Genomic DNA, 52,125 nt, shown 5'->3' with positions numbered 1-52,125 from the left:
CCGGGTCCGCGTAGACGGCCACGCTCGCGATCCCGGCGTCCCGGCAGGCCCGGGCTACGCGGACAGCGATTTCGCCACGATTGGCGATGAGCACCTTGCGCACGATTGAGGCTCCCTCCTTGAAACAAGCCGAGTTTAGGGACTGCCGACACGGCACTTCGACCCGTCCCCAATGGTGAGCTTGCCCACACGGAGCGTGATTCGAGGCCCGCTCGACCCGCGAAGGCCCTTCCAGTACCGCGGTACGCAGGACTCCTCGGGGAAACCCTAGCCCCGTCGTGTGGTCAAGGTCTCTGTCAGGGCATGCCGCGCGCCACTCGGTTTCTTTGTGGAGTCCCTACTAATGGCCCAACGTTTCTTTGCCCGCGCGCGACCCCTTGCCGCGAGGTTTACCGGTGAGTAGCGTTCCTGGGGTCTCGAACGTACTTGGGGTAACAGCCGCCCGGTGCGGCAGCGGGCGAAGGTGGGTGGGGGCCGGTGACGGTGCGCAGGCCGGTGGCGTGGACCGTGGCGGTCGTGCTCTTCGCGGAGGCCCTCGGCGTCGTCGCGCTGAACTGGCTCCTGGGGACCGTGGTCGACCGGCAGGACATGTCCCTGGCCGGCCTCGACCCGGAGGCGATGGCCGTCTCCTCGAAGATCGGCGGGATCGTCTTCGGGCTGTACTTCGCGCTGTGCGCCCTGGCCGCCCTGCTCGTGGCGCTGCGCGACCGTCCGCCCGCCGGGCCCGGCCGGACGCTGCTGATCAGCGCGGCCGTGGTGCACGGGCTGCTCGGGGCCTTCGCGTGGGGGCTGGTGGGCCGGGGCGCCTTCCTGTTCATGGTCGCCGTGCTCGGCCTCGTCGTCCTGCTGCTGATGACCTACGACGACCGGGAGGCGCCGGTCACCGGGACGCCCGGGGACGGCGCGGACGGCGACGGCTCCCCGGTCACCCCTCCGCCGGCGCCCACAGCTCCGTGATGCCGACCCCGAGCACGGCCAGGAGCCGCCGGACCAGGGGCAGGCTGATGCCGATCACGTTCCCGTGGTCGCCCTCGATGCCGTCGATGAACGGCGCCGAACGGCCGTCCAGGGTGAAGGCGCCCGCGACGTACAGCGGCTCGCCGGAGGCGACGTAGGCGGCGATCTCCTCGTCGGACGGCTCCCCGAAGCGGACGACGGTGGAGGCGGTGGCCGAGACGTGGCGGCCGGTGGCCGTGTCCCAGACGCAGTGGCCCGTCTGCAGCGTGCCCGCCCGGCCGCGCATCGCCTTCCAGCGGGCGGTGGCCTCCTCGGCGTCGGCGGGCTTGCCGAGGGCCCGCCCGTCCAGGTCGAGCACCGAGTCGCAGCCGATCACCAGCGCGCCGTGCACCTCGGGCCTCGCGGCCACCACGGAGGCCTTGGCCTCGGCGAGGGCGAGGGCCAGCTCGGCGGGGGTGGGGGCGGTGACGGCGTCCTCGTCGACACCGCTCACGATCACCTCGGGCGCCAGCCCGGCCTGGCGCAGCAGCCCGAGCCGGGCGGGGGACTGGGAGGCGAGGACGAGGCGGCGGCGCGGCTGCTGGTCTGTCATGCGGCCAGGGTAACGGCGGCGCGGACGCCCTACCGCAGGCCCGCCACGATCATCGCGAACACCATGGCCAGCGCCAGGAGGACACTCAGCCGCCGCAGCATGTCCTGCGTGTCGCGCAGTTCCTCGGGCGGCTCGTTCTCGGGGTCGGACCACAGCATGCCACCAGCGTGGGGCTTCAGCGGCAGGGGGCGCCTGAGTAGCGGTACTCAAATGGGCGCCCCCGTTGTCCCTCCGTGCGCGGTTCCCCGCGCCCCTGAGGGCGTTCGCCTCAGCTCGGCCAGTAGGTGCGGCCCCATGACGCCGGGCCCGGGTGGGGCAGGCGGGCCGCCGCGATGCGGGACGGGTCGGACCACGCGTCGCGCGGGCCCTCGGCGCCGGACGGCTCGGCGGCCGCCGTCGCGGCGCGGGCGCGGACCACCGCCAGGGCGGCGGCCAGCTCCTCGGGGGTCGGGTTGCCCCGTACGACCTTGATCGTCACAGCGGCTCCTTACAGGGGGATGTTGCCGTGCTTCTTCGGGGGAAGGGATTCCCGCTTGGTGCGCAGCTGACGCAGGCCGCGGACGATGTGGCGGCGGGTGTCGGACGGCATGATCACCGCGTCGACGTAGCCGCGTTCGGCCGCCGTGTAGGGGTTGAGGAGGGTGTCCTCGTACTCCTGGATCAGCCGGGCCCGCACCGCCTCGGCGTCCTCGCCGTTCGCCTCGGCCTCGGCGAGGACGCGGCGGTGCAGGATGTTGACGGCGCCCTGGGCGCCCATGACGGCGATCTGGGCGGTGGGCCAGGCCAGGTTGAGGTCGGCACCGAGGTGCTTGGAGCCCATGACGTCGTAGGCGCCGCCGAAGGCCTTGCGGGTGATGACCGTGATGAGCGGGACGGTCGCCTCCGCGTAGGCGTAGATCAGCTTGGCGCCGCGGCGGATGATGCCGTCGTGCTCCTGGCCGACGCCGGGCAGGAAGCCGGGGACGTCCACGAAGGTGAGCACGGGCACGTTGAAGGCGTCGCAGGTGCGCACGAAGCGGGCGGCCTTCTCGGACGCGGCGATGTCCAGGCAGCCGGCGAACTGCATCGGCTGGTTGGCGACGATGCCGACGGGCCGGCCCTCGACGCGGCCGAAGCCGGTGAGGATGTTCGGTGCGAACAGCGGCTGCGTCTCGAAGAACTCGGCGTCGTCCAGGACGTGCTCGACGACGGTGCGCATGTCGTACGGCTGGTTCGCCGAGTCCGGGACGATCGCGTCCAGCTCGCGGTCCTCGTCGGTGACCGCGAGGTCCGCCTCCTCGGGGAAGGAGGGCGGCTCGGAGAGGTTGTTGGACGGCAGGTACGACAGGAGCTGCTTGACGTACTCGATGGCGTCCTTCTCGTCGCCGGCCATGTGGTGGGCCACGCCGGAGGCCGTGTTGTGGGTGCGGGCGCCGCCCAGCTCCTCGAAGCCGACGTCCTCGCCGGTGACCGTCTTGATGACGTCGGGACCGGTGATGAACATGTGCGAGGTCTGGTCGACCATCACCGTGAAGTCGGTGATCGCGGGCGAGTAGACCGCGCCGCCCGCGCACGGGCCGACGACCAGGCTGATCTGCGGGATCACACCCGAGGCGTGGGTGTTGCGGCGGAAGATCTCGCCGTACGCCCCCAGCGAGGCCACGCCCTCCTGGATGCGGGCGCCGCCGGAGTCGTTGATGCCGATGACCGGGCAGCCGGTCTTCAGCGCGAAGTCCATGACCTTGACGATCTTCTGGCCGTAGACCTCGCCGAGCGCCCCGCCGAAGACGGTGAAGTCCTGGGAGAAGACGGCGACCGGGCGGCCGTCGACCGTGCCGTAGCCGGTGACGACGCCGTCGCCGTAGGGACGGTTGGCGTCGAGGCCGAAGTTGGTGGACCGGTGCCGGGCGAACTCGTCCAGCTCGACGAAGGACCCCTCGTCGAGGAGGAGCCCGATCCGCTCACGGGCCGTCAGTTTGCCCTTGGCGTGCTGCTTCTCGACGGCGCGTTCCGAACCGGCGTGCGTAGCCTCCTGGATACGGCGCTGGAGATCCGCGAGCTTGCCCGCGGTCGTGTGGATGTCAGGCTGCTGCTCTTCCGGCTCGGACATCGGGATGCGGCTCCCTGCCTGCTCAAAAGGGGGGGACGGTTGGTCGTTCGTAGAGTAGTGGCGGGCCTTCCGATCGGCAGTGCGGTGTTTCCCACACCTAGGGTGGGTTGCATGACGCCCCGCGACGCCTTTGCCTCCTCGTCCAGCCGCTGGTCCGACCTCGACCGGCCGCCGCTCAACGTCACGGCCCTGCGCCGGGGACTGGTACGGGAGGGAGGACTGTGGCGGCAGGTGGACGTGGTGCAGCGCACCGGCTCCACCAACTCCGACCTGGTGGCCCGCGCCGCCGGCGGGAAGGCGGACGAGGGCACCGTGCTCGTCGCCGAGGAGCAGACCGCCGCACGGGGACGTCTCGACCGGCAGTGGTCGGCGCCGGCCCGCTCCGGTCTCTTCTTCTCCGTACTGCTCAGGCCCGCCGAGGTGCCCGTGGCCCGCTGGGGCTGGCTGCCGCTGCTCACCGGCGTCGCGGTGGCGACGGGGCTGTCCCGGGCGGCGGGCGTGGACACCGCCCTGAAGTGGCCCAACGACCTGCTCGTCACCGTCGGCGGCGAGGAACGCAAGGCCGGCGGGATCCTGGCCGAGCGGGCCGGCGAGGACGGTGTGGTCATCGGCGTCGGCGTCAACGTCACGCTGCGGGCGGACGAGCTGCCCGTGGCGCGGGCCGGGTCGCTGGCACTGGCCGACGCCGTGAGCACCGACCGGGACCCGCTGCTGCGGGGGATGCTGCGGTCGCTGGAGGACTGGTACGGGCGGTGGCGGTCGGCGGGGGGCGACCCGGCGGTCAGCGGGCTGCAGGAGGCGTACGCGGCGGGGTGCGCGACGCTCGGGCGGATGGTGCGGGCGGAGCTGCCGGGGGACCGGGCGCTGGTGGGGGAGGCGGTGGCCGTGGACGGGGACGGGCGGCTGGTGCTGGCCACGGAGGCGGGCACGCGGGAGGCGGTGGGGGCGGGGGACATCGTGCACCTGCGGTTGGCGTGAGGTGAGTCCGGGCGGGCCCGGGGCGTTGTGCCGGCCGGCGCCGGGGGACCTCCCGGGCCCTTGGGGCACCGGGGGAGGCACGACTGCCCGCAGACTGAGTCCCGCAGGCTGTGCAGGCTGTGCGGGAGTGAGCTGGGGCACACCTGACGTAAAGTTGGGGCCGGTCGATACCTGACCGTGGCAGATCGGAAGGGCAGCAGGCGTGACCGTCGACGACACGGGCTCCGGCGCGGACGGGGACGGCCGGGTGGACCCCGAGCCCGACCCGGACTCCGCCGATTCCGGAGATGACCCGCTCGCGCTGCGCCTCGAAGGGCTGATCCTGGGAGCCGAGCGCCGCTACACCCCCTTCCAGGCCGCCCGCAGCGCGGGCGTCTCCATGGAGCTGGCCTCCCGTTTCTGGCGGGCCATGGGCTTCGCCGACATAGGCCAGGCCAAGGCGCTCACCGAGGCCGACGTGCTGGCCCTGCGGCGTCTGGCCGGTCTGGTGGAGGCGGGGCTGCTCAGCGAGGCGATGGCCGTGCAGGTGGCCCGCTCCACCGGGCAGACCACCGCCCGGCTGGCCGAGTGGCAGATCGACTCCTTCCTGGAGGGGCTGACCGAGCCCCCCGAGCCCGGGATGACGCGCACCGAGGTCACGTATCCCATCGTCGAACTGCTCCTTCCCGAGCTGGAGGAGTTCCTCGTCTACGTCTGGCGGCGCCAGCTCGCCGCGTCGGCCGGCCGGGTCGTGCAGGCCGGCGACGACGAGGAGATGGTGGACCGGCGGCTCGCGGTGGGGTTCGCCGATCTGGTCGGCTTCACGCGGCTGACCCGGCGTATGGAGGAGGAGGAGCTCGGCGAGCTGGTCGAGGCCTTCGAGACCACCGCCGCCGACCTGGTCGCCGCCCGCGGCGGACGTCTGATCAAGACCCTCGGCGACGAGGTGCTGTACGCCGCCGACGACGCCGGCACGGCCGCCGAGATCGCGTTGCTCCTCGTCGAGACGATGGCGAACGACGAGACCATGCCCGAGCTGCGGGTCGGCCTCGCCTTCGGCACCGTGACCACCCGGATGGGCGATGTCTTCGGTACGACGGTCAACCTGGCCTCCCGGCTCACCTCGATAGCCCCCAAGGACGCCGTCCTCATCGACTCGGCCTTCGCGCAGGAGCTGATCCGCACCGGGGACGCCCCGGCCTCCGAGACGGAGGCGGCCGAGGAGGCCGCGGCGGCGGAGAAGAAGGGCGAGGAGCCCCCGACCTACCGCTTCGCGCTGCGGCCGATGTGGCAGCGGCCGGTGCGTGGCCTCGGCATGGTCGAACCGTGGCTGCTCACCCGGCGGGACGACGACGGCGAACAGCGGTAGGCGGTGGGCGGCAGACGGCGGGCGGCCGGGGATCCCGCGGCCGTCGCCGGGCCGGGGCGGGCACGCCTCCGGCCTTTCCCCGTGCCCTCCGCGCCTGCGATGATCGGGCGGTCGAGTCGTTAACACGCGTTAACCGGAGGGTGTCATGAACGAGGAGCGGTTCGGAGAGTTCGTCCTGGTGCGGCGGCACGCGGACGGGCATGTCGCGGAGCTCGCCCTCGACCGGCCGAAGGCCATGAACGCCGTCTCGACCGCCATGGCCCGGTCCCTCGGCGCGGCCTGCGCGGCACTGGACGCGGACCGGGACGTACGGGTGGTGGTGCTGACCTCCACGCACGAGCGGGCCTTCTGCGTCGGCGCCGACCTCAAGGAGCGCAACTCCTTCTCCGACGCCGATCTGCTGCGGCAGCGGCCGGTGACGCGGGGCGCGTACACCGCCGTGCTGGAGCTGGCGGTGCCGACGGTCGCGGCCGTGCACGGCTTCGCGCTGGGCGGTGGCTTCGAGCTGGCGCTCTCCTGCGACGTGATCGTGGCCGACCGCACGGCGGTGGTGGGCCTGCCCGAGGTGTCGGTCGGCGTGATCCCGGGCGGCGGCGGTACGCAGCTGCTGCCGCGCCGGGTGGGGGCGGCGCGCGCCGCCGAGCTGGTGTTCACCGCGCGGCGGGTGGAGGCCGCGGAGGCGCACGAGCTGGGTCTCGTCGACCGGCTCGTCGACGAGGGGCGGGACCGGGAGGAGGCGTTGGCGCTGGCCTCCCGGATGGCCGCCAACTCGCCCGTCGGGCTGCGGGCGGCCAAGCGGGCGCTGCGGCTCGGGCACGGGCTGGACCTGCGGGCCGGCCTCGAGGTGGAGGACGCGGCGTGGCGGACGGTCGCCTTCTCCGGGGACCGCGCGGAGGGCGTCGCGGCGTTCAACGAGAAGCGGGCGCCGCGCTGGCCGGGGGAGTGACCTCCTGACGGTGCGGCCCCGCCCGTTCGCATCGTTCTTGTCCACGTTCGTGGGCAAACGTCCCTAGCCTGGAGTGATGGGTGAGGACAGGCGGCTCGCGGCCGTGGTGGCGTTGGCACAGGGCATGGCGGCCGCGCACAGTTCCCACGAGGCGTGGCGGGCGGCGGCCGTCGGCGCCTGCCGGGCGCTGGGCGGCAGCTTCGCGGCCCTGTCGGTGTGGGAGCGGGAACTCGGCCGGCTCCGGGTCCTGGTGAACGTGGGCGAGCGGGCCGAGGGCGAGGAGGAGTTCCCCGAGGACGAGTCCTACCCGGTGCACCAGTTCGCGGAGATCACCGAGTTCCTGCACGAGCGCTGGGCCGGGGGCGGCGAGCCCGACGCCTGGGTCGAGACGGCCGAGGGCCCTGCCGCCGGACGTCCCGGGTACGTCCATCAGCGCGTCGCGGCCCTGCGCCGGCGGGGGCGCGGCTGCTGCGTGGTGGCGCCGATCGTGCTGCACGGCCGGGCCTGGGGCGAGCTGTACGTGGCCCGGCCGGTGGGCGCGGCCGTCTTCGCGCGGGGCGACGCCGACTTCGCCACCGTCCTCGCCTCGGTGGTGGCCGCCGGGATCGCGCAGGCCGAGCGGCTGGAGGAGGTGAAACGTCTCGCCTACACCGACGCGCTCACCGGGCTCGCCAACCGCCGGGCGGTCGACGCCCGGATGGACGAGGCCGTGGAACGGCACCGCGAGGAGGGCGTCGTCGTCAGCCTCGTCGTGTGCGATCTCAACGGGCTCAAGCGGGTCAACGACACCCACGGGCACGCCGTCGGCGACCGGCTCCTGGAGCGGTTCGGGTCGGTGCTGTCGCTGTGCGGGGCGATGCTGCCCGGCGCGCTCGCGGCCCGGCTCGGCGGCGACGAGTTCTGCCTGCTGGCGGTGGGGCCGCCCGCCGACGCGGTGGTCAAGGCGGCCGAGGAGCTGTGCCGCCGGGCGGCCGAGCTGGAGCTCGGTGACGGCGTGGCCTGCGGGGTCGCCTCCACCGAGGACCCGGTGGGGCCGGTCCGTTCCGCCCGCCGGCTGTTCCGGCTGGCCGACGCCGCCCAGTACCGGGCCAAGGCCGAGCGGTCGGACCGCCCGGTCGTGGCCGGCCGCGAGGGCCCCGACGATCCCGTCGTACGCCTGGCGGACCAGCCGTCGCGGGAGGAGGACGGGGAGCGGCGCCGGTTCCGCGGGCGGCACTCGCCGCAGGACGGGGATGTGTGACGTATCGGTAAGGGGTGTACCCCAAACTCAGGGGTGACAGCACGGAATTCACTGCGTACGCTCCTGAATATGAATATGCACACTGTGGTGGTGGGGACGTCCAAGGTCACCGCGTCCGACGTCCTCGCCGTGGCGCGCGGCGGCGCACGGGTCGAACTCTCCGAGGAGGCGGTGGCGGCCCTGGCCGCGGCCCGCGAGATCGTGGACGCGCTGGCCGCCAAGCCGGACCCCGTCTACGGCGTGAGCACCGGCTTCGGCGCCCTGGCGACCCGGCACATCAGCCCCGCCCTGCGCGCGCAGCTCCAGCGCAACATCGTCCGTTCGCACGCCGCCGGCATGGGGCCGCGCGTCGAGCGGGAGGTCGTGCGCGCCCTGATGTTCCTGCGGCTGAAGACCGTCTGCTCCGGGCACACCGGCGTACGCCCCGAGGTCGCGCAGACCATGGCCGACGTCCTCAACGCCGGCATCACCCCGGTCGTGCACGAGTACGGCTCCCTCGGCTGCTCCGGCGACCTCGCCCCGCTCTCCCACTGCGCCCTGACGCTGATGGGCGAGGGCGACGCCGAGGGCCCCGACGGCACCGTGCGGCCGGCCGGCGAGCTGCTCGCCGAGCACGGGATCGCCCCGGTCGAGCTGCGCGAGAAGGAGGGTCTCGCCCTGCTCAACGGCACCGACGGCATGCTCGGCATGCTGATCATGGCCCTCGCCGACCTCGACACCCTCTACAAGTCCGCCGACGTCACCGCCGCGCTGACCCTGGAGGCGCTGCTCGGCACCGACAAGGTCCTCGCCCCCGAGCTGCACGCCATCCGCCCGCACCCCGGGCAGGCCGCGTCCGCCGCCAACATGCTCGCCGTCCTCGAGGGCTCCGGCCTCACCGGCCACCACCAGGACGACGCCCCCCGCGTCCAGGACGCCTACTCGGTGCGCTGCGCCCCCCAGGTCGCCGGTGCGGGCCGGGACACCATGGCCCACGCCCGCCTGGTCGCCGAGCGCGAACTGGCGGCGGCGGTGGACAACCCGGTGGTGCTGCCCGACGGGCGCGTGGAGTCCAACGGCAACTTCCACGGCGCACCGGTCGCCTACGTCCTGGACTTCCTCGCCGTGGCCGTCGCCGACCTCGGCTCCATCGCCGAGCGGCGCACCGACCGGCTGCTGGACAAGAACCGCAGCCACGGGCTGCCGCCGTTCCTCGCCGACGACGCCGGCGTGGACTCCGGCCTGATGATCGCCCAGTACACGCAGGCCGCGCTGGTCAGCGAGCTGAAGCGGCTCGCCGTACCGGCGTCGGCGGACTCCATCCCGTCCTCCGCCATGCAGGAGGACCACGTGTCGATGGGCTGGTCGGCGGCGCGCAAGCTGCGCACGGCCGTCGACAACCTCACCCGGGTGATCGCCGTCGAGCTGTACGCCGCCACGCGCGCGATCGAGCTGCGCGAGGGCCTCACCCCGGCCCCGGCCTCCCGGGCCGTGATCGACGCCGCGCGGGCGGCCGGTGTCCAGGGCCCCGGACCGGACCGGTTCCTCGCCCCCGACCTCGCCGCGGCGGACGCCTTCGTGCGTACGGGCGGCCTGGTCGCGGCGGCCGAGACGGTCACCGGGCCACTGCGCTGACCGGACTCCGGGGCCCTGTCGTGCGACAGGGCCCCGGGGCGGGTGACGGCGCCGGAGACGGAAAGATCCGGCGGAAGGTCAAGCTTTCCAAAAGAACGTCAAGCGGAATCAAAATCCCAGGCGTTCACGGCGTACCGAGTAGACGACGAACCCCGCGCCGAGACCGAGGCAGGCGGTGCCGCCGATGACGTACGGGGTGCTGTCGAAGCTGCCGGTGTCGGCCAGTCGGACACCGGCCTCGGTGGAGACCGCCGTGTCCGTGGTCACGACTCTGGCCTGCTCGGTGACCTGCGGCGACGGGCCGGCGGCGGCTGTCGCGGCCGGGGTCTCGGGGGTCGCGTTCGCGGACGGCACGAACCACAGGGCGCACAGCAGACCCCCCGCGGCGGCGGCGGTCAGCAATGGACGGCGAGCGGATGACACGGAATATCGATCCCCTTGTGGCGCTGGCGAATTGGCCGTGTGGGCAGATGTTAGTGAAAGGCGCGGGTCACAGGAAAGTCACGGGAGCCCTCGGCCTTACTCTCCGGGCATGAGCACTCCAGAGACATCACGTTTTGTACGCCTTCGCGTGGACCTCGTCCTGGCGGTCGAGGACGAGGAGGCGGTCACCGGCGCCGCGCTGCAGGCCCTCGCCGGCGACTCCGGGCTGTCCGAGGCGGAGAGGACGGACGCCGAGCGGGCCGTGACCGAGGACACCGCGGAGGCACTGGCCTGCCTCGTGGACCCGTTCGACCTGGTCGGTGAGATGCCCGGCGTCGAACTCCAGCAGGCCTCCTGGAGCAGCGAGCTGATCGACCACGACCCCGGCTCGCCCGTCTGGGACGCCGACGAGGACGACGACGAGGACGCCGATGTCCAGGACGAACAGGATGAGTGGGGCGAGTCGGACGTACCGGGTGGGCCGGGCGATCCGTACGACCCGGAACGCGGGAGACTGGCGGCCGGCTGACGCCCCGTAGGAAAAACGTGACCACCGGGCGGCAACCGCCGCCCGGGGTTTCGCCGTCTCAAGGGGCGCGCCGGCCGGCCCCGTGCCACCCGCCCCTCGCGGTGGACGTGGTATGTCACACACCTGCCTACGGCGGGGAACGGAGGGAACCGGTCGTAGCGTTGAACGTCTTGACGGGGAATCTCGGGGTTCGGAACCGGCGACGATGGAGAAGTGTGTGATGACGGACGGTAAGCGGCGCAGGAACCTGGCGGTGGCGTCCGCACTGCTCGGCAGTGTGCTGGTGCTCTCGGCATGTTCCAGCAATGACGCCGACGCCTCCGGGGGAGGGGAGAGCGGCACCTCGCAGGCGCAGGTCGACGAGGCGGCGGCCAAGAAGACCTCCGAGGCCCAGATCAAGATCACGCCCGGGAACGGCTCGAACAACGCCTCCATCAACAACTCGGCCACCGTCACCGTGAGCAAGGGCACGCTCACCGAGGTCAGGATGACCTCGTCGGACGGCACCGAGGTCAGCGGCCAGATATCCGCCGACAGGACCAGCTGGAAGCCCAGCGCCCAGCTCGAGCGGGCCACCACCTACAAGCTGACGGCGACCGCGCAGGACTCCGAGGGCCGCGCCGCCCACGCGAACTCCTCGTTCACCACGGTCTCCAAGAGCAACAGCTTCATCGGCACCTTCACCCCGGACAACGGCACCACCGTCGGGGTCGGCATGCCCGTGTCGATCAACTTCGACAAGGCGATCACCAACAAGGCCGCCGTCCAGAAGGCGATCACCGTCAACACCACCAGCGGCCAGGAAGTCGCCTGCCACTGGTTCAGCACCCAGCGCATGGACTGCCGCCCGGAGAACTACTGGCAGGAGGGGTCCACCGTCACCCTCAAGCTGGCGCTCGACGGGGTCGAGGGCGCCGACGGCGTCTACGGCGTCCAGCAGAAGACGGTCACCTTCAAGATCGGCCGCAACCAGGTCTCGTACGTCGACGCCGAGACCAAGCAGATGAAGGTCACGCAGGACGGCAAGACGATCCGGACCATCCCGATCTCCGCCGGCTCGCCCGAGAACAAGACCTACGAAGGCCAGATGGTCATCTCCGAGAAGTTCAAGGAGACCCGGATGGACGGTTCGACGGTCGGCTTCACCGACGACGACGGCAAGGGCGAGTACGACATCAAGGACGTGCCGCACGCCATGCGCCTGTCCACCTCCGGCACCTTCATCCACGGCAACTACTGGGGCAAGGGCATCTTCGGCACCGCCAACACCAGCCACGGCTGCGTGGGCCTGGCCGACGTCAAGGGAGCCAACGACCCGAACACGCCGGGCGCCTGGTTCTACGACAACTCCCTCATCGGTGACGTGGTCGTCGTCCAGAACACCGGCGACAAGACCATCGCCCCGGACAACGGCCTCAACGGCTGGAACATGGACTGGGCCCAGTGGAAGGCGGGTTCGGCGATCTGACGCCGAACACCCCGTCCCACCCCACGACTTCACGCCGGACGCCCGCCGCCCCTTCCCGGGGCGGCGGGCGTCCGGCGTCTTTCGGGGGCTCCGCGCGGGCCGCCGTCCTCGTGGCCGGGGCTTCCTCACCCGAGCCTTTCCACGCAGTCACGGGCGACGGAATCGGCGAAGACCCGGGCGAGCGGAGGCAGCGCGTCCCAGCGGCGTACGGCCCAGCCGACGGTCAGGGGAGGCAGCGCCGGAACGGGCACCAGGCGCAGGGGTCCCTCCCCGGCCGACGCGAGCAGCCCCGGCACCGCGGGCACGACGGCGTGCCCCAGACCGAGCTCGGTGAGCAGCAGGGCTGTGTCCCAGTCGGCGACGCCGGTGCCGGAGCCGGCCCTGACGCCCAGCTCGGCGAAGGCCTCGTCCAGCACACCACCGGAACTGGAGTCGGGCGGCAGCCGGACGAGGGGGAGGTCCGCGAGGTCGGACACGTCGACGTGCAAGCGGCCCGCGAGCGGGTCGTCGGCCCGGACGGCGAGCACCCAGGGCAGGTCGACGACCGGCCGCTGCTCGATCCCGCGCACCGAGTCGGAGATGGTGATCCAGGCCAGGTCCAGGTCGCTGGAGAGGAGGGCGTCGAAGCAGGCGCGGCTGGAGGTACCGGTCCGGAACTCCAGGCCCACCTCGGGGTAGCGTCGGCGGAAGCGGACGATCGCCCCGGCCATGAAGTGCCGCACGGTCGTCCCGCCGGTCGTGACCCGCACCGACCCGCCGCGGCCGTCGACGAGATCCCGGAGGCGGCGCAGCGCGAGGTCGAGCCCGGTGATCCCGTCGGCGGCGGCCTCGTACAGGATGCGTCCCGCGGCGGTGGGCACGACTCCGCGGGGCCGGCGCTCCAGCAGGCTCGCGCCGGTCTCCCGCTCCAGCCGCTTCACGTGCTGGCTCACCGCCGACTGCGTACAGGTCAGGTCCCGTGCCACGGCGCTGAGGTTTCCGGCCCGGCACACCGCCACGAACACGCGCAGGTCTTCCAAGGTCACCCGGCCAACATACCCAAGTGTTTCCTTGGGTGTTGACCAGAGAATCCCAGGATTGACTGGGGTCGGCGGGGCGGTGAGGATCATCGCGTGGCCCAGGCGGCAACCCGTCCGGCGTCTTCGCCGGGAGCCGGACCGGGCGGACGCGTCGTACGGGTGCCGACCTGCCACCTGCCGAAAGGACCCGGGCCTGTGACCACTCACTCCGCTGCCGCCGACCGGGCTGTCGCGTTCCTGCGCCGGCTCGGCGCCGACGGCATCGCCCATCCCGGAGGAACCCTCCTTGCCCACCTTCAGCGTGTACAGGCCCGGCTCGCCACGTGGGAAGCACGCACCGCCCTCCAACTCGCGGGCCTGTGCCACGCGTTGTACGGAACCGACGGTTTTCCCGCAGCGCTGCTGACTCTCGACCGCCGTGCCGACCTGGCAGCCGTGATCGGCACCGAGGCCGAAGCCGTCGTGTACCTGTATGCCTCGTGCGACCGAGCCGTCACCTACCCGGCCTTCTCCGACGCCGTCTTCCGTGACCGGTTCACCGGCCGTACGTACCGGCCGCCCGGGCAACTGCGCCGCGACTTCGCCGAGCTGTCGGCCGCCAACGAGATCGACCTCGCCCATGCCGACCCCGCCTTCCGTGAGAAGTGGGGGCCCGAACTCATGAGCCTGTTCGCCCGGTTGCGGGACCTGCTCAGCGACGCCGCGTGGCTCGACTGCCGCACCGTTCTGGGCACCCCGTCGCAACCGGCTCTCCGGGAACGAACGCGGCGTACGCGCTGACGTGACACCCGCCCACCGCAACCCGGCAGGCCGAAAGGTCTTTCACCGTGACCATCCCGCACATCCGGCTCGACGAACCCTCCCCCCGTCCCTGGACCGTGGCCGTTCTCGGTCCCGGCGGAGTCGGCGGGCTGCTGGCCGCGCTGCTGGCCCGCGCGGGGCACCGGGTGATCTGCCTCGCGGGCACCGCCACGGCCACCGCGCTGCGCGGCACCGGACTCCACGTGCGCAGCGCGGAGTTCGGCGACTTCGCCACCCCGGTCGAGACGGACACCGAACTGCGCGAGCATGTCGATCTGTGCCTGGTGACGGTCAAGAACACCCACCTGGAGGCGGCCCTGGAGAGGGTCCCCCGCGACATGCTCGACGGCGGGCTCGTCCTGCCGCTCCTGAACGGCATCGAACACCCGGCACAGTTGCGCCGGCACTTCGGGGAACGCCGGGTGGTGGCGGGCGCCGTCCGGGTCGAGTCCACCCGGATCGCCCCGGGGAGCATCGAACACGGCAGTCCGTTTCTCGAGATCGACCTGGCCGGAACGACCGAACGACTCGGGGAACTGGCCAAGTGCCTCCGGGCCGCAGGCGCGACCACCCGTGTGGTGGCCGACGAGACGACACTGCTCTGGAGCAAACTCGCCTTCCTGGCCCCCTTCGCGTTGCTCACCACGCGCTACGGGCTCCCCATCGGCGGTATCCGCGAGGAGCACGGCGAAGAGCTGAATGCGCTCCTCCAGGAGGCGGCGGCTGTCAGCGAGGCCTGTGGCGCTCCCGCCGACGTCGCGAAGGCATCGGCGCTGTACGAGGCGTTCCCGCCCGGCGCCAGATCCTCGATGCAGCGAGACGCCGAGGCAGGGCGCCCGCTGGAACTGGACGCGATCGGCGGTGCCCTCCTGCGCGCCGCCCACCGGCATGGTATGACCGTCCCCGTCACGGCCCGGCTCATGGGCGACCTGAGCCACCTGATCCGCTGAGCGGGGAGGAGGGCTTCTCCTCCACCTCGCACCAGACGGTCTTGTGGCCCGGGCCCTGCTCCACGCCCCACCGCAGCGCCACTGCGTCGAGGAGGGCAAGACCTCGGCCGGACTCGTCCGTAGGACCGGCCGATCCGAGGAGAAGGGGCAGGGCGCGCGGGTCGGGATCGGTGATCTCCACGCGCATGTGACCGGTGCCAGAGTCGAGGACGCGAACGGTCACAGGGGTGCCCTCACCCACGTGGTCGACGACGTTCGTCAGCAACTCGCTCGCGCATAGGCGGACGTCGTAGCCGTGGTGGCGGAGAAGGTGACGCAGTTCCGGTACGGCCTTCGGTGTGGCGAGCATGCTGAGTTCCAAGGTCATCACGGAGCCGCCTTGCGGAGGATGTCCGTGAGCGCGCGGGCGGTGGCGATGTTGCAGTTCCCGAGCGCGATGAGGCCGGCAGGCTGTGCGTAGCTCCCGGCGAAGGCCGGCAGGTCGACGCGGAGGGAAGGCAGCCTGATGCCGTGGAGGGTGAGCGCCGCGCGCAGCTCCTCCACGCAGCGGACCATGTCGTCTTCTTGGCGAGGGGGCATGAACGGGGACCTTTCCGTGTTCTCTCTGTGACGAACTGCTCACACAGTGACGCCCGGCGTCCTACCGTGAAAGGGATCTCGCGTCGGCAGTCCGGAGTGCGGAAGAGGAAGCGCCATGGCGCAACGCAAGGACATCGACGGCTCGACGAGCGTCCCGACCTTCTACGGCAAGGAGTTGAGGTTCCAGCGGGAGCGGGCCGGGCTCTCGCTGGAGGCGCTGGTGGAAGGCAGCTTCTACGGCAAGTCACATCTGAGTGACATCGAACGCGGGGAACGACGGATGCCGTTGGACCTGGCCCGGCATGTGGATCTTGTGCTGAAGACGGATGGGTTCTTCGAGCGGCGGTGCGAGGACGTGCGGAAGGCTCGCAGGAGCCCACACGCCGCGTACTTCGAGAAGGCGCTGGAGGCGGAGCGGCACGCCGAGTCCATCGAGCTGTGGTCCCCCAGCACCTTCCCGGGGCTACTCCAGACCGCCCCGTACGCGCGGACACTCGTCCGCGCGGCCCACCCGAGAGCATCCGATGAGGCGGTCGAGGAGAAGGTGAGGGCCCGGCTCGGTCGCGCCAGCCTTTTCGAGGACGACCATTCCACCCCGGACTACTGGGCGATCCTGCACGAGTCGCTGCTCCGTGACCCCATCGTGCCGCCTGACGCGATGGCCGGGCAGCTCGACCGGATCGTGGAGCTGGCCGAGCGGCACCGGATCACTCCGCAGATCGTTCCGCGGAAGTGCGGCGCGTATCCCCTGATGGCCGCCTCCATCATGGTCATGACCTTTCCCGACGCGCCGCCTCTCGTATACACCGAGGCCTCCTACAGCGGGGACACCATCGACGATCCGGCCCTCGTGAAGCAGTACCGCAAGGCATACGATCGGCTCAGGGCCGTCGCTCTGTCACCGGAGACGTCCCTGGCCATGATCAAGGCGGCGGCAGAGGGATACCGAAATGGCGAGCGACCGGATCGACTTGAGCGAAGCGCTCTGGACCAGGAGCAGCTACAGCAACGGTGACGGCGGGGAGTGCGTCGAGGTCGCCGAAGGCATCCCCGGCCTTGTCCCTGTCCGGGACTCCAAGGTCCCCGAGGGCCCCGCACTCGTCCTCACCGCCCGCGCCTGGGCCCCCTTCGTCGCGGCGCTGCGCCGGGGCACGCTCACGGAGTGAGGGAAACCGTCGCGTCCGTTCCCCGGCCGGCCAGCAGGCGCAGGGACTGGGACGACGGGGAGCCCGGTTCGGCGTGGTAGGTGACGAGTGACTGTTCCTCGTCGTCGACCAGGCGGAACGTCTCGAAGGAGAGGGTCAGTTCACCGGCCAGCGGGTGCCGCATCCGCTTGACGCCGTGGCTCTTCTCCTTGACGTCGTGCGTGGCCCACAGCCGCCGGAACTCCTCGCTCTTCACGGACAGTTCGCCGACCAGCGCGGACAGCCGCGGGTCGTCCGGGTGCCGGCCCGCGTCCATGCGCAGGAAGCTGACCATGTCGGACGCCTTCTGGTCCCAGTCGGCGAACAGCTCGCGGTACTCCGGGTTCAGGAAGACCAGCCGCGCCCAGTTCCGTTCCTGGGGCGGCAGCGCGCCCCAGTCGCCGAAGAGGGCGGCGGCCGACCGGTTCCAGGCGAGGATGTCCGAGCGGCGGCCCGACACGTACGCCGGCACCGTGTCGAGCTGCTCCAGCAGCTGGAGCAGTGCCACCCGCACCGGCTGCTGGGCCCGCGCCGCCGACCTCCGCCCGCGCTGCTGCTTCGGCTTGGCGAGGTGCGTCAGATGCGCGTGCTCGGCGTCGGTGAGCCTGAGCGCCCGGGCGATCGAGTCCAGGACCTCCGCGGACACGTTCCGCCCGTTGCCCTGCTCGAGCCGGGTGTAGTACGCCACGGACACCCCGGCGAGCTGTGCCAGCTCCTCGCGGCGCAGTCCCGGGACCCGGCGGTGCCGTCCGAAGTCCGGCAGCCCCACGTCCTGCGGCTTCAGCCGGGCCCGCCGGGTCCGAAGGAACTCGCTCAGTTCGGCACGCCGGTCCAGCTGTCCATCCATGCCCTCCAGTATTCCCGGTCGTACGCACAGGAGGCTGTCCCCGCCGGTGGTAGGCACGCTGTACGTAGGCACAGCCGTGGTCTGGGTGGCGGGCGCCGCAGGCGGCAGGGTGAACACCGCACACTCCTCCACGAGAAACCCGGAGATCCGGCATGACCACTGTCGCCGCGTACGCAGCACCCGCCGCCAAGGCTCCGCTGGAGCGCACCACCATCGAGCGGCGCGAGGTGGGCGAGCACGACGTCCTGATCGACATCAAGTTCGCCGGCATCTGCCACTCCGACATCCACCAGGTCCGCGAGGGCTGGGGCGAGGCGATCTTCCCGATGGTCCCCGGCCACGAGATCGCCGGTGTCGTCGAGGCCGTCGGCCCCGGCGTCACCAGGTTCAAGGCCGGCGACCGCGTCGGCGTCGGCTGCCTCGTCGACTCCTGCCGTGAGTGCGAGAACTGCAGGGCCGGCCTGGAGCAGCACTGCCTCAAGGGCAGCGTCGGCACCTACAACGCCGTCGGCTACGACGGTGAGCCCACCTACGGCGGCTACTCCCAGAAGGTCGTCGTCGACGAGGCCTTCACCGTCCGCATCCCCGACGGGCTGGCGCTCGATGTGGCCGCGCCGCTGCTGTGCGCGGGCATCACCACGTACTCCCCGCTCAAGCACTGGGGCGCGGGTCCCGGCAAGAAGGTCGCCGTCGTCGGCCTGGGCGGCCTCGGTCACATGGGCGTCAAGATCGCGCACGCGATGGGCGCCGAGGTCACCGTCCTGTCGCAGTCGCTGCGCAAGAAGGACGATGGTCTGAAGCTGGGCGCCGACCACTACTACGCGACCAGCGACGAGAAGACCTTCCAGGAGCTGGCGGGCACCTTCGACCTGATCCTCTCCACGGTCTCCGCGCCGCTGGACCTCGGCGCCCACCTCGGCCTGCTCAGGACCGGCGGCGCCCTGGTGAACGTCGGCGCACCCGAGGAGCCCGTCTCCCTGAACCTGTTCTCGCTGATCGGCGGCAACAAGACCCTCGCCGGGTCCATGATCGGCGGCATCGCCGAGACCCAGGAGATGCTGGACTTCTGCGCGGAGCACGGCATCGGCGCCGAGATCGAGCTGATCGCCGCGTCCGAGATCAACGACGCCTACGAGCGGGTCCTCGCCAGCGACGTCCGCTACCGCTTCGTCATCGACACGGCGACGATCTGACACCACCGGGGGCGGGCCGGTCTCCGCGGAGGGCGGTGACGGCCGCCGGCCGCGGCGGCCGGTCCGCCCGGGGCACGTGCGGGCCGGGCGGTGCCTTCGACGAGTGGATGTGCCGGGCGGCGACCGCTGGATAGAGTCGCCTCGTCACACCCGGTTGTGGGGACAGCCGGAGCGCCTCGGGGAGGGCCTGCCGCACATGAGTCGTCGTTCCACCGGTCTTGTCGGTGTCTGGGCCGAAGTACAGCGGCAGCAGCAGCGCCAGTCCGAAACCGAGGCCGGGCGGCGGAGACAGGAGGAACAGCAGGCACGCTCCTACGCGCGACGGGCCGCCCAGAGCCGCCGCGAGTACAAGCAGGCGGAAGCCACGCGCCGTACCGACGAACTGGACGCACGGGTGGCGGCGCTGCGGGGACTGCTCGCCGCCGGATGCCAGTCCCCGCCGTTCCGGGCCTCCTCCCTCCTGCGCGCGGAGGAGATACCGCCCTTCGCCCCGGGGCCCCTCGCGCAGCCCGTGCCGATGCCGGACCCGAACCACTACCAGGCGCAGGGCGGCGGCTGGACCGCCGGCCGCCGGGCCCAGGCCCAGGCGGAGGCACGGGCGCGGTTCGAGCGGGACTGGTACGCCGCCCAGGCCGCGGAGGCCCACCGGCAGCATCAACTCGCCTCCTACGAGCGGGAGTACCGGCAGCAAGCCGATGCCCGGCTCGCCGAGATCCGGCGTCACAACGCCGGTGTCGTCGCGGTGACCGAAGGCGTCGGACGCGGGGAACCCGACTCCGTGGTCGAGTACTTCTCCGCCGCTCTCTACTCCTCGGCGGCGTGGCCCGAAGGCTTCCCGCGCCAGGTCGCGGCGGCGTACGACCCGGCGGCCCGGCAGCTGGTGCTGGACTGGGAGCTGCCCGGTCCCGGCGTCGTCCCCGAGACCAAGGCGGTCCGGTACATGTACGCGGCGGACCAGTACAAGGAGACCCCGCGGCCGGTGACACAGCGCCGGAGCCTGTACAAGGAGGTTCTCGCGCAGTGCGTGCTGCTCGTCCTGCACGAGCTCTTCGCCGCGGACGAGTCCGGCGCCCTCGACTCCGTGGCCCTGAACGGCTTCGTGGACGGCCACGACCCCTCGACGGGCCGGCCGGGCCGGATCTTCCTCACCACCGTCATGGCGACCCGCACCGCCTTCCGTGACCTGCACCTGGCCCAGGTGGACGCGGTCAGCTGCCTCACCGGCGCGCTGCGCGGGCAGCTCTCGGCGCGGCCGGACCAGCTCGCCTCCGTACGGCCCGGCCGGCAGCCGCAGGAGGTGGGGCACCGCGTGGTCGCCCACGGCGGCGACGAGGACCCGGACCTGTTCGGGATGGACCCGATCGCCTTCGAGGACCTCGTGGCCGCGCTCTTCGAGGCGATGGGCATGCAGGCGGTGACGACCCAGCGCTCGAACGACGGCGGTGTGGACATCAGGGCGCTGGACCCGGCGCCGATCCGGGGCGGCCAGATCATCGTCCAGGTGAAGCGCTACCGGAACACGGTGCCGCCCGCCGCCGTGCGCGACCTGTACGGCACCGTGCAGGACGCCGGCGCCAACAAGGGCGTCCTCGTGACCACGTCCGGGTTCGGGCCCGGCTCCTACACCTTCGCCAACGGCAAACCGCTGGAACTGATCACGGGCGCCGAACTCGTCGATCTGCTGCACCGGCACGGGCTGCGCGGACGGCTGGGGCAGGCCGGCGGCCGGGCCGCGGCCCGGCCGGCTCCGCCCGCCCCGCAGCCCTCGGCGCCGGACGACTACAACGTCCTCGGCATGTCCTGGTCGGGAAGCGTCGCGCTGGACGTGTGCGCCCTGGTCTGCCGGGGCGAGCGCGTCCTCGGCGACGACCACTTCGTCTTCTTCAACAATCCGCAGACCCCGGACGGTGCCGTACGGACCCTGCCCGCCACCGCCCCCGACAAGGCGGCGATCTGCGTCTCCTTCGACCGGCTGCCGGACGACGCCGACCGCTTCGTGCTCGTGGCCGCCGTCGACCCGGAGGCCGACCCGGAGGCCGACCTGTCGGGTTTCACGGACGCCCGCATCCGCCTGCTCGACCCGGCGATGACCGAGCTGGGCCGGCTCGAGGTCTCCGACGGCCGGCCGGGCGAGACCGCCCTGGTCCTCGGCTCCTTCCGCCGCAGGGCCAACGGCGACTGGGACTTCGTCCTGGGCGGCAGGGGCTACCCGGGCGGCCTGGAGGAGCTCGTACGGGACTTCGGGATCGAGGTCGAGTAGGCGACGGCGCGGCCGGCCGGCCGCGCCGGCACCGGCCCCCGGTCGTCGGGCGGCTCGCGGAGCGGGGAGCGGAGGTGCTCGCGGCCGGGTGGGGGAAAGGCCGGGCCGGTCCGCGAGGCTCCGTTGCGTCCTGTCGCCGCCGGGCTAGCAGAAGCCGTTGAGGCCCCACCATTCGCCGTCGGCGCGCTCACCGGTCATCAGGGAGCCGGTGTCCCTGGTCCGGTAGGTGACCAGCCAGCCCGGATTGCCCCGGAAGCCGTCGATCACGTACTCCTCGTTGGTCACCGCGGCGAGGTCGGGACGCCCGTCGCCGGAGAAGTCTCCGACCGAGATCAGGTTCGCCATGGCGTTCCAGCCGCCGGTGCCGACGAGCGTGCGGGAGCCGAGGGTGCCGGTGGAGGTGCCCGGGTAGAGCCACAGCTTGCCGGTGGACTTCTCGCGGGCGTAGAGGTCGGGGCGGTTGTCGCCGGTCACGTCGCCCATGCCGACGAGGGCGTTCATGGCGTTCCAGCCGCCGGTGCCGATGAGCGTGCGGGAGCCGAGGGTGCCGGTGGAGGTGCCCGGGTAGAGCCACAGCTTGCCGGTGGACTTCTCGACGGCGATCAGGTCGGAGCGGCCGTCACCGGTCAGGTCGCCGAAGGCGGTGATGTGGTTCATGCTGTTCCAGCCGCCGGTGCCGATGAGCGTGCGGGAGCCGAGGGATCCGGTGCCGGTGCCGGGGTAGAGCCACAGTCTGCCGGTGGCGGCCTCGCGGGCGATGACGTCCTCGTGGCCGTCCCGGCTGAAGTCGCCGTGCCGGGTGAGGGCGCTCATGGTGTTCCAGCCGCTCTTGCCGATGAGCCGGCCGGTCGTGTCACCCGGGCCGAACCAGAGCCGTCCGGCCTCGTCGCGGGTGATCAGGTCGGCCTTGCGGTCTCCGTTCATGTCCCCGAAGCCCTGGGTCTTCGGGGAGGTCCCGGAGATCCAGCGCGGAGAGGCAGGCTGGCTGCATTCGCGCTCGGTGCCGACGAATCTGATCGAGCTGGTCGTCGCGACCGGGTCCCCGTTGAGCTCGCCGGGTGTGTTCGGCTCCTGGGCCCAGTAGCCGCCCCAGGGCACGTAGTCCTTGTCCTCGTAGACACAGGCGACCGACTTCGTGCGGTTGACGTAGGAAAGGATCCTGTTGTCCCAGCTCCCCAGGTCCGCGACGCTCTTGTCCGTCTTCCACATCGATCCGGTGGCGCTCTCGCCCGACCAGCCGCAGAAGTAACCCGCCGGGCAGTCGTACGAACTCGCCGCTGCCGGGGTGGCGTGCGCGACGGTCAGACCGGTACCGGTGAGCGCGGCGCCGACGAGCGTCGCCATGCCCCGGATGAAACGTTTCCGCATGTGTGGTGCTTTCCTCCCGCTTCCTGTGCGCCGGAATCCGTACCGCCCCCCTGGGCAGCCGCTCCGGTTCCTGTGGCGACCGTCCGGCGCAGGTCAGGTGATCGTAGAGCAGAACCGGTGCCCCGTACGGCAGTTGTCGGTCCGCGCCGAGGGTGCCGCGACGGGGCCGGGGAAAGCGGCGGGGCGAGAGGCGGGCCGCCGTCCGGGAAGAGACCGCGGCAGTGGTCGCGGAGCCGGCCGGACGGGCGTGGAATCGCCGGGAACCCTCGTGTGTTGAGGTGGGTGGGCACCGGTGGCGGTGGTGTGCGCGCCGGCCGCCCGCACGACAGAACCGAGAGATTGTGGAGGGCCGCGATGGCCGCGCAGACGCAGAGGGCCGTACTGGCGGGCGGATGCTTCTGGGGGATGGAGGAGCTGATCCGCCGGCTGCCGGGCGTGACCGCGACCCGGGTCGGCTACACCGGGGGCGACGTGCCGAACGCGACGTACCGCGACCACGGCACGCACGCGGAGGCCGTCGAGATCCTCTTCGACCCCGAGCGGACCGACTACCGCACGATCCTGGAGTTCTTCTTCCAGATCCACGACCCGACCACGAAGAACCGCCAGGGCAACGACATCGGCCTCAGCTACCGGTCGGCGATCTACTACGTCGACGACGAGCAGAAGCGGATCGCCGAGGACACGATCGCGGACGTGGACGCCTCCGGGCTGTGGCCGGGCAAGGTCGTCACCGAGGTGGAGCCGGTCGGGCCCTTCTGGGAGGCCGAGCCGGAGCACCAGGACTACCTGCAGCGTTACCCCGACGGCTACACCTGCCACTTCCCGCGCCCGGGATGGCGGCTGCCCGCCCGCACCGAGGGCTGACCGCACGGCGCCCCGGCCCGGAGAGAACCGGGCCGGGGCGCCGCCTTCGGCGGGAGCGGCCGTACGCGGCTCAGCGGGGCAGCGTCGCCGGGCTGCCGCCGTTCGCCTCGTACCCCGCCACCGCCAGGGCGCGGTAGACCGCGAACTCCGCCGCCGGGTCGGCCGACAGGATCCACGGCAGGGCGCCCACGTGACCGTCGACGACCATCAGCTGGTTCATGGCCTCCGCCCAGCGCTCGGCGCGGACCAGGAAGAACACCAGCAGATGACGCACGTGCGCCTGCATCGGGTCGTCGGGGCGCGCCGAGTGGACCGCGTGCAGGGCGCCGTGGATCGCCTTGGTGACGACCTCGCTCTGGTAGAAACCGCTGACCAGATTGACCTCGGGCAGGTGCTCGAAGACCGCGAACAGCGGCATCGCGGCCAGCAGCGACCCCCGGGGCGCGCGGGCCGCGGCGGCCTCCGCGAACGAGTACGCCAGCTCGCGGGACCCGTGCCACTTCTCGCACCAGTAGTGCAGGGCGGCCAGGTGCGCGCCCATGTGGTTCGGCGCGCGGTCCAGGATCTTCAGCCACAGCTGCTCGAAGTCCTCGCGCGGATACCCGAGCCCACGGGCCACCGACAGCTCGACGATGTACGGGACCGGGTCGCCGGGGGCCAGCAGCGCGGCCTCGCCGCACGCGGCCCTCGCCTCCTCCATGATGATCCGGAACTCGTCCGTGCCCGGCGTCGCCGTCCGCCACGCCTGCTGCACCAGGAACTCGGCGTGCACGGCCGCGCCGCCCGCGTCCTTGGGCGCCTGGGACCGCCATGCCCGCAGCCACTGCCCGCCCGGTGCCCCGCCGTCCCCGCCGGGCCGCTGCGCCAGCTCCAGCGACGCGGCGCCCGCGAAGGCCTGCACGCGCTGCCAGCGGCGCTCGCCCTCCGCCTCCGTGCCGGCGAGGAGCTGCTGCGCGCCCCGGTGGTCCTGCGTGCGCTGCACCAGGTCCAGGACGTCCAGCAGGTCCTGGTCGGGACCCGGCATGCGGATGTCCAGCTCCTCCTCGCGGGCGAAGCCGTAGTTCGCGGGGTCCGCGGCGTCCGGGTGGCCGGGCGGGACCAGGCCGACCGCGCCCCGGCGGCGCCGCAGCAGGGGTAGCAGCACGAAGCCCAGCATGACCAGGGCGATCAGGACCCAGAGAATCTCCATGTCACCAGCGAACCAGACGGCGCCGACAATTGGCCAACCTGCGCCGTGGGCCTGTGGAGAACGCGCGGGGCCGCCGACGGCACTACTCTCGGTGCGCATGAGCGACAGGCACATCAGTCAGCACTTCGAGACACTCGCGATCCACGCGGGCAACACCGCCGACCCCCTGACGGGCGCGGTCGTGCCGCCGATCTACCAGGTGTCGACCTACAAGCAGGACGGCGTCGGCGGCCTGCGCGGCGGCTACGAGTACAGCCGCAGCGCCAACCCGACCCGTACCGCGCTGGAGGAGAACCTCGCCGCCCTGGAGGGCGGCCGCCGCGGTCTCGCGTTCGCGTCCGGACTGGCGGCCGAGGACTGCCTGTTGCGCACGCTGCTGCGCCCCGGCGACCACGTCGTCATCCCCGACGACGCCTACGGCGGCACCTTCCGGCTCTTCGCCAAGGTCGCCACCCGCTGGGGCGTGGAGTGGTCGGTGGCCGACAGCGCCGACCCCGCCGCCGTACGCGCCGCGATCACCGACCGGACCAGGGCGGTGTGGGTGGAGACCCCGTCCAACCCGCTGCTCGGCATCACCGACGTCGCGGCCGTCGCCCAGGTCGCCCGGGACGCCGGAGCGCGGCTCGTCGTCGACAACACCTTCGCCACGCCGTACCTCCAGCAGCCGCTGGCGCTCGGCGCGGACGTCGTCGTGCACTCCCTGACCAAGTACATGGGCGGCCACTCGGACGTCGTCGGCGGTGCGCTGGTCGTGAACGACCAGGAGCTGGGCGAGGAACTGGCGTTCCACCAGAACGCGATGGGTGCCGTCGCCGGCCCCTTCGACTCGTGGCTGGTGCTGCGCGGCACCAAGACGCTGGCGGTGCGCATGGACCGGCACAGCGAGAACGCCGGCAAGGTCGCCGAGATGCTCACCCGGCACCCGCGCGTGACGCGCGTGCTCTACCCGGGGCTGCCGGACCACCCCGGGCACGAGGTCGCCGCCAAGCAGATGCGTGCCTTCGGCGGCATGGTCTCCTTCCGTGTCGAGGGCGGCGAGGAGGCGGCCGTCGAGGTCTGCAACCGCGCGAAGGTGTTCACGCTCGGCGAGTCCCTGGGCGGCGTCGAGTCGCTGATCGAGCACCCCGGGCGGATGACGCACGCCTCCGCGGCCGGTTCGGCGCTGGAGGTGCCCGCCGACCTGGTGCGCCTGTCGGTCGGCATCGAGAACGCCGACGACCTGCTGGAGGACCTCAAGCAGGCACTCGGCTAGCACCGCCGGTACCGCGGGGCCGGCCCTCGGCCGGTCCCCGGCCCGGTGGCGGGGCCGGTCCCGTCCGGCCACCGGTCACCAGCCCTCCCATCCCGTCACCGGGGGCGTCGTCTCCGAAGGCGGCTGTTCCCAGGGCCGGACGGTCAGCGCCCACACCGCGAACGCCACGGCCGCGGCGCACAGCACCAGCCACACCAGCCGGCGGGCCGCGGTCCTGCGCCGCAGCTTCCGGCCGCCGAGGCGCAGGGCGTCCGCGTACAGTTCGGGCGGTACCCGCGGCGGCGACCGCTCCAGGATCCGCCGGGCGGCGGCCTCGCGTTCGAGTCTTTTCACCGGCGGCCCCCGGATCCCCGCGCGCGGGTGCCGGACACGGCGTCACCGCTCCCGCCGCCGGGCCGGCGGCCCCGGCCGGGGGGACGCAGCAGGGCGGACACCGCGCGGTCGTGGAGCGCCCGCACGCGTTCCACGGGCAGCGCCAGCAGCGCGGCCACCTGTTCCTCGGCGACCCCCTCGTACACCCTGAGCACCAGGACCAGGCGTTCCTGCGGGGTGAAACCGCCGAGGGCGCCCGTGGGGCGCCGGCGGCCGGGGAGGAGGGCTCGGCCGCGGTGGCGCCAGGCCTCGTGGGCGAAGCGGACGGCCAGGTACCGGCGGGCGTGCTGGTAGGGGTCCTCGCCGCGCAGGCCGTCCCAGCACGCGTAGGTGTGCGCGAGGGAGAGGACGGTCAGGCGCCGCGCGCGCGGGTTGTCTGCCGGATCCTCCGCCGTGAGCAGGGAGGCGGTGTGCAGCAGCCGGCCCGCCGTGCCCGCGGCGAACTCCTCGAACTCCCGGTCCCGGCGGGCGTCCTGGAGCGCACGCTGTTCCCGCACCGCGCCTCCCGCCTGATGGGCGACACCTGTGGCCTCACCACGAGGCCCGTGGCCTCTCCGCGAGGAGAAGAGGGGGCAGCCGCGCACGTGGACGTGTTCTGCCGGATGTGCGGGCCCCGGTCTCATATCAGGGCAGGGGCGGCCCGCCGGTCAAGAGGCCGGCGCCGTACACCTGGGAACGCCCGGCGAGGTCCCGCGTGGCCCGGGAGGGGCCGGCGGGGCCGGGGGGCGGTTCAGGAGGACGGCGGCGACGCCGGCCCCGTCGCGTTCTGCGGGGCCATGCGGGCGGACAGGGCGCTGTTGAAGCGCGTGAGGAGTGCGCAGAACGCCTCCCGCTCCTCCGGCGCCCAGTCGTGGGTCAGTTCGGCCATCAGCCGGCGCCGGGAGGACCGCACCTCGTTCAGCCGCGCCTCGCCGCGCGGGGAGAGCTGGAGCACCACGGCGCGTCCGTCCTCGGGGTGCGAGGTCCGCTTGACGAGTCCGGTCTCGACGAGCGGGGCCACCTGCCGGGTGACGGTCGAGGAGTCGATCCCCATGCTCGAGGCGAGGGCCTTGACGCCCATCGGGCCCTCTTTGTCGAGGCGGCTGAGGAGCAGATAGGCGGCGCGGTCCATGGAGTTGCGGACCTGCCCCACCCCGCCGAGCCGGGTCTGTTCCGCGCGGCGGGCGAAGAGCGCCACCTCGTGCTGGAGGGTCTCGAGAAGACCGGTGTCACCGGCGGTCGTCATGTCCATCGACATTCCAGGTGTTGTGGGCACGGCCGGGAGCTCACTTCGTGGAGGGCTGCTGATTGGGGGAAAGGGTACGCGGCCGGGCGGTGAGACGTACCGGCCCGGGGGAAAGCGGGTCTCGGAGGTTGGTCACGACGGTCGCCGGAGAGCGTGAACTGCGATGCTGGAGCGATGAGCTACAGCACGGCCGCCGCTGTCCGCCCCGTCACCCTCGATGATGTGCGCGGGGCCCGGAAGATGCTCTCGGGTGTGGCGCGGGTGACGGCGATGGAGGGCAGCCGGTACCTGTCGCGGCTGGTCGGGGCGCCGGTCCACCTCAAGTGCGAGAACCTCCAGCGGACGGGCTCGTTCAAGCTGCGCGGCGCCTACGTCCGTATCGCCGGGCTGCTGCCCGAGGAGCGGGCCGCCGGTGTGGTCGCGGCCAGCGCGGGCAACCACGCGCAGGGGGTGGCGCTGGCGTCCTCGCTGCTCGGCGTCCACGCGACGGTGTTCATGCCGAAGGGCGCCCCGCTGCCGAAGATCAGCGCCACCCGGGACTACGGCGCCGAGGTGCGCCTGCACGGCCAGGTGGTCGACGAGACGCTGGCTGCCGCCCAGGAGTACGCGGAGCGCACGGGCGCGGTCTTCATCCACCCCTTCGACCACCCCGACGTCATCGCCGGCCAGGGCACGGTCGGGCTGGAGATCCTGGAGCAGTGCCCCGAGGTGCGGACCGTGGTGGTCGGCATCGGCGGGGGCGGGCTGGTGGCCGGGACCGCGGTCGCGGTGAAGGGGATCCGGCCGGACGTGCGGATCGTGGGCGTGCAGGCGGAGGGCGCGGCGGCGTATCCGCCCTCGCTCGCCGCGGGGCGGCCGGTGGCCGTGCGCAATCCGGTGACGATGGCCGACGGCATCAAGGTGGGGCGGCCCGGTGACGTGCCGTTCGGGATCGTCGGCGAGCTGGTGGACGAGGTCCGCACGGTCTCCGAGGACGAGCTGTCCGCCGCGCTGCTGCTGTGCCTGGAGCGGGCCAAGCTGGTGGTGGAGCCGGCCGGGGCGAGCCCGGTGGCGGCGCTGATGAGCGACCCGGGTGCCTTCGAGGGGCCGGTGGTGGCGGTGCTGTCCGGGGGCAACGTGGACCCGGTGCTGATGCAGGGCGTGCTGCGGCACGGCATGGCCGCGCAGGGCCGCTACCTGGCGGTCCGGCTGCGGCTCACGGACCGGCCGGGCGCTCTCGCGACGCTGCTGGGAGTGCTGTCGGTGGTGGACGCGAACGTGCTGGACGTCAGCCATGTGCGGACCGACCCGCGGCTCGGCCTCACGGAGGCGGAGGTCGAGCTGCACCTGGAGACGAAGGGGCCGGAGCACTGTGCCGAGGTCGGCCGGGCGCTGCGGGAGGCGGGGTACCGCGTCATCGGCTGAGCGGGCCCCGGTCCCTTGGGCCCGTGGATCTCGTGCGTCACTCGTTCGAGGAAACCCATTGTGAGACGCGATACATCGCGTTACTGTGTGTCCTGTGCCACTCGGGGCCGCCTCGGCTCTCCTTCGGTCCGCCTTCCGGTCCGCCTTCCGGTCTGCCCTCCGGCTCGCCGTCCGGGTGCGTCCCGGCCCCCGGTGGTACGCATGCTGCGGCTTGCCGGGAGACCGGCAAAAGGAGAAGCGGAGAAAACCGCGCGCTCCTACGCTTTCCGAAGAATCCCCGACGACGTGGAGACTCATATGCCAGGCGCCATCTATGCCGAAGGCCTGGTGAAGACCTTCGGTGACGTAAGGGCTCTGGACGGCGTCGACCTCGACGTACCCGAAGGCACGGTCCTCGGCCTGCTCGGGCCGAACGGCGCGGGAAAGACGACCGCCGTGCGCTGTCTCACGACCCTGCTGCGCCCCGACAGCGGCAAGGCGGTCGTCGCGGGCATCGACGTGCTCAGGCAGCCCAACGAGGTACGGCGCTCCATCGGCCTCTCCGGCCAGTTCGCGGCGGTCGACGAGTACCTGACCGGCCGGGAGAACCTCCAGATGGTCGGCCGGCTCTACCAGATGCGGGCCGGGGCCGCGAAGGCCCGGGCCGCCGAGCTGCTCGAACAGTTCCATCTCACCGAGGCCGCCGACCGCCCCACGAAGACGTACTCCGGAGGCATGCGCCGCCGGCTGGACCTGGCGGCCGCCCTGGTCGTCTCCCCGCCCGTCATGTTCATGGACGAGCCGACGACGGGCCTGGACCCGCGCAACCGCCAGGAGCTGTGGGAGGTCATCAAACAGCTCGTCGCCGGCGGGACGACCCTGCTGCTGACCACGCAGTACCTGGAGGAGGCCGACCACCTCGCGCACGACATCGCGGTCGTCGACCACGGGCGCGTCATCGCCCGCGGCACCTCCGACCAGCTCAAGGCCCGCACCGGGGGAGAGCGCGTCGAGATCGTCGTCCGCGACCGCGACCGCATGGGCACGGCCGCCGAGGTGCTCGCCGGGTTCGGCAAGGGCTCGCCCGCCGTCGAGGAGCACACCCGCAAGATCACCGTCCCCGTCAGCGGCGGCGCGAAGCTGCTCGCCGAGATCATCCGCGCACTCGACGCGCGCGGCATCGAGCTGGACGACGTCGGTCTGCGCCGCCCCACCCTCGACGACGTCTTCCTCTCCCTCACCGGCCATGTGGCCGAGGGCGGGAAGGAGACGGACGCCCCGGCCCGGGAAGCCGCCGGCCGACAGGACAAGGAGTCCGCCAAGTGAACACCGCCACCGATTCCGCGCACGCCGCGTCGCCCGTGGGCTCCCTCGGCCAGTCCGTGCGGGACTCCCTGGTCATCACCCGCAGGAACCTGATCCGGATGACCAGGATCCCGGAGATGGTCCTGTTCGGGGTCATCCAGCCGGTGATGTTCGTGGTCCTGTTCACGTACGTCTTCGGCGGTTCGATGAAGATCGGGAACAGCACCGACCCGGGCGTCTACAAGGACTTCCTGATGGCGGGCATCTTCGCCCAGACCGTCACGTTCGCCACCGCCGGATCGGCCGCCGGTATCGCCGACGACATGCAGAAGGGCATCGTCGACCGCTTCCGTTCCCTGCCCATGGCGCGGGGCGCGGTGCTCACCGGGCGGACGGTCGCCGACCTCGTGCAGACGTCGATCACCCTGCTCGTCCTCGCGGCCGTCGCCCTGATCGTGGGCTGGCGCACCGGCTCCGCGTCCCCGACCAGCGCCGGGGAGATCCTGGCGGGCTTCGTCCTGCTGCTGCTCCTGGGGTACGCCTTCACCTGGATCGGGGCCCTGATCGGCCTCTCCGTGCGCACTCCGGAGGCGGCGACCTCGGGCGGGATCATCTGGCTGTTCCCCGTGACGTTCGTGTCGAACGCCTTCGTGGACTCCGGCCAGATGACGCCCTGGCTCCGGCACATCGCCGAATGGAATCCGTTCAGCGCCACGGTGCAGGCCTGCCGGGAGCTGTTCGGCAACCCGGGCGTCGTGCAGTCCGACGCCTGGCCCATGCAGCACCCCGTCTGGGCCTCGGTGATCTGGTCCGTCCTGATCATCGCGGTCTTCCGGACACTGGCGGTGCGCAAGTACCGCTCCGCCGACGGCTGATCTCCGCGGTGATCCTCTCCCCGGTGATCCTCCCGGGACGACGAAACCCCCGGCGTCACCGGGACACCGGGGGCTCGTTCCGAGGACGGGCGGCCGTACGCACCGGCCGGGCCCGGCGGGTCAGCCGCTGTACGGCTCGGCCTTGAGGATCCTGACGGAGGCCTTCTTGCCGTTGGGCAGCTCGTACTCTGCGTCCTCGCCGACCTTGTGGCCGTTGACGCCGGAGCCCAGAGGGGACTGCGGCGAATAGGTCTCGATGTCCGAGCTCGCGTACTCGCGCGAGGCGAGCAGGAAGGTCAGCGTGTCGTCCTCGTCGCCGTCGAAGGCGATCGTGACGACCATGCCGGGGGCCACCACGCCGTCCGCGGCGGGGGGCTCGCCCACCTTGGCGCTCTCGAGCAGCTGGGTCAGCTGGCGCACACGGAGCTCCTGCTTGCCCTGCTCCTCCTTGGCCGCGTGGTACCCGCCGTTCTCGCGCAGGTCCCCCTCCTCGCGCGCCGCGGCGATCTTGGCAGAGATCTCGGTGCGCGCGGGACCAGTAAGGTACGCAAGCTCCTCCTTGAGCTTGTTGTACGCCTCCTGGGTCAGCCAGGTGACGTTCTCGCTGGTCTGGGTCACAGGTGCTCCTCGTCGGTGCTGGGAATACAAAGCAACGCCCTACCCAGAAGGATGTTCCTCCACGGGAGGGCGAAACCACGAGCCTAACAATTCAGGGGCGAAAGAGGGAGGACATAAGCCACCAGATTTCCGTCGGCGCAGGTCAGCGCGGAAAGGACCCCGGGGGTGTCACGGGTGGTGCCACGGGGGCTGTCACTCCGCGTGGCAGCCGAGCAGCTCGGCCGAGGTGCCGCGGGCCTTCGTGCGCAGGGTGACGACCTTGTCGATGCGCGTCGCGTCCCCGCCGAAGCGGAAGTCGGCCCGGCCGACCTCCCCGCCGTCCTCCGCCTGGGAGCGCAGCGTGCAGTAGCCGGAGGCACCGGCGTCCTTGCGGACCTCCAGATGCACCTGCACCGCGTCCTCGCCGATGTCGAAACCGATCACCTCGGCGCTGATCTTGTTCTGGCCGACGTAGTGGTAGCCGAACCAGCCGAGCACCACGAGCGCCACGGCACCGAGCACGGCGCCGACGACCTTGAGGGTGCGATCGGCCCGCTCGTCCGAGGAACGGCCGTAGCGGCCTTCGGGCGCTCTCGTGGTCGCCGTACTCATGATCGTCCTCTCGGCGGGAGCGGAACGGATGTCCCGACAGGGGCCCCGGGGACCGTTCCTGCCGGACCCCGGAATTATTCGCCCCCCGATTCGGTCACTATAGAAGCCGCCCACCCGTCACCCGACCGCCGCCCCCGACCGACGACGCCCCCACGGGGCGGCACCCACTGGACCGCGCCACCGCACAGGGCGCCGACTGACCGAGGATTGAGTCTTGACTGACCAGCTGCGACTGATGGCCGTGCACGCCCACCCCGACGACGAGTCGAGCAAGGGCGCGGCCACCATGGCGAAGTACGTGTCCGAAGGGGTGGACGTGCTGGTGGTGACCTGCACGGGCGGCGAGCGCGGTTCCATCCTCAACCCGAAGCTGCAGGGCGACCCGTACATCGAGGAGAACATCCACGAGGTGCGCAGGAAGGAGATGGACGAGGCCCGGGAGATCCTGGGCGTCAAGCAGGAGTGGCTCGGTTTCGTCGACTCCGGCCTGCCCGAGGGCGACCCGCTGCCGCCGCTGCCGGAGGGCTGCTTCGCCCTGGAGGACGTCGACAAGGCGGCCGGTGAGCTGGTGCGGAAGATCCGCTCCTTCCGCCCCCAGGTGATCACCACCTACGACGAGAACGGCGGCTACCCGCACCCCGACCACATCATGACCCACAAGATCACGATGGTGGCCTTCGAGGGCGCGGCCGACACCGAGAAGTACCCGGAGAGCGAGTACGGCCCGGCGTACCAGCCGCTGAAGGTGTACTACAACCAGGGATTCAACCGTCCCCGCACCGAGGCGCTGCACAACGCGATGCTGGAGCGCGGCCTGGAGTCGCCCTACGGGGACTGGCTCAAGCGCTGGTCGGAGTTCGAGCGCAAGGAGCGCACGCTCACCACGCACGTGCCCTGCGCCGACTTCTTCGAGGTCCGCGACAGGGCGCTGATCGCGCACGCCACGCAGATCGACCCGGACGGCGGATGGTTCCGGGTGCCGATGGAGGTCCAGAAGGAGGTCTGGCCCACCGAGGAGTACGAGCTCGCGAAGTCCCTCGTGGACACCTCCCTCCCCGAGGACGACCTCTTCGCGGGCATCCGGGACAATGCCTGACATGAGCGCAAGCGCAAGCCTGGCAATGACGCACCTGGTCACCCTCGCCGAACTGGACGAGGACAAGGTCACCCCCGGCGTCCTCGGCTTCATCGTCTTCGCGGTGTTGGCCTTGGCGGTGTGGGGTCTGATGAAGTCCATGAACCGGCACATGGGCAGGGTCGACTTCAAGGAGGCCCCGGACCCGGAGGCGGACGCCTCCGCCGGCGGCGCGGGCAGGACCGCCGGCCGGGTCGGTCCGCAGCAGGGCTGACCCCCGGACGCACGTACACCCGGCAGCGCGGAAGGCGGACCGGCCCGGCCCGGCCGGCGACACCACCGCCCCGCGCCGCCGGGCCGGCGCCGACCGCTGCGCCGCCCACCGACGCCGGGCTCACGCCCCGCCCTGCCGCTCCCTCCGCGGCGACGGCGCACGCGCCCGGCCCGCCGCCCTCCCGTGGCGTCGGTTCACCTCGGTCCTGCCGTCCCTGCGGCGACGGCGGTCCGTGCCGGGCCCTGTCACCGTCCCGGTGGCGCAGGCCCATGCACCGGCCTGCCGGTGCCCGCCCCGGTGCCCCGCCGCCCCGCAGCCCCGGTGTCCTCAGTGTTCCGTCGGTACCTCCACGCCCATGACCTCGCGTGCGTGCCGGCTCGGGACCATGCCCAGGCGCCAGGCCTGCCAGCCCTCCTCCAGCCGCACGCCCCGCTCCAGCAGCAGCCGGTACGCCTCCGCGTACTCGTCCAGCTTCGGGTCCCGGGCCGGATGCCGGGCGCGGGACAGCTGGGCCAGCTCCTCCTGCGCCACCGCCGTCCCGACCTCGACCCCGCCGGGGGCGGCGTACGGCAGCAGCGTGCAGCGCAGGAAGCGCGCCCAGTCCTCGCCCCGCCGGTCGCCGTACGAGGCGAACAGCGCGGCCGCCTCGTCGCACAGCGCGAGCGCCTGCGGCGTACGGGCGTTGCCCGCGTCCACGACGGCCAGCTCCAGGCAGGTCCACGCCTCGCCGTGGCCGACGCCGATGCGCCGGAAGTCGGCGCGGGCGTCCACGAGGAGCTGGCGGGCGAAGCCGGAGTTCCTGAGCGAGCCCGTCCGCGCGGCCCGCTGGTCCCGCGTGACCCGCGCCGAATGGTGCCGGGCGCAGGCCAGCCCGTACACGTCCCGCATCCGCGAGAACATCGTGCGGGAGCGCTCCAGCTCACGGACGGCCTGGTCCAGATCGCCCGTCTCCTCCAGCGCCTGGCCGATGTAGTAGACCGTCCACGCCTCGCCGCGCGCGTCCTCGTTCTCCCGGTGCCGGGCCGCGGCCTGCCGCAGCTCCGCCACCGCCTCCAAGGCGTCGCCGTTCACCAGCCGGGCCCGCGCCAGCTGGGTCAGCGCCCAGGCCTCGCCACGCGCGTCCCGGGTGCGCCCGTACAGCTCCAGGGCCTTGTGCAGATCCGCCTCGGCCCCCGGTACGTCGCCCATCCGCAGCCGCAGCTGGCCGAGCTGGAAGTGGGCCCAGGCCTGGCCGTGCACCGACTCGCCCGCGCGGTGCAGCACCAGCGACTCGGTGAGCAGGTCCATGGCCTCCGCGAGCCGTGCCCGGTCCCGCTGCACCGCCGCCAGCGCGTGCAGCGTCCACGCCCGGTCCGTGGCCAGCGCGGGCGAGGCCTGCAGATCCAGCGCCTCCCGCAGTCTCGCCGCCGCCTCGGCCAGATTGCCCTGGTGGTGCAGGGTGATGCCCAGCGAACACAGGGCGCGCGCCGCCCCCGCGTCGTGATGGGCATCCCGGTAGAGGCCGACCACCGAGGTGAGCGTCGTGCGGGCCTTGTCCAGCTCGCCGAGCTGCCGGGCCGCGATACCGGTGCGCCACTGCACCGAGCGCACCAGCAGCCCCTGGTCCACGGAGTGCGCCAGGTCGCTGATCTCGCCCAGCCGGTACAGGTCGCCGCGCAGCAGGCAGTAGTCGCACAGCGCGCCCAGCAGGTTCAGCACCGCGCCCTGGTCGACGCCGTCCGCGTGCCGCAGCGTCGCCGTGATGAAACTCGACTCGTCGTCCAGCCAGTGCAGCGCCTCGTCCAGGGACGTGAAGCCGTGCTGCCCGAAGCGGTCCGAGCGCGTCGACACGTTGCCGTCGACCAGGCGGAGCACCGAGTCGGCCAGCTCGGCGTAGTTGGCGATCAGCCGCTCCTGCGCCGCCGCCCGCTCGCCGGGCTCCTCCTCGTCGGCGAGGCGGGCCCGGGCGAAGTCCCGCACCACGTCGTGCAGCCGGTAGCGGCTGCCCCGCACATGGTCGATCAGCCCCGCCCGCGACAGCGCCGCCAGCTGCCGTGCCGCCTCGGCCTCGTCGGTGGCCAGCAGGGCGGCGGCAGCGGCGGCGCCCAGCGAGGTGCGCCCGGCCAGCGCGAGGCGCCGCAGCAGCCGCCGGGCCGGCTCGGGCTGGTCGGTGTAGCGCAGCCACAGGGCACGCTCGGCCGGTTCCACCGGCCCGTAGGCGCCCAGGTCACCGGCGAGGGCGCGCGGCGAGCGCGGGCCCAGCGACGAGCCGGCGATGCGCAGCGCCAGCGGCAGCCCGCCGCACAGCTCCCGGATCCGGTCGGCGGACTCGGCGTCGTAGGGCCCCGTGGCGCCCTGGGCGACGGCGTCCAGCAGCTCCTCGGCGCCGGCCGCGTCCAGCGGCTCCACCGGCAGCCGGAAGACCCGCGCGGGCAGGTCGGGCGGCAGGTCCAGCGGCTCCCGCGCGGTGACCAGCACCAGGCTGTCCGACCGTTCGGGCACCAGCGCGCGCACCTGCCCGGGGTCCGAGGCGTCGTCCAGGACGACGGTGACCGGCACGCCCGTCAGATGCTGGTGGTACAGCTCGCTCAGCCGCCTGACCTGCTGGTCCGCCGAGGACCGCTCCCGGAACAGCAACTGCTCGCGCGGCGCCCCGAGCCGGTTCAGCAGATGCAGCAGGGCGTCCCGGGTGGACAGCGGCGGCTCGCCCCCGGGCGAGGCGCCGCCGCGCAGATCGACCACGCAGGCCCCGCGGAAGTGGTCCCGCAGCTCATGGGCGGCGCGCACCGCGAGTGCCGTACGGCCGCTGCCGGGCGCCCCGTGCAGCACGACGACCGTCGGCCTGGTCTCCGTGCTCGCGCGGGCCTCCCGCACCCACTGCCGCAGCAGCGCCAGCTCCCGGCGCCGCCCCGCGAAGACGCCCTCCGGCCGCGGCAGGTGCGCGAACGACTGCTCCAGCACACTGCGCCCACGGGCCGCCGCGCTCTTGTCGGCGCCCCGCAGCCTCGGCCCCGTCTTCTTCGGCCCGGTGGACGCGGCGAGCACCCGCTGCTGGTCCAGGAACGGCCGGATGCCCCGCACCTCCAGCGCGGTGAGCCACTGCAGCCGCAGCTGCTCGGGCCCGCCCGGCTGGCTCATCGCACCGGCCCGGTGGTGCGCGGCCGGCAGGTGCGACCCGGCCACCTTGACGACGGTCGCCGCCGCGCCGGCGACGCCCGCGGTCACGCCCGCGGTGACCGCCGTGCCCGCGCCGGTGCCGAGCACCATGTCGGCGACGACCGCGGCGAGGGCCGCCACCGCGGCCACCAGCAGGGGAGTGCCGGCGCCCTCCTGGGCGTAACGCCGGCGGAAGGTGAGCTGACCGGCCGACGCCTCGTCCAGGGCGCGGACGTAGGCCTCGTACTCCTCGGCGGCGGTCGCCGCCATCGCGTCGAGCGCCCCGCGCGCCCGTGACAGCAGCACGGCGCCGTCCGTGCGTCCGCCCGAGCGCCGCACCTCCTCCTCCACGGCCCGCGCCAGCAGCCGCTCGGCCTCCGCCCGATGACCGTCCCGCATGTCGCGCCCCCTCCGGCGGCATCCGTGTCACCCCGGTTCCCCCAGACCCCGCTGGGACTCTCCCGGCCCGCCCCCGGGTCCTTCCCCGGTTGCGCGCCGGTCAAATGTCCCGCGCCGGAACGACCTCGGGAAGATCCGGAGCGACCTCGGGAAGATCCGGTGCGACCCCGGGAAGAAGCGGGCGCCCCACCGGCCGCCGCCCGGCCCGCCCGCGACCGCCGGGAGCACGGCCGTCCGAATATCGGCTGCACACCCCTTGACCGCGGTGACCGCAGCCACTAATTTGCGGGGGAAGCTGACCCATAAACCTGAAAGGAGGCGACCGGCGGATGTGCAAGAACTCTGATCTGGGTCGCCTCGCCCGCAGCACGGTCTGGGTTTCGGGCAGGGTCGCGCACGGCTGCTGAGTACGCCGTTCCCTGTGCCGGTGTGCGGCACATTCCGGGGGATCCCCCTTTTTTCTCGTACTTTTCCACCGCTCCCGGCATGCCTTCGTCCGCGTGCCGACGCGCGGTCCTGCGCCCGCTTTCCTCTGCGCGGCGCGTCCGAAAACGGAAAGCCGCCCGAGCACAGAAAGCTGCCCGAATTGGCGAACATGGCGAAGAAGACGAAAATGATGAATCGGTCCGTCCCGAGCCGGAACGAAGGCATGTCATGACGGAGGCACGCACCACGGGGGCACAGGCCACGGGGACACACGTCACAGAAGCGCACCCCACGGAGGCACGCGTCACGGTCAACGGGAGGGAAACCCCCGTCGCACCGGCCGCGCCCCACACCACCGTGCTGGACTTCCTGCGCGAACGCGGCCTCACCGGGGCCAAGGAGGGCTGCGCCGAGGGCGAGTGCGGAGCCTGTTCGGTACTGGTGGCACGCCCCGGGGTGAACAAGCCCACCGACTGGGTGGCGGTCAACGCCTGCCTGCTCCCGGTCGCGGGGCTCGACGGCCAGGAGATCGTCACCGCCGAGGGCCTCGCCCCCGCCGGGGACCCCGGCACCCCGCCCGCCCTGCACCCCGTGCAGGAGGAGATGGCGGCCCGCGGCGGCTCCCAGTGCGGCTACTGCACGCCGGGCTTCGTCTGCAGCATGGCAGCCGAGTACTACCGGCCCGACCGCTGCGCGCACGAGAACCCGGCCGACGGCGCCACCGACGGCCACGGCCCCGACGCCGAACACGGCCCCAACGGCTTCGACCTGCACGCGCTCAGCGGCAACCTGTGCCGCTGCACCGGCTACCGCCCCATCCGCGACGCCGCCTTCGCCGTCGGCACGCCCGCCGAGGACGACGCGCTGGCACAGCGCCGCGAACAGGCCCCGCCCGCACCGGCCGCCACCGAGTACGCACAGGGCGGCAGCGTCTTCCTGCGCAGGAACACCCTGGCCGAGACGCTGCGGCTGCTGCGCGAGCGGCCCGACGCGGTGGTGGTCGCCGGCAGCACCGACTGGGGAGTGGAGGTCAACCTCCGCGCCCGCCGCGCCGACTGCGTCGTCGCCGTCGACCGGCTGCCCGAAATGCGGGAACTGCGCGTCGGACCCGACGCCGTCGAGATCGGGGCGGCGCTCACGCTCACCGAGATCGAACGCCGCCTCGACGGCACCGTCCCGCTGCTGGCCGACCTCTTCCCGCAGTTCGCCTCCCGGCTCATCCGCAACAGCGCGACCCTGGGCGGCAACCTGGGCACCGGCTCGCCCATCGGCGACAGCCCGCCGGTGCTGCTCGCGCTAGAGGCGTCGGTGGTCCTCGCCGACGCCGACGGCGAACGCGAGGTCCCGCTGGCCGACTACTTCACCGGCTACCGGCAGAGCGTGCGCCGCCCCGGCGAACTGATCCGCGCGGTGCGCGTCCCACTGCCGCTCTCCCCGCTCACGGCCTTCCACAAGATCGCCAAGCGCCGCTTCGACGACATCTCCAGCGTCGCCGTCGCCTTCGCGCTCGACATCGACGCGGGCGTCGTCCGCAAGGCGCGCATCGGCCTGGGCGGCGTGGCCGCCACCCCGGTCCGCGCGCTCGCCACCGAGGCGGCCCTGGAGGGCAGGCCCTGGTCGCAGGAGACCGCCGAGGACGCGGCCCGCGTCCTGCGGGGCGAGGGCACACCGCTGGACGACCACCGCGCCAGCGCCCTCTACCGCTCCGCGATGCTCGGCCAGAGCCTGCTGAAGCTGTACGCACAGACCACCGAGGCGGTGCCGTCATGAGCCACCTGTCCGAACGCCCCGAGAAGCCGCTGGTCGGCCTCTCGGTGCCCCACGAGAGCGCCGTCCAGCACGTCACCGGCACCGCGCTCTACACCGACGACCTGGTCCACCGCACCAAGGACGTGCTGCACGCCCACCCCGTCCAGGTCATGAAGGCCCACGGCCGGATCACCGCGCTGCGCACCGCGCCCGCGCTCGCCGTGCCCGGCGTGGTGCGGGTCCTGACCAAGGCCGACGTGCCCGGCGTCAACGACGCCGGCATGAAGCACGACGAGCCGCTCTTCCCCGACGAGGTCATGTTCCACGGCCACGCCGTCGCCTGGGTGCTCGGCGAGACCCTGGAGGCGGCCCGGCTCGGCGCGGCGGCCGTCGAGGTGGAACTCGAGGAACTGCCGTCCCTGATCACGCTGCAGGACGCGATGGCAGCGGACAGCTACCACGGTGCCCGGCCCATGATGGTGACCGGCGACGTCGACGCGGGCTTCGCCGACTCCGCGCACGTGTTCACCGGCGAGTTCCAGTTCTCCGGCCAGGAGCACTTCTACCTCGAGACGCACGCGGCGCTCGCCCAGGTCGACGAGAACGGACAGGTCTTCGTCCAGAGCAGCACCCAGCACCCCTCGGAGACCCAGGAGATCGTCGCGCACGTCCTCGGCGTGCCCGCCCACGAGGTCACCGTGCAGTGCCTGCGCATGGGCGGCGGCTTCGGCGGCAAAGAGATGCAGCCGCACGGCTTCGCCGCCGTCGCCGCGCTCGGCGCCAAGCTCACCGGCCGCCCCGTCCGGTTCCGGCTCAACCGCACCCAGGACCTGACCATGTCCGGCAAGCGGCACGGCTTCCACGCCGCCTGGCGGATCGGCTTCGACGCCGACGGCCGCATCCAGGCCCTGGACGCCACCCTCACCGCCGACGGCGGCTGGAGCCTGGACCTGTCCGAACCGGTGCTGGCCCGCGCCCTGTGCCACATCGACAACACCTACTGGATCCCCAACGCCCGCGTCGCCGGCCGCATCGCGAAGACCCACACGGTCTCCAACACCGCCTTCCGCGGCTTCGGCGGACCGCAGGGCATGCTGGTCATCGAGGACATCCTGGGCCGCTGCGCGCCGCGGCTCGGCCTGGACCCGATGGAGCTGCGGGAACGCAACTTCTACCGGCCCGGCCAGGGCCAGACCACGCCGTACGGGCAGCCGGTCACCCAGGCCGAGCGGATCACCACCGTCTGGCGGCAGGTCCAGGAGAACGCCGGCGTCGCCGACCGCCGGCGCGAGATCGCCGCCTTCAACGCCGCCCACCCGCACACCAAGCGGGCCCTCGCGGTCACCGGCATCAAGTTCGGCATCTCCTTCAACCTCACCGCCTTCAACCAGGGCGGCGCACTGGTGCTGATCTACAAGGACGGCTCGGTCCTCATCAACCACGGCGGCACCGAGATGGGCCAGGGCCTGCACACCAAGATGCTGCAGGTGGCCGCGACCACCCTCGGCATCCCGCTGCACAAGGTGCGCCTCGCCCCGACCCGCACCGACAAGGTCCCCAACACCTCGGCCACCGCCGCCAGTTCCGGCACCGACCTCAACGGCGGCGCGATCAAGAACGCCTGCGAGCAGCTGCGGGAACGGCTGCTCCAGGTGGCCGCCACCCAGCTCGGCGCGAACCCCTCCGACGTACGCATCGTCGAGGGCGTCGCCCGCGCCCTCGGCAGCGACAGGGAGCTGGCCTGGGACGACCTGGTGCGCACCGCGTACTTCCAGCGGGTGCAGCTGTCGGCGGCCGGCTTCTACCGCACCGAGGGGCTGCACTGGGACGCGAAGACCTTCCGGGGCTCCCCGTTCAAGTACTTCGCCCACGGCGCCGCCGCCACCGAGGTGGAGGTCGACGGCTTCACCGGCGCCTACCGCATCCGGCGGGTGGACATCGTGCACGACGTCGGCGACAGCATCTCCCCGATGATCGACATCGGCCAGGTCGAGGGCGGCTTCGTGCAGGGCGCGGGCTGGCTGACCCTGGAGGACCTGCGCTGGGACACCGGCGACGGACCGGGCCGCGGCCGGCTGCTGACCCAGGCCGCCAGCACCTACAAGCTGCCGAGCTTCTCCGAGATGCCCGAGGAGTTCCACGTCCACCTGCTGGAGAACGCCACCGAGGAAGGCGCCGTCTACGGCTCCAAGGCGGTCGGCGAGCCCCCGCTGATGCTGGCGTTCTCGGTGCGCGAGGCGCTGCGGCAGGCCGCCGCCGCCTTCGGACCGGACGGCGTCGGCGTCGAACTGGCCTCGCCCGCGACACCGGAGGCGGTGTACTGGGCGATCCAGGCGGCCCGGCAGAGCGGCGCCCCTGGGAACGGCCGGGACCGTAGGACGGACGCCGCCGGCGGCACGGCCCGTACCGGCGCCGAAGCGCTGAGCGGTGCCTGACATGACGTGGGTCGCCGCGGTCGCGCGGCTGCGGGCACGCCGGGAACCCGGCGTGCTGGTGACCGTCGCGGCCGTGCGCGGCCACGCACCGCGGGACGCCGGCGCGAAACTCGTCGTCGGACGCGACGCGATGTGGGGCTCGATCGGCGGCGGCAACGTCGAGGCCGTCGCCGTCGACCGCGCCCGGGAGATGATCGCCGCCGCCGAGACGGCACCGGAGCTGATGGACTTCGCCCTGAACGACAAGGTGACCAACCGGCACGGCGTGCAGTGCTGCGGCGGCACCGTCTCGGTCCTGCTCGAACCGCTGCCCGTGGTACGGGCGGTGGCGGTCTTCGGCGTCGGCCACGTCGGCCTGGAACTGGCCCGCGTCCTGGCCCGCCACGACCTCGACCTCCACCTCGTCGACAGCCGGGCCGACCTCCTCACCGAGGAACGGCTCGGCGTACTGGACGACGCGGTCGCACAGGTGCACGTGCACCACACGCCGCTGCTGCCGGAGGAGGTGCTGGACGGCCTGCCGCCCGGCACCCACGTCCTGATCATGACCCACGACCACGCCGAGGACGCCGCCCTGTGCGACGCCGCCCTGCGCGCACCCCACCTCGGCTCCATCGGCCTGATCGGGTCGGCGGCCAAGTGGGCCCGCTTCCGCAAGGTCCTCACCACCGAGGGCGGACACGACGAGACCGCCGTCGCCCGGATCAAGACGCCGATCGGACTGCCCGGCATCACCGGGAAGGACCCCGCGACCATCGCCGTGAGCGTCGCGGCCGACCTGCTGCGCACCTTCGAGACCGAGGGCTCCTGATCCTGTTGCCGCTCCCCGGCCCGCCTCGTCGCTTCCGGGGTTCACAGCCGCGCCCGGCTTTGTAGGAGTCCACGAAGGACCGCCCCGATCCCGCGCGTTGTTCATGCCTTCGGCCGCTGGCCGGTGGCGGCCGGCGGCCTGTGTACTGCCCGTACGCGTCACACCACCGGTGAGGCGCCGCACCGCGCCTCTCCTCCCCGGGGCACCCGCAGGCCACCCACCCACGACCAAGGGAGCACCATGACCACCCACACCGCCGGGACCGTCCTCCACGAGTCCGAGCGCGCCTGGATGGAGCGGGCCGTCCAGCTGGCCACCACCAGCGTCGAGAACGGCGGCGGCCCCTTCGGTGCCCTCGTCGCCAAGGGGGACGGCATCGTGGCCCTCGGCAACAACCAGGTCACCGCCCACCTCGACCCCACCGCGCACGCCGAGGTCAGCGCCATCCGCGCCGCCTGCAAGGAGCTGGGCACCTTCAGCCTGGAGGGCTGCACCCTCGTCACGTCCTGCGAGCCCTGCCCGATGTGCCTGGCCTCCGCCCTGTGGGCCCGCGCCGACCGGATCGTCTACTGCGCCGACCGCGACGACGCCGCCGCGGCCGGCTTCGACGACCGCGCGTTCTACGACCTGTTCGAGAAGCGGCCCCAGGCGGCGTGGCCGATGACCGTCACCCACCTCGACCTGCCCGAACGCACCCGCCCCTTCGACGCCTGGCTCGCCAAGAGCGACCGCGTCGCCTACTGACCCGGCACCCGGGCCGGCCCGGGTGCCCCGGCCGGCCCGGACCCCTGCCCCGGTCCGCCCGTCCCTGCCCCGGTCCGCCCGTCCCCGCCCCGGACCGGACGGCCCCCCGGTCCGGCCGGTGCGCCGGGACAGCCGTCAAGGCCTGGGCGATGCGGGCAGCGGTCCACGAGTCACCGGAACGGGTGATTCAGTCCCCCTCTTGATGGGGGCCACCGCTGGTGCCGAACCGAGGGCCCCAGCATCCTGACCGACCGGCCGAGCGGTACACCCCAGCTGTCCCGGCCTCCGGCGGCCGGGTCCCGTCCGAGTACGCGTACCCAGAGGAGTCGGTGGCCGATACCGATGGCCCGGGCATAAGGGACCATTACTGTGCGCTCCTGACATCTGCAACTACGCGGCCGTACGTACTCGTACACGTCCGCTCGGCGGAGCACGGCAGGGGGCCACGCATGGCGTGGGAGGAATGGGAGCAGTTGAAGGCCCGGGCGGCCGAACGCGGCGGCGCGCGGCTGCAGTCGGACCAGTTACCGGCCGGCCGGGGTGGCAGTACCGGTGACCTCGTCTCGGACAGGCCGGCCTGGAACAGGGCCGGCGAGGACATCGGGGCGCTGCGCGAGGACATCGGCAAGGCCGTGGCGAGACTCAGGGACAGCCAGGCGGGCCTGGGCGGCGGCACCGGCTGCCTGACAGCCGCCGCCCAGAAAGACGTCCACAGCTCCTGGGAGGCCTACGTCGGAAAGGTCGGCGGGCGCTGCGGAAAGCTTTCGGACCTGCTGGTGAAGGCCGGCAGCGAGCAGCTGAAAACGGACCAGGCGGTCGAGGCCGAGATCGCGAAGCTCGTGGTGGCGTACGCGGACACGCCGCCCGTCGGCGGCCGGTACATGGGGCGGTGAGCGGACGTCATGGACCTCGCGACGCTCAAGGCCCTCAGGCCGGCCGAGTACGCCGAAGCGGCCGACGGCTATCGCAGCGCCTCCGGCATGGCGAGCACGGTCAAGGACCGCATCGACAACCGGACGGCGGCCGCCATGAGGAGCCGCCTGAAGGGCAAGGCCGCCACCGCCGCGGACAGGCAACTGGGGGAACTGAGCCGGAACTTCCACTACATCCAGGTGCAGTGTGGCCTCGTGAGCACCGCTCTGGAGGCGTTCTCGTACGAGATGGAAGCCGCCAAGCGGAAACTCGACACGGCCCTGGCGGAAGCCGATGCGGCCGGTCTCACCGTGAACCCGGACGGATCGGTCACCTACCCGCCCGGCGGCGAGAAGGGCAAGGACGGCAAGGTCCCCGACGGCGGCACTGTGAACGGCCTGACGGACAGCACGGCCTCGGCCGTCGGACGGCAGGCCGCCAACTTCGACCCCAACCCCCACCACCGCCTCGCCCAGGACTGCGCCGACCTGATCGCCACCGCCCTCAAGGAAGCCACCGAAGCCGACGAGAAGTGGGCACCGAAGCTGCGGGCCCTCAAGGCCGACGACGACCTCACCGTCTCCGACGCGGACTGGTCCGACACCGCCTCCGACATGACCGGTGTCCGCACGGCGGGCAGGGAATACCTCGCCACCCTGCCGCAACCCCCGAAGGAAGGCACTCCCGAAGAGAACGCCGAGTGGTGGAAGAACCTCGGCCCGGAAGACCGAGCCGCGTGGATTTCCCTGCGCCCCGCAACCGTGGGCGGGCTCGACGGGCTACCTGCCACGGTGCGGGACGAGGCCAACCGCATCGTGCTCGACACCACGCGGGGCGCGATGCGGATGGAGCTGAACTCGATCCCGAAGCCTCCCGCCAACGAGTGGACGTGGATCACCGCCGGCCCGTATCCGACCAAGGCGCACACCGATGAGTGGAGGGAATGGCACAGAAAGTACGGCGACCGGTACGACCACCTCACCAAGTCACTCGCCGGGATGGAGAGCATCCAGAAACGCTTCGACTCGACCGGCATGACCGACGTCCGGGGCCTTAAAAGCCTGCCCCCGGCATACCTCCTCGGATTCAGTGCCGAAGGCAACGGTCGCGCGATCATCGCCAGCGGCAACCCGGACACAGCCCGACACCAGGCCGTCTACGTGCCGGGAACGACGTCGAACCTGAGCAACATCGGCGGCAACATGGATCGGATGACCGCCACGTGGCACGTCGCTTCCGACGAGTCCGGCGGGCAGCCCGTCTCCACCATCACATGGCTCGGTTACGACGCCCCGCAGGACATCGTCAGGGACTCGCCGTTCAGGCACTACGCAGATGACGGCGCACCCGCCTTCAACCGCTTCCTCGAAGGTCTGGAAGCCTCCCATACGGGCGAGACCACGCCGCATCGCACCGTGATCGGACACTCGTACGGCACGACGCTCGTCGGCTCGGCGGCCGACCACGGCACGCTGAACGCGGACGACGTGATCACCGTGGGAAGCCCGGGTGTCACGGTGGCCGAGGCGGAGGAACTGGACGTCCCCAAGGGCCATGCATGGAACGAGGAGGCGGACGGGGACATCGTTCCGGACATCGGCCGCTTCGGCCATGGTGGCACCGACTGGGACGGCCCCTGGTCCGTGCCCAGCGACGAACGTTTCGGCGCCAAGCAGATGACCACGGACACGGAAGGGCACAGCGGTTACTGGGACGAAGGATCCCAGAGTCTGCGCAACCAGGCCCTTGTGGTGGCCGGACACGGGGAGGACGCAAAGCTGAAGAAGCCGACTCCGACGTGGAAGTACACGCGTTAGAAAGAGCGAGGCCTGCCAATCTTGAACACTCGCACGAGCGCAGGAGCGCTCCTCGTATCCGTCCTGCTCCTCTCCCTCACTGGATGCAGCATGAATTCCAGCAAAGAATCCGACGGCATCCCATCTGCTGGCACGAGCAGCTCACAGGACGCCGCCCAGGAGACACAGAAGGTGTCCAGTGAGCTGTACGACCTGATCAGCGTCAAGGGAAAGGCGTCCGACAGCAGTCCGGGTGTTCTGTCATGTGGTGGCAAGGACCGCGAGAAGTACTTCCGGATCTTTCACCCTTGGAGCTTCTACCCTGCTTCCTCCAGTGAACTGGACGACGCGCTGGAGCAACTCCACGCGAACCTGCCGAAGCACGGCTGGAAAGTCGTCGAGTACGGCCCCGACACGAGCATGAACAAGAACATCAGCCTGACTGCCGACAACGACGAGAAGAAACACAGCGTCAACGTCTCGCACCGGGCAAAAAACAACCCCCCGAAGCTCGCCTTCTTCGTGATCTCCGGCTGCTACCAGATCCCGGACGGTGAGGAGATCCAGCGCTTCTGACCGCCTCGTGCGCGGGCGTGCGCATGTCCGTGGCCCTGTCTTGGCGCAGCGGCCGCGGGCCGGGTGTGGTGTCCGCCGGGGACGGGTACGCGAGGCCGGGAGGTATGGCCGATCGACTTGCGCAGGCGTTCGTCCCCGTACCCCTCCAGCACGCGGAGAGCCCCGTCGACTGGTGGCCCTGGCCGGAGGAGGCGTTCGAGGAGGCCCGGTGGCGGGACGCCCGGCGCTGCTGAGTGTCGGATGCTCCGCCTGCCACAGGTGCCGGTGAACTCGCGTCCCCAGTAGTCGGCGGTGCTCACACCTCTCTGACGATCACGCGGCTACCGCAGAGCTTCGACCAGTCGTCGCGGTCGGAAGTCAGGACGATCACGGGCGCTGGGACGCGGAGCGCGAGCGCGGCGACAAGGGCGTCGATCGCGTACTTGTGCCCATGCAGCCCGCCTGCGTCCTGAAGCAACTCCACTGCGGTCAGTGAGTCCTCTTGACCGACTGGTTCCACCCGCAGCCTGGAGAGCACCCACTTCAAGCGCGCCAGATCGGTTTTCCCGTGCACGGCTTCGACGACGGTCAGCGCGGACACGAAGAGGGGAACTCCGGCCTGTCGGGATGCCTCGACGCGAGCCGCCATTTTCCGGTCGTTGCGCAGCAGCAGGGAAAGCGCCTCGGAGTCGAGCACCAGCGAGCGGGCCGGCTGCTCCTTCACGCAGCGCCCCGCTCGGCGTTCTCGTCGCCGAACAGTTCGCGTCGAGCAGCTTCGATCTCCTGCTCGGTGAGCGCGCCGTGTTCCTCCTCGTGGGCCGCGACGATCTCGGCGAGCCCGTCCATGGCGAGCTGATGTCTGACAGCCTCGGTGATGTAGCCGGACAGTCCCCGGCGGCCGGTCCGAGAGCGGAGCTCGCTGACCAGATCGGCGGGCATGGACACGGAGATGTTCTCGGTGGTCCCGGCTCGGGGCGACTTCATGCCCCCACTGTAATACATGCTCTATTACAACAGGGGGTATTTCGGTGCTTTCATGGGCAGGAGGACAGGTCCCGTCCGTGCGTCGCGCCCCCGTGGCGTGTGGGCGGGGCGGGGGCGGGTGCGCGAGGATGGGAGGTATGGCCAACCGACTTGCGCAGGCGTCGTCCCCGTACCTCCTCCAGCACGCCGACAACCCCGTCGACTGGTGGCCCTGGTCGGAGGAGGCGTTCGAGGAGGCCCGGCGGCGGGACGTCCCCGTGCTGCTGAGCGTCGGCTACAGCGCTTGCCACTGGTGCCACGTCATGGCGCACGAGTCCTTCGAGGACGGTCCGACCGCCGAGTTCCTTAACTCGCACTTCGTCTCCGTCAAGGTGGACCGTGAGGAGCGGCCCGACGTGGACGCCGTCTACATGGAGGCCGTCCAGGCGGCGACCGGGCAGGGCGGCTGGCCGATGACCGTGTTCCTGACCCCGGACGCCGAGCCCTTCTACTTCGGCACCTACTACCCGCCCGAGCCCCGGCACGGCATGCCGTCCTTCCGGCAGGTGCTCCAGGGCGTCCACCAGGCCTGGACGGACCGCCGGGGCGAGGTCACCGAGGTCGCGGAGAAGATCGTGCGCGAGCTCGCCGGGCGGGAGATCTCCTACGGCGACGGTCAGGCGCCGGGTCCGGCCGAGCTCGGCCAGGCGCTGCTCGGGCTGACCCGGGAGTACGACGCGCAGCGCGGCGGGTTCGGCGGGGCGCCGAAGTTCCCGCCGTCCATGGTGGTCGAGTTCCTGCTCCGCCACCACGCGCGCACCGGTGCGGAGGGCGCGCTGCAGATGGCGCGGGACACCTGTGAGCGGATGGCGCGCGGCGGGATCTACGACCAGCTGGGCGGCGGTTTCGCCCGCTACTCCGTGGACCGCGAGTGGGTGGTGCCGCACTTCGAGAAGATGCTGTACGACAACGCCCTGCTGTGCCGGGTCTACGCCCACCTGTGGCGTTCCACCGGGTCGGACCTCGCCCGCCGGGTGGCGCTGGAGACCGCCGACTTCATGGTGCGCGAACTGCGCACCGCGGAAGGCGGGTTCGCCTCCGCGCTGGACGCGGACAGTGACGACGGGACCGGGAAGCACGTCGAGGGCGCGTACTACGTGTGGACGCCCGCGCAGCTCGTCGAGGTCCTGGGGGAAGAGGACGCCGAGCTCGCCGCGCAGTACTTCGGCGTGACCGTGGAAGGCACCTTCGAGCACGGCACGTCCGTGCTGCAACTGCCGCAGCTGGGGGGCGCGTTCGACGCCGAGCGGATCCTCTCCGTGCGGGAGCGGCTGCTGGCTGCCCGTGCGGAGCGCCCCGCGCCCGGCCGGGACGACAAGGTGGTCGCCGCCTGGAACGGCCTGGCGATCGCCGCGCTCGCCGAGACCGGCGCCTACTTCGACCGCCCGGATCTGGTGGAGGCCGCGGTGGCCGCCGCCGACCTGCTGGTGCGGCTGCACCTCGACGAGCACGCCCGGCTCTTCCGCGTCAGCAGGGACGGCCGCGCGGGCGCGCACGCCGGGGTGCTGGAGGACTACGCCGACGTGGCGGAGGGTTTCCTCGCGCTGGCGTCCGTCACCGGGGAGGGCGTCTGGCTGGACTTCGCGGGGCTGCTGCTCGACCACGTCCTCACCCGCTTCACCGACGGCTCCGGTTCCCTCTACGACACCGCCGCCGACGCCGAGAAGCTGATCCGCCGCCCGCAGGATCCCACCGACAACGCCACCCCGTCCGGCTGGACCGCCGCCGCGGGCGCCCTGCTGTCCTACGCCGCCCACACCGGCTCCGAGCCGCACCGCACCGCCGCCGAGCACGCACTCGGCGTGGTGAAGGCGCTGGGGCCGCGCGTCCCGCGTTTCATCGGCTGGGGGCTGGCCGTCGCCGAGGCCCTGCTGGACGGGCCCCGGGAGGTCGCCGTCGTCGGTCCGGACCCGGCCGACGGTGCCGCCGCGGAGCTGCACCGCGTGGCGCTGCTGGGGACGGCGCCCGGTGCGGTGGTCGCCTTCGGCGCCGAGGGCGGTGACGAGTTCCCGCTGCTCGCCGGGCGGCCGCTGGTGAACGGGGAGCCGGCCGCGTACGTCTGCCGGAACTTCACCTGTGACGCGCCGACGACCGATCCGGAACGTCTGCGCACCGCCCTGAACGGCTGAAACGGCGGGAAGTGAAAGATGCGGGACGGGGCCGGAGGCGGGATGTCCGTCTCCGGTCGTCGTGGTGAGGAAACATGCTCTTCACGTAATCACCCTGTGAGCAGCACGGATTACCCCTAGCCTCTTCACCGTGCCGCGTCGGAGCGGGCACCCGGTCGGGTGCGCTGCCGCGGCCCGGGGGATTCAAGGATCTGGGGGGATCTTTTGCTGACGTCCGTCTTCATCGCCGCCGTTTCGCTGGCGTTGTTCTGGATGGCGGCGTTCACGCTGTGGTGGCAGATGCACGCCTGGCGCACGCCCGAGGTGCTCGCCTCGACCCGGTTCAGCCCGCCGGACGGGGACGAGCACGTGTCGTTCTCGCTGCTCGTGCCCGCGCGGCACGAGCAGGCGGTGCTGGACCACACCATCCAGCGGCTGCTGACCTCGTCCCACACCGATTTCGAGATCATCGTGATCGTCGGGCACGACGATCCGGAGACCACCGCCGTCGCCGAGCGGGCCGCCGCCCGGGATCCGCGCGTGCGGGTCGTCGTCGACACCCATGAGAGGAAGAACAAGCCGAAGGCGATGAACACGGCGCTGCCGTACTGCCGCGGCGACGTCGTCGGGGTCTTCGACGCCGAGGACCAGGTCCATCCCGAGCTGCTCGCCCACGTCGACCACGCCTTCCGCACCACCGGCGCCGACGTCGTCCAGGGCGGCGTCCAGCTGATCAACTTCCACTCCAGCTGGTACAGCCTGCGCAACTGCCTGGAGTACTTCTTCTGGTTCCGCTCCCGGCTGCATCTGCACGCGCAGAAAGGGTTCATCCCGCTCGGCGGCAACACCGTCTTCGTGCGCACGGACGTGCTGCGCGGGGCCGGCGGCTGGGACCCCGACTGCCTGGCCGAGGACTGCGACCTCGGCGTCCGGCTCTCCAGCGCCGGCCGGAAGGTCGTCGTCGCCTACGACTCCGACATGGTCACCCGGGAGGAGACCCCGGGCTCGCTGGTCTCCCTGCTCAAGCAGCGCACCCGCTGGAACCAGGGCTTCCTCCAGGTGTACCGGAAGAAGGACTGGAAGCAGCTGCCCACCTTCACCCAGCGGCTGCTGGCCCGCTACACCCTGATGACGCCGTTCCTCCAGGCCTTCACCGGTGTGATCATCCCGCTGAACGCGGCGATCGCGCTGCTGCTGGACGTGCCCGTCGGCATCGCCTTCGTGACCTTCCTGCCGGCCGTCACCGCGCTGGTCACCTTCGTCTTCGAGGTCGTCGGTCTGCACGACTTCGGCAAGCAGTACGGCCTGCGCGTCCGCTTCGTCCACTACGTGAAGCTGATCGTCGGCGGTCCCTTCTACCAGGTCCTCCTCGCCGGGGCCGCCGTCCGCGCCGTGTGGCGCGAGCAGCGCGGCCGCAACGACTGGGAGCTGACCAGCCATGTCGGCGCCCATCTCGCGCCGGCGGACCGAGAGGACGTTCCCGCGTGACCTCCACCCTTCCCGCGGCGGCCGGCACCCAGGTCCCCGCGCAGCGCCGCCCTGCCCACGACACCGTCCCGGCCCCCGGAGACGGCGCGCCGCCGGGCCGGCTGCGTTCCTCGCGTCCCGACCTCCTGCTGTGCGGCGCGCTCCTCCTCGCGATCATGGTCGTGCAGGGCTGGAACATCTCCGCCTACCCGGCCCTCAGCGACGACGAGGGCACCTACCTCGCCCAGGCCTGGGCCGTCCAGCAGGGCGAGGGCCTGGCCCACTACACGTACTGGTACGACCATCCGCCGCTCGGCTGGATCCAGATAGCCGTGCTGACCTGGATCCCCGCGCTGATCAGCCCCGAGTCGATGACCGTCGGCACCATGCGCGGCGTGATGCTGGTCGTCTCCGCCGTCTCCGCCGTCCTGGTCTACGTCATCGCCCGCCGCCTCGCCCTGCCCCGCTGGGCGGCCGGCCTCGCCATGGCCCTGTTCGGCCTCTCCCCGCTCTCGGTCGTCCTGCAGCGGGAGATCTTCCTCGACAACCTCGCGGTGATGTGGACGCTGCTGGCGTTCGCGCTGGCCGCCTCCCCGAGCCGGCACCTGTGGCACCACTTCGGCGCGGGCGTGGCCGCCGCGACGGCCGTGCTCACCAAGGAGACGATGCTCGTCGTCCTGCCCGCCCTGTTCGTCACCGCCTGGCGGCACAGCCACAAGGACACCCGCAAGTTCGCACTGACCGGCGCCGTCACGGCCTGCGCGCTCATCGGCTTCTCCTATCCGCTGTTCGCCCTGCTCAAGGGCGAGCTGCTGCCGGGCGACGGGCACGTCTCGCTGTGGGAGGGCGTCGAGTACCAGCTCACCCGCCCCGGCTCCGGCTTCATCCTCGACGAGGGTTCCGGCTCGTGGGGCGTCCTGCAGTCCTGGCTGTACTACGACCGTGTGCTGCCGCTCGGCGGTCTCGCCGGGGCGCTGCTCCTGCTGGCCACCTGGCGCTGGTCGGTCACCGCGCGCGCCCTGGCCGGACCGGCGCTGACGGTGGCGATCCTCGCCGCCCTCGCCCTGCGCCCCAACGGCTACCTGCCCGCGATGTACGTCATCCAGGCGCTGCCCTTCCTCGCGCTGGTGCTGGCCGGCGGCGCGGCGAGCGTC

At 72.2% G+C, this 52,125-nt stretch carries 51 protein-coding genes and 1 pseudogene (1 of these 52 running past the window's edge); 32 read left to right on the top strand and 20 right to left on the bottom strand.

The genetic code is table 11. From position 1 onward, the window contains the following. A partial coding sequence (locus ACFYOJ_RS04160) for a biotin carboxylase N-terminal domain-containing protein (RefSeq protein ID WP_158786612.1) occupies positions 1-103 on the bottom strand: 103 nt, incomplete at its 3' end. Between the two features lie 374 nt (positions 104-477). On the opposite strand from ACFYOJ_RS04160, the gene ACFYOJ_RS04155 reads away from it, so the two are divergent. Beyond that, a complete protein-coding gene (locus ACFYOJ_RS04155; RefSeq protein WP_356550804.1) occupies positions 478-957 on the top strand; it encodes a hypothetical protein in 480 nt (159 codons plus the stop codon). Here ACFYOJ_RS04155 and ACFYOJ_RS04150 read toward each other — a convergent pair. The 4 genes from ACFYOJ_RS04150 to ACFYOJ_RS04135 all read right to left on the bottom strand — a co-directional run bounded on the left by ACFYOJ_RS04150 (position 926) and on the right by ACFYOJ_RS04135 (position 3,638). Continuing rightward, entirely contained in the window at positions 926-1,549 is a 624-nt protein-coding gene (locus ACFYOJ_RS04150; protein WP_356550803.1) for a nucleoside triphosphate pyrophosphatase, read from the bottom strand. The genes ACFYOJ_RS04155 and ACFYOJ_RS04150 overlap by 32 nt on opposite strands. Before the next feature lie 29 nt (positions 1,550-1,578). Next, on the bottom strand, positions 1,579-1,707 hold the full coding sequence (mmpB, locus tag ACFYOJ_RS04145) for a morphogenic membrane protein MmpB (protein WP_356550801.1): 129 nt from the start codon (positions 1,705-1,707) through the stop codon (positions 1,579-1,581). 110 nt (positions 1,708-1,817) lie between these two features. After that, positions 1,818-2,027: an acyl-CoA carboxylase epsilon subunit gene (locus tag ACFYOJ_RS04140; RefSeq protein ID WP_356550799.1), complete on the bottom strand. Its 210-nt coding sequence runs from the start codon at positions 2,025-2,027 to the stop codon at positions 1,818-1,820. A gap of 9 nt (positions 2,028-2,036) precedes the next feature. Then, positions 2,037-3,638 carry an acyl-CoA carboxylase subunit beta gene (locus ACFYOJ_RS04135; RefSeq protein WP_356550798.1) on the bottom strand — a complete coding sequence of 534 codons (1,602 nt, stop codon included), beginning with the start codon at positions 3,636-3,638 and terminating at the stop codon, positions 2,037-2,039. 111 nt (positions 3,639-3,749) lie between these two features. Here ACFYOJ_RS04135 and ACFYOJ_RS04130 point away from each other — a divergent pair, with 111 nt between their 5' ends. The 5 genes from ACFYOJ_RS04130 to hutH all read left to right on the top strand — a co-directional run bounded on the left by ACFYOJ_RS04130 (position 3,750) and on the right by hutH (position 9,764). Beyond that, the gene (locus ACFYOJ_RS04130) at positions 3,750-4,616 is read left to right on the top strand and encodes a biotin--[acetyl-CoA-carboxylase] ligase (RefSeq protein WP_356550797.1); all 867 of its coding nucleotides are present in this window, start codon (positions 3,750-3,752) and stop codon (positions 4,614-4,616) included. Between the two features lie 202 nt (positions 4,617-4,818). Next, positions 4,819-5,964 (top strand): adenylate/guanylate cyclase domain-containing protein, encoded by a 1,146-nt coding sequence (locus ACFYOJ_RS04125; RefSeq protein ID WP_356550795.1) that lies wholly within the window; start codon positions 4,819-4,821, stop codon positions 5,962-5,964. Between the two features lie 145 nt (positions 5,965-6,109). After that, a complete protein-coding gene (locus tag ACFYOJ_RS04120) occupies positions 6,110-6,910 on the top strand; it encodes an enoyl-CoA hydratase-related protein (RefSeq protein WP_356550793.1) in 801 nt (266 codons plus the stop codon). A gap of 76 nt (positions 6,911-6,986) precedes the next feature. Then, positions 6,987-8,150 carry a sensor domain-containing diguanylate cyclase gene (locus tag ACFYOJ_RS04115; RefSeq protein ID WP_356550791.1) on the top strand — a complete coding sequence of 388 codons (1,164 nt, stop codon included), beginning with the start codon at positions 6,987-6,989 and terminating at the stop codon, positions 8,148-8,150. Positions 8,151-8,225: 75 nt separating this feature from the next. Continuing rightward, positions 8,226-9,764 carry a histidine ammonia-lyase gene (gene hutH, locus ACFYOJ_RS04110; RefSeq protein WP_356550819.1) on the top strand — a complete coding sequence of 513 codons (1,539 nt, stop codon included), beginning with the start codon at positions 8,226-8,228 and terminating at the stop codon, positions 9,762-9,764. 108 nt (positions 9,765-9,872) lie between these two features. On the opposite strand, the gene ACFYOJ_RS04105 is transcribed toward hutH, so the two are convergent. Continuing rightward, positions 9,873-10,187, bottom strand: coding sequence for a hypothetical protein (locus tag ACFYOJ_RS04105; RefSeq protein WP_356550790.1), 315 nt, complete (start codon positions 10,185-10,187; stop codon positions 9,873-9,875). Between the two features lie 109 nt (positions 10,188-10,296). Between ACFYOJ_RS04105 and ACFYOJ_RS04100 the strand changes: the two genes are divergently transcribed. Both ACFYOJ_RS04100 and ACFYOJ_RS04095 read left to right on the top strand, forming a co-directional pair. Beyond that, positions 10,297-10,716: a hypothetical protein gene (locus ACFYOJ_RS04100; protein WP_356550788.1), complete on the top strand. Its 420-nt coding sequence runs from the start codon at positions 10,297-10,299 to the stop codon at positions 10,714-10,716. A gap of 220 nt (positions 10,717-10,936) precedes the next feature. Then, positions 10,937-12,184, top strand: coding sequence for an Ig-like domain-containing protein (locus ACFYOJ_RS04095; RefSeq protein ID WP_356550787.1), 1,248 nt, complete (start codon positions 10,937-10,939; stop codon positions 12,182-12,184). Positions 12,185-12,309: 125 nt separating this feature from the next. Here ACFYOJ_RS04095 and ACFYOJ_RS04090 read toward each other — a convergent pair whose 3' ends face one another. Then, positions 12,310-13,209, bottom strand: coding sequence for a LysR family transcriptional regulator (locus ACFYOJ_RS04090; protein ID WP_356550785.1), 900 nt, complete (start codon positions 13,207-13,209; stop codon positions 12,310-12,312). A gap of 189 nt (positions 13,210-13,398) precedes the next feature. Here ACFYOJ_RS04090 and ACFYOJ_RS04085 point away from each other — a divergent pair, with 189 nt between their 5' ends. Together ACFYOJ_RS04085 and ACFYOJ_RS04080 are read left to right on the top strand one after the other, a co-directional pair. Further along, positions 13,399-13,983: a DUF6817 domain-containing protein gene (locus tag ACFYOJ_RS04085; RefSeq protein ID WP_356550783.1), complete on the top strand. Its 585-nt coding sequence runs from the start codon at positions 13,399-13,401 to the stop codon at positions 13,981-13,983. A 47-nt stretch (positions 13,984-14,030) separates the two neighbouring features. Next, the gene (locus tag ACFYOJ_RS04080) at positions 14,031-14,954 is read left to right on the top strand and encodes a 2-dehydropantoate 2-reductase (RefSeq protein ID WP_356550781.1); all 924 of its coding nucleotides are present in this window, start codon (positions 14,031-14,033) and stop codon (positions 14,952-14,954) included. Here ACFYOJ_RS04080 and ACFYOJ_RS04075 read toward each other — a convergent pair. Both ACFYOJ_RS04075 and ACFYOJ_RS04070 read right to left on the bottom strand, forming a co-directional pair. Further along, positions 14,923-15,321 carry an ATP-binding protein gene (locus ACFYOJ_RS04075; protein WP_356550780.1) on the bottom strand — a complete coding sequence of 133 codons (399 nt, stop codon included), beginning with the start codon at positions 15,319-15,321 and terminating at the stop codon, positions 14,923-14,925. The genes ACFYOJ_RS04080 and ACFYOJ_RS04075 overlap by 32 nt on opposite strands. After that, positions 15,321-15,533 (bottom strand): hypothetical protein, encoded by a 213-nt coding sequence (locus tag ACFYOJ_RS04070; protein WP_356550778.1) that lies wholly within the window; start codon positions 15,531-15,533, stop codon positions 15,321-15,323. The genes ACFYOJ_RS04075 and ACFYOJ_RS04070 overlap by 1 nt, the downstream gene beginning before the upstream one ends. 115 nt (positions 15,534-15,648) lie before the next feature. Between ACFYOJ_RS04070 and ACFYOJ_RS04065 the strand changes: the two genes are divergently transcribed. Both ACFYOJ_RS04065 and ACFYOJ_RS04060 read left to right on the top strand, forming a co-directional pair. Next, the gene (locus ACFYOJ_RS04065) at positions 15,649-16,548 is read left to right on the top strand and encodes a helix-turn-helix transcriptional regulator (protein WP_356550776.1); all 900 of its coding nucleotides are present in this window, start codon (positions 15,649-15,651) and stop codon (positions 16,546-16,548) included. Further along, positions 16,484-16,699, top strand: coding sequence for a DUF397 domain-containing protein (locus ACFYOJ_RS04060; protein ID WP_356550774.1), 216 nt, complete (start codon positions 16,484-16,486; stop codon positions 16,697-16,699). The genes ACFYOJ_RS04065 and ACFYOJ_RS04060 overlap by 65 nt, the downstream gene beginning before the upstream one ends. Here ACFYOJ_RS04060 and ACFYOJ_RS04055 read toward each other — a convergent pair. Beyond that, on the bottom strand, positions 16,689-17,564 hold the full coding sequence (locus tag ACFYOJ_RS04055; protein ID WP_356550773.1) for a helix-turn-helix transcriptional regulator: 876 nt from the start codon (positions 17,562-17,564) through the stop codon (positions 16,689-16,691). The genes ACFYOJ_RS04060 and ACFYOJ_RS04055 overlap by 11 nt on opposite strands. Before the next feature lie 152 nt (positions 17,565-17,716). Between ACFYOJ_RS04055 and ACFYOJ_RS04050 the strand changes: the two genes are divergently transcribed. Both ACFYOJ_RS04050 and ACFYOJ_RS04045 read left to right on the top strand, forming a co-directional pair. Next, entirely contained in the window at positions 17,717-18,757 is a 1,041-nt protein-coding gene (locus ACFYOJ_RS04050; RefSeq protein WP_356550771.1) for an NAD(P)-dependent alcohol dehydrogenase, read from the top strand. Positions 18,758-18,953: 196 nt separating this feature from the next. Then, a complete protein-coding gene (locus tag ACFYOJ_RS04045) occupies positions 18,954-21,017 on the top strand; it encodes a restriction endonuclease (RefSeq protein ID WP_356550770.1) in 2,064 nt (687 codons plus the stop codon). Positions 21,018-21,161: 144 nt separating this feature from the next. Here ACFYOJ_RS04045 and ACFYOJ_RS04040 read toward each other — a convergent pair whose 3' ends face one another. Further along, positions 21,162-22,385, bottom strand: coding sequence for an FG-GAP-like repeat-containing protein (locus ACFYOJ_RS04040; protein ID WP_356550769.1), 1,224 nt, complete (start codon positions 22,383-22,385; stop codon positions 21,162-21,164). Positions 22,386-22,739: 354 nt separating this feature from the next. Here ACFYOJ_RS04040 and msrA point away from each other — a divergent pair, with 354 nt between their 5' ends. Beyond that, entirely contained in the window at positions 22,740-23,252 is a 513-nt protein-coding gene (gene msrA / locus ACFYOJ_RS04035; RefSeq protein ID WP_356550768.1) for a peptide-methionine (S)-S-oxide reductase MsrA, read from the top strand. A gap of 70 nt (positions 23,253-23,322) precedes the next feature. Here msrA and ACFYOJ_RS04030 read toward each other — a convergent pair whose 3' ends face one another. Then, a complete protein-coding gene (locus ACFYOJ_RS04030) occupies positions 23,323-24,441 on the bottom strand; it encodes a hypothetical protein (protein ID WP_356550767.1) in 1,119 nt (372 codons plus the stop codon). Positions 24,442-24,538: 97 nt separating this feature from the next. Here ACFYOJ_RS04030 and ACFYOJ_RS04025 point away from each other — a divergent pair, with 97 nt between their 5' ends. Beyond that, a complete protein-coding gene (locus tag ACFYOJ_RS04025; RefSeq protein WP_356550765.1) occupies positions 24,539-25,693 on the top strand; it encodes a cystathionine gamma-synthase in 1,155 nt (384 codons plus the stop codon). A gap of 75 nt (positions 25,694-25,768) precedes the next feature. On the opposite strand, the gene ACFYOJ_RS04020 is transcribed toward ACFYOJ_RS04025, so the two are convergent. From ACFYOJ_RS04020 to ACFYOJ_RS04010, 3 genes are all read right to left on the bottom strand, one after another. Beyond that, complete coding sequence (locus ACFYOJ_RS04020; protein WP_356550763.1) at positions 25,769-26,026, bottom strand: hypothetical protein; 258 nt, start codon at positions 26,024-26,026, stop codon at positions 25,769-25,771. Beyond that, positions 26,023-26,562, bottom strand: a complete 540-nt coding sequence (locus tag ACFYOJ_RS04015; RefSeq protein WP_356550761.1) for a sigma factor-like helix-turn-helix DNA-binding protein — start codon at positions 26,560-26,562, stop codon at positions 26,023-26,025. The genes ACFYOJ_RS04020 and ACFYOJ_RS04015 overlap by 4 nt, the downstream gene beginning before the upstream one ends. A gap of 233 nt (positions 26,563-26,795) precedes the next feature. After that, on the bottom strand, positions 26,796-27,302 hold the full coding sequence (locus ACFYOJ_RS04010; RefSeq protein WP_356550759.1) for a MarR family transcriptional regulator: 507 nt from the start codon (positions 27,300-27,302) through the stop codon (positions 26,796-26,798). A 162-nt stretch (positions 27,303-27,464) separates the two neighbouring features. Here ACFYOJ_RS04010 and ilvA point away from each other — a divergent pair, with 162 nt between their 5' ends. The 3 genes from ilvA to ACFYOJ_RS03995 all read left to right on the top strand — a co-directional run bounded on the left by ilvA (position 27,465) and on the right by ACFYOJ_RS03995 (position 30,853). Continuing rightward, positions 27,465-28,694, top strand: a complete 1,230-nt coding sequence (ilvA, locus tag ACFYOJ_RS04005; RefSeq protein WP_356550757.1) for a threonine ammonia-lyase — start codon at positions 27,465-27,467, stop codon at positions 28,692-28,694. Positions 28,695-28,991: 297 nt separating this feature from the next. After that, complete coding sequence (locus tag ACFYOJ_RS04000) at positions 28,992-29,999, top strand: ATP-binding cassette domain-containing protein (RefSeq protein WP_356550755.1); 1,008 nt, start codon at positions 28,992-28,994, stop codon at positions 29,997-29,999. Next, the gene (locus ACFYOJ_RS03995) at positions 29,996-30,853 is read left to right on the top strand and encodes an ABC transporter permease (RefSeq protein ID WP_356550753.1); all 858 of its coding nucleotides are present in this window, start codon (positions 29,996-29,998) and stop codon (positions 30,851-30,853) included. Before ACFYOJ_RS04000 ends, ACFYOJ_RS03995 begins: the two co-directional genes overlap by 4 nt. A gap of 120 nt (positions 30,854-30,973) precedes the next feature. Here the strand turns inward: ACFYOJ_RS03995 and greA are convergent, their stop codons facing one another. Further along, the gene (gene greA, locus ACFYOJ_RS03990; protein WP_356550752.1) at positions 30,974-31,471 is read right to left on the bottom strand and encodes a transcription elongation factor GreA; all 498 of its coding nucleotides are present in this window, start codon (positions 31,469-31,471) and stop codon (positions 30,974-30,976) included. Between the two features lie 192 nt (positions 31,472-31,663). Then, positions 31,664-32,062, bottom strand: coding sequence for a DUF4307 domain-containing protein (locus ACFYOJ_RS03985; RefSeq protein WP_356550751.1), 399 nt, complete (start codon positions 32,060-32,062; stop codon positions 31,664-31,666). A gap of 214 nt (positions 32,063-32,276) precedes the next feature. Between ACFYOJ_RS03985 and mca the strand changes: the two genes are divergently transcribed. Continuing rightward, complete coding sequence (mca, locus tag ACFYOJ_RS03980; protein ID WP_356550749.1) at positions 32,277-33,158, top strand: mycothiol conjugate amidase Mca; 882 nt, start codon at positions 32,277-32,279, stop codon at positions 33,156-33,158. Continuing rightward, positions 33,151-33,411, top strand: a complete 261-nt coding sequence (locus ACFYOJ_RS03975; RefSeq protein ID WP_356550747.1) for a hypothetical protein — start codon at positions 33,151-33,153, stop codon at positions 33,409-33,411. The genes mca and ACFYOJ_RS03975 overlap by 8 nt, the downstream gene beginning before the upstream one ends. Before the next feature lie 327 nt (positions 33,412-33,738). On the opposite strand, the gene ACFYOJ_RS03970 is transcribed toward ACFYOJ_RS03975, so the two are convergent. Then, a complete protein-coding gene (locus ACFYOJ_RS03970) occupies positions 33,739-36,945 on the bottom strand; it encodes a tetratricopeptide repeat protein (RefSeq protein WP_356550745.1) in 3,207 nt (1,068 codons plus the stop codon). Positions 36,946-37,599: 654 nt separating this feature from the next. On the opposite strand from ACFYOJ_RS03970, the gene ACFYOJ_RS03965 reads away from it, so the two are divergent. The 8 genes and pseudogenes from ACFYOJ_RS03965 to ACFYOJ_RS03930 all read left to right on the top strand — a co-directional run. Next, positions 37,600-39,141 carry an FAD binding domain-containing protein gene (locus ACFYOJ_RS03965; RefSeq protein ID WP_356550744.1) on the top strand — a complete coding sequence of 514 codons (1,542 nt, stop codon included), beginning with the start codon at positions 37,600-37,602 and terminating at the stop codon, positions 39,139-39,141. Next, the gene (xdhB, locus tag ACFYOJ_RS03960; protein ID WP_356550742.1) at positions 39,138-41,555 is read left to right on the top strand and encodes a xanthine dehydrogenase molybdopterin binding subunit; all 2,418 of its coding nucleotides are present in this window, start codon (positions 39,138-39,140) and stop codon (positions 41,553-41,555) included. The genes ACFYOJ_RS03965 and xdhB overlap by 4 nt, the downstream gene beginning before the upstream one ends. 1 nt (position 41,556) lies before the next feature. Further along, positions 41,557-42,366, top strand: a complete 810-nt coding sequence (gene xdhC / locus ACFYOJ_RS03955) for a xanthine dehydrogenase accessory protein XdhC (RefSeq protein ID WP_356550741.1) — start codon at positions 41,557-41,559, stop codon at positions 42,364-42,366. Positions 42,367-42,606: 240 nt separating this feature from the next. After that, positions 42,607-43,110 carry a nucleoside deaminase gene (locus ACFYOJ_RS03950; protein WP_356550739.1) on the top strand — a complete coding sequence of 168 codons (504 nt, stop codon included), beginning with the start codon at positions 42,607-42,609 and terminating at the stop codon, positions 43,108-43,110. A 449-nt stretch (positions 43,111-43,559) separates the two neighbouring features. Next, positions 43,560-44,003: a hypothetical protein gene (locus tag ACFYOJ_RS03945; RefSeq protein WP_356550737.1), complete on the top strand. Its 444-nt coding sequence runs from the start codon at positions 43,560-43,562 to the stop codon at positions 44,001-44,003. Positions 44,004-44,012: 9 nt separating this feature from the next. Then, a complete protein-coding gene (locus tag ACFYOJ_RS03940; protein ID WP_356550735.1) occupies positions 44,013-45,839 on the top strand; it encodes an alpha/beta hydrolase in 1,827 nt (608 codons plus the stop codon). Positions 45,840-45,929: 90 nt separating this feature from the next. Continuing rightward, entirely contained in the window at positions 45,930-46,394 is a 465-nt protein-coding gene (locus ACFYOJ_RS03935) for a hypothetical protein (protein ID WP_356550733.1), read from the top strand. A gap of 104 nt (positions 46,395-46,498) precedes the next feature. Next, a pseudogene (locus ACFYOJ_RS03930) lies at positions 46,499-46,656 on the top strand (DUF255 domain-containing protein); the annotation flags it as partial. Positions 46,657-46,689: 33 nt separating this feature from the next. Here ACFYOJ_RS03930 and ACFYOJ_RS03925 read toward each other — a convergent pair. Next, positions 46,690-47,097 (bottom strand): PIN domain-containing protein, encoded by a 408-nt coding sequence (locus ACFYOJ_RS03925; protein WP_356550729.1) that lies wholly within the window; start codon positions 47,095-47,097, stop codon positions 46,690-46,692. Continuing rightward, complete coding sequence (locus ACFYOJ_RS03920) at positions 47,094-47,357, bottom strand: hypothetical protein (RefSeq protein ID WP_356550727.1); 264 nt, start codon at positions 47,355-47,357, stop codon at positions 47,094-47,096. The genes ACFYOJ_RS03925 and ACFYOJ_RS03920 overlap by 4 nt, the downstream gene beginning before the upstream one ends. Before the next feature lie 137 nt (positions 47,358-47,494). Here ACFYOJ_RS03920 and ACFYOJ_RS03915 point away from each other — a divergent pair, with 137 nt between their 5' ends. From ACFYOJ_RS03915 to ACFYOJ_RS03905, 3 genes are all read left to right on the top strand, one after another. Further along, on the top strand, positions 47,495-49,525 hold the full coding sequence (locus ACFYOJ_RS03915; RefSeq protein WP_356550725.1) for a thioredoxin domain-containing protein: 2,031 nt from the start codon (positions 47,495-47,497) through the stop codon (positions 49,523-49,525). A 204-nt stretch (positions 49,526-49,729) separates the two neighbouring features. Continuing rightward, positions 49,730-50,992, top strand: coding sequence for a glycosyltransferase (locus ACFYOJ_RS03910; protein WP_356550723.1), 1,263 nt, complete (start codon positions 49,730-49,732; stop codon positions 50,990-50,992). Then, on the top strand, positions 50,989-52,125 hold the 5' portion of the coding sequence (locus tag ACFYOJ_RS03905) for a phospholipid carrier-dependent glycosyltransferase (protein WP_356550722.1). It continues 513 nt past the right edge of the window; only the first 1,137 of its 1,650 coding nucleotides appear in the window; the start codon lies at positions 50,989-50,991; the stop codon falls past the right edge of the window. Before ACFYOJ_RS03910 ends, ACFYOJ_RS03905 begins: the two co-directional genes overlap by 4 nt.

Source organism: Streptomyces sp. NPDC006384, assembly GCF_042870695.1.
Classification (GTDB): Bacteria; Actinomycetota; Actinomycetes; order Streptomycetales; family Streptomycetaceae; genus Streptomyces.
The sequence above is the reverse complement of the archived record's forward strand: the minus strand, read 5'-3'. Positions and strand labels throughout refer to the sequence as shown.

What these genes read in the sequence shown, in the direction of transcription:
- ACFYOJ_RS03975 (WP_356550747.1), top strand. Translation starts at nt 33,151, where the DNA reads ATGCCTGACATGAGCGCAAGCGCAAGCCTGGCAATGACGCACCTGGTC.
- hutH (WP_356550819.1), top strand. Translation starts at nt 8,226, where the DNA reads ATGCACACTGTGGTGGTGGGGACGTCCAAGGTCACCGCGTCCGACGTC.
- ACFYOJ_RS03945 (WP_356550737.1), top strand. Translation starts at nt 43,560, where the DNA reads ATGGCGTGGGAGGAATGGGAGCAGTTGAAGGCCCGGGCGGCCGAACGC.
- ACFYOJ_RS03940 (WP_356550735.1), top strand. Translation starts at nt 44,013, where the DNA reads ATGGACCTCGCGACGCTCAAGGCCCTCAGGCCGGCCGAGTACGCCGAA.
- ACFYOJ_RS04040 (WP_356550769.1), bottom strand. Translation starts at nt 22,385, where the DNA reads ATGCGGAAACGTTTCATCCGGGGCATGGCGACGCTCGTCGGCGCCGCG.
- msrA (WP_356550768.1), top strand. Translation starts at nt 22,740, where the DNA reads ATGGCCGCGCAGACGCAGAGGGCCGTACTGGCGGGCGGATGCTTCTGG.
- ACFYOJ_RS04100 (WP_356550788.1), top strand. Translation starts at nt 10,297, where the DNA reads ATGAGCACTCCAGAGACATCACGTTTTGTACGCCTTCGCGTGGACCTC.
- ACFYOJ_RS04010 (WP_356550759.1), bottom strand. Translation starts at nt 27,302, where the DNA reads ATGTCGATGGACATGACGACCGCCGGTGACACCGGTCTTCTCGAGACC.
- ACFYOJ_RS03970 (WP_356550745.1), bottom strand. Translation starts at nt 36,945, where the DNA reads ATGCGGGACGGTCATCGGGCGGAGGCCGAGCGGCTGCTGGCGCGGGCC.
- ACFYOJ_RS04000 (WP_356550755.1), top strand. Translation starts at nt 28,992, where the DNA reads ATGCCAGGCGCCATCTATGCCGAAGGCCTGGTGAAGACCTTCGGTGAC.
- ilvA (WP_356550757.1), top strand. Translation starts at nt 27,465, where the DNA reads ATGAGCTACAGCACGGCCGCCGCTGTCCGCCCCGTCACCCTCGATGAT.
- ACFYOJ_RS03950 (WP_356550739.1), top strand. Translation starts at nt 42,607, where the DNA reads ATGACCACCCACACCGCCGGGACCGTCCTCCACGAGTCCGAGCGCGCC.
- ACFYOJ_RS04055 (WP_356550773.1), bottom strand. Translation starts at nt 17,564, where the DNA reads ATGGATGGACAGCTGGACCGGCGTGCCGAACTGAGCGAGTTCCTTCGG.
- ACFYOJ_RS03915 (WP_356550725.1), top strand. Translation starts at nt 47,495, where the DNA reads ATGGCCAACCGACTTGCGCAGGCGTCGTCCCCGTACCTCCTCCAGCAC.
- ACFYOJ_RS03920 (WP_356550727.1), bottom strand. Translation starts at nt 47,357, where the DNA reads ATGAAGTCGCCCCGAGCCGGGACCACCGAGAACATCTCCGTGTCCATG.
- ACFYOJ_RS04135 (WP_356550798.1), bottom strand. Translation starts at nt 3,638, where the DNA reads ATGTCCGAGCCGGAAGAGCAGCAGCCTGACATCCACACGACCGCGGGC.
- ACFYOJ_RS04045 (WP_356550770.1), top strand. Translation starts at nt 18,954, where the DNA reads ATGAGTCGTCGTTCCACCGGTCTTGTCGGTGTCTGGGCCGAAGTACAG.
- ACFYOJ_RS04115 (WP_356550791.1), top strand. Translation starts at nt 6,987, where the DNA reads ATGGGTGAGGACAGGCGGCTCGCGGCCGTGGTGGCGTTGGCACAGGGC.
- ACFYOJ_RS04050 (WP_356550771.1), top strand. Translation starts at nt 17,717, where the DNA reads ATGACCACTGTCGCCGCGTACGCAGCACCCGCCGCCAAGGCTCCGCTG.
- ACFYOJ_RS04025 (WP_356550765.1), top strand. Translation starts at nt 24,539, where the DNA reads ATGAGCGACAGGCACATCAGTCAGCACTTCGAGACACTCGCGATCCAC.
- xdhC (WP_356550741.1), top strand. Translation starts at nt 41,557, where the DNA reads ATGACGTGGGTCGCCGCGGTCGCGCGGCTGCGGGCACGCCGGGAACCC.
- ACFYOJ_RS04075 (WP_356550780.1), bottom strand. Translation starts at nt 15,321, where the DNA reads ATGACCTTGGAACTCAGCATGCTCGCCACACCGAAGGCCGTACCGGAA.
- ACFYOJ_RS03965 (WP_356550744.1), top strand. Translation starts at nt 37,600, where the DNA reads ATGACGGAGGCACGCACCACGGGGGCACAGGCCACGGGGACACACGTC.
- ACFYOJ_RS04030 (WP_356550767.1), bottom strand. Translation starts at nt 24,441, where the DNA reads ATGGAGATTCTCTGGGTCCTGATCGCCCTGGTCATGCTGGGCTTCGTG.
- ACFYOJ_RS04065 (WP_356550776.1), top strand. Translation starts at nt 15,649, where the DNA reads ATGGCGCAACGCAAGGACATCGACGGCTCGACGAGCGTCCCGACCTTC.
- ACFYOJ_RS04095 (WP_356550787.1), top strand. Translation starts at nt 10,937, where the DNA reads ATGACGGACGGTAAGCGGCGCAGGAACCTGGCGGTGGCGTCCGCACTG.
- ACFYOJ_RS04060 (WP_356550774.1), top strand. Translation starts at nt 16,484, where the DNA reads ATGGCGAGCGACCGGATCGACTTGAGCGAAGCGCTCTGGACCAGGAGC.
- ACFYOJ_RS04150 (WP_356550803.1), bottom strand. Translation starts at nt 1,549, where the DNA reads ATGACAGACCAGCAGCCGCGCCGCCGCCTCGTCCTCGCCTCCCAGTCC.
- mmpB (WP_356550801.1), bottom strand. Translation starts at nt 1,707, where the DNA reads ATGCTGTGGTCCGACCCCGAGAACGAGCCGCCCGAGGAACTGCGCGAC.
- xdhB (WP_356550742.1), top strand. Translation starts at nt 39,138, where the DNA reads ATGAGCCACCTGTCCGAACGCCCCGAGAAGCCGCTGGTCGGCCTCTCG.
- ACFYOJ_RS04130 (WP_356550797.1), top strand. Translation starts at nt 3,750, where the DNA reads ATGACGCCCCGCGACGCCTTTGCCTCCTCGTCCAGCCGCTGGTCCGAC.
- ACFYOJ_RS04070 (WP_356550778.1), bottom strand. Translation starts at nt 15,533, where the DNA reads ATGCCCCCTCGCCAAGAAGACGACATGGTCCGCTGCGTGGAGGAGCTG.
- ACFYOJ_RS03985 (WP_356550751.1), bottom strand. Translation starts at nt 32,062, where the DNA reads ATGAGTACGGCGACCACGAGAGCGCCCGAAGGCCGCTACGGCCGTTCC.
- ACFYOJ_RS03935 (WP_356550733.1), top strand. Translation starts at nt 45,930, where the DNA reads ATGAATTCCAGCAAAGAATCCGACGGCATCCCATCTGCTGGCACGAGC.
- ACFYOJ_RS04120 (WP_356550793.1), top strand. Translation starts at nt 6,110, where the DNA reads ATGAACGAGGAGCGGTTCGGAGAGTTCGTCCTGGTGCGGCGGCACGCG.